The following is a 57,671-nucleotide window of genomic DNA, read 5'->3' as shown; positions in this document are numbered from 1 at the left end:
CGTATTTTCAGTTGGCTGGTTCAATGGTTCGAATGCAAGATTTTCGGGTTTTAGGGATAACTGCTGCTTCTGTACAATAAGAAAGGGCAACGTTGTATAACGATTAAGCTCGGCTTTGGAATAATACTCGTCTGTAAGAAATGGCTTAATTAATTTATTCCGTTCAAGGATCGACTCTTCTGAGAAAATATCCTCTTGATAAGTAACGGTGTACTCCACATTTTTGTAGGTTTCGCCGGCTTGAATTGCTTGGTTCACCTCTTTCGAATTGTCGCATCCTGTGGCGATGGTAAGCAGTACGATGAGCATAGTAAGTAAAGTCCCCTTTAACCGGAGTGTCATTATAATCTCCCCCCTTATATGTATAGTTTAATTTTACCATATTTGATACTTATATTATTGTTATCAATGAATTCACCAAATGAAAACAATAAAAAATCCCCCTTCTTCCGTAAAGGTAGCACAGGGGGATTTTGAGATAAGTTACTTATTGTTCACGCTATTCGCTATTCACTTCAGGATCTGATGCATGTTCTAATGTTTTGGTCGTACTCTTTGGTTAATCTCTGCTCTCTGTTTACTAAATGTCTCTCTGAATGGCGTCTTTCTCTTAGCGATTACGGTTGCCTGTATTCACGTTTCCACTTCCACCCTCAATACTGATAGACTTGCCTGAGGTATCGGTAATATTGTTCTTAATTTCATTTGAGCTAGAGTTGGTAAGACGTATACCGGTTATGGAGAAACCGGAGTGGGTTGTCATCTCATTACCAATCACTTTGTTCTGGTTGGAGCCGTCTAGACGAATAACAGCATCTGGTTTAAGCGAAGTGTTCGTTTGGATAAATTTATTGTCTGTAAAGGTATTACCACTTGCCTGCACTAAGAGACCTTGAAGAGACGCGTTTTTGATTGTATTTCCGTATACGTTATTTCCAGTTGCTCCTGTTAGTACAAAGATACCCCGTGGGTAGTTTTCGATTACATTGTTTGTAATGGTGTTGTTGGCACCGTCATTAGGGATACGAATACCAGCATAGCCGTCTGATTGGTGGGTACGGTTAATGATCTGATTGCCGGACACGGTGGTATTGGTTGCACGAGACAGGTTAATTCCACTACCGCCGCCCGAATTTGTAATTTGATTGTTTATAATTTGCACGTTGCTAAACTCACCAGCTGGGAAGCTTTCGTGCCCTGTTGCAATGGCATGTCCATTGTTGCGGTCAAAGCGACTGTTGGTGATCTCGGAATCTTTCGTTCTACGTAACAAGGCTCCTATAGTTGTATCTCGGATCTCGATCTGGTCAAGTGTGAGGTGAGAGACAGGAATATCAATAATAATTCCACCTACCTGACTAACACCGCGAGCTTCCCGATTTTCACGATCGGCATCAATGGTCAGATTGGAGATTCTCACGTTGATCCGATTGGATTGATTACGGAGAATCGGATTACCAATGACATATTGGCTAGAAGAGCCTGTTTTTTTGAAAATGGTTTGCCCAATTCCATCACCGGTCAGACTAACTCCGGTATATAAACGAATAGACTCATCGACATAGTATGTACCTTTTGGAAAATAAACGGTTCCTTCCATTCCTCGATCATAGAAATACTTCAATGCATTTTGAATTTCCTTCGTTTGGGCGTTTTTTGAATTGGCTTTAACCCCAAAATCGGTTGCTTTAATCACATTGTCTGCTGCTTGAACCACGGTCGTTCCGACTGTAGCCTCTTGAATAACAAAGGCAGTAGCGACAAGAAGCAGTAGGCTAAGACGAACCTTGTTCTTTAAACCTTTAAACATATACCTATTCCCCCTGACCAATAAGTGAGATTTATCACAAAAATCCCCTTTTTTTATTGTCGGTTATTAACCTACATTATTTAAGAGGATGAGCGAATTAAAGTATTGGTACAAAACGAAATGCTATTGTATGATCAAGCCAATGATCTTTTATGTTCGATATCGATCTTCTGTTCATAAAAAAATTGTTATGAAATCAGGTGAATACGTGATCCAAAAGTCCCGAATCCGGGTATCATTAATATAGTTATCTTAAATTAATGGATATACATATTATATGAAGTGTTATTTTAGCCTTTGTCTGTTATTGCAAGAGGTTTCTATCATGGGATTAGAGTGGGGGATATGCGTGTCTATAGTTGATGTGATGAAAAAAGATGTTGTGACGGATGAGTTAGTGATCCAAGCGATGGAGAAGAGTTTGGCGATTATTCGATTCGATATGAAACGCAAGGTTACGTATGTGAATGATGTATTTGCCACAACGATGGGCTATCAAAAAGAAGAGATGTACGGCATGCAACATGAACAACTTTGCTTTGGAAGCTTTGTGAACAGTGTGGAATACGAAGCCTTCTGGGGGAGTATTTTCAGTGGGGTGAGCTTTCAGGATAAGGTAGAACGTAAGGATGCAAATGGCAACTCCGTGTGGCTTGAGGCTACGTATATGCCTGTTTATGATGAGAATAATCAGAAAATACTCGGTGTATCCAAAATAGCGACCGATATCACAAATCGCCAGAACAATATATCGTCAGTCGTTCATGAATTAAAGACGATGTCACATGAGCTGAGCGAGCAGGCAGATGGGGGCATCGGACGTAGTCAGGAACTAATGTCCAGCATTTCTTATATTTCAGAGGTGTCTGCTCATAACCGCACGACGTTGACTCATTTGCAGGAACAGGCGGGATCGATTCAAGGGGTAGTTCAGACGATCCGTGAAATTGCATCACAAACACAGCTACTCGCTCTGAATGCAGCGATCGAGGCTGCACACGCTGGGGAGTATGGCCGAGGGTTCGATATCGTTGCCAAAGAAGTGAAGAAGCTATCCGAGATTGTAGAGAATTCGATTAATGAAATTCGTGATAGCATTACCGGCATTACCAAAGAGATTGGAAATATCGCAGGCGGAACACAAAAAGTTGAGGAATACGTGGAGCAGAGTAAAGAGCGAATTGGGATCGCTTTGAATGACTTTACGTCGATTGCTGCATCTGCTCAGTTACTCGATGCCAAGGCACAGCAAGTAACCAAAATCGTGTGATGCATCGCAAAGAAATGTCCGATTGCAGATTTAATCATGTTATATCTGGCATTTCTGGCATGCCATTGAGCTACATAGGTTAATTTCATAAATATATATGGTTAGAATAATGGATGCGGTTCCTTGAGGGGAGCCGTTTTTTGCTGTGTATTATTAGTCGAGCGAGACGAGACAGTACACTTTTCTTTTTCATCATCCTCATTTTGATCTTGTCGTGATGCTCATCCGTAAGCTTTGAAGTTATACAATATTGCTTCACTATAAGTAGGTTTACAAAAACGGGAATGTTTGTGTGAAAACGTGGACACAATACTTTCGAATACCTGCAGCTTATCATGCAGAGAAATGTTGGGGTGAGAATATGTGGTCTACCATTGTTTCCTATGTGCCCGAATGGTCAGTATGGATTCAGGCCTTCTTGGTCATTATCATTCCCATTGGCATTACCCTGACTACACGTTGGATTAATACTTCGATCAAGCGTGGTAGCTTTACTCGCTCCAATAAACCGTCGGTATCCCCAAAGGATATCTCACCAGCCGCCGCAGGAGTAGGGAGCGGAACGGAGACAGGGCACTATGCCAATATTAAAATAACCGGTAACTACCATACGGATCTAATTAGTATCAAAGAAACCTTTGGTAAAAATGCAGATGTGCATCTTCGGGAGTTCACGATTAGAGGTACCAATACAAGGGCTGCCGTAATGTTTACCGAAGGTCTCACAGATATGAATTTAATGGACGAATACCTTATCAAGTCCTTGATGTTAGAAGGGGTGCCTGAGCAGACTCAGGGGGAATTCGTGCAACAAAATAACGCTGACTTTCTGGCGTCGTATTTGAAGGAGCAACTGCTTCCTGTAAGCCAAGTGCAGGAGACGTCATCACTTCAGGAACTGTCTGTTGGTGTACTGCTAGGCAAAAATGCATTGTTGGTGGATGGACTACCTGGAGCGATGTTAATCGGAACGGCTAAGGGGAAAACGCGTGGTGTAGATGAACCCTTATCCGAAGGTTTACTTCGCGGTCCACGAATCGGCTTTACAGAGGAGTTAAGCGATAATACAGGGATTTTGCGTCGCCATGGCAGTAATCAGAGTTTGTTTATTCAAAAATTTGAAGTAGGCACACGTGTCAAAAAAGATCTGGCGATTGCTTATATTCAGGATATTGCTGATCCTAAGCTTGTAGCTGAAGTACAGAAGCGAATTCAAGAGATGGATATGGATGATATGCTCGAATCGGGTTATGTGGAACAACTTATAGAAGACAGCACCCTTAGTCCTTTTCAACAGATTCTGAATACGGAAAGACCTGACCGGGTAATGGGCGCCTTACTAGAGGGAAGGGTAGCTATCCTGCTGGATGGGACACCCTTTGTACTCGTTGTACCTGTAACCTTTAGCATGCTGCTGCAATCGCCTGAGGATTATTACGAGCGCTGGATTCCGGGCACTTTTCTAAGAATGCTGCGTTTTATGTCCGCTATGCTAGCTTTGCTTGCTCCTGCTCTCTACATTTCTTTTATTTCATTCCATCCCGGGCTTATACCAACCAAGCTGGTATTGACGATAATTGAGACACGAACAGGAGTACCGTTCCCTTCCCTGATTGAAGTATTAATCATGGAACTCTCTATTGAGATTCTAAGGGAAGCTGGAATTCGTCTGCCTAAACCGATTGGGCCTGCGATGGGTATCGTAGGAGGTCTAATCATTGGTCAAGCTGCCGTACAGGCGGGGATTATAAGTCAGTTCCTCGTTATTGTCGTGGCGGTAACGGCGATATCTTCCTTTACGATTCCTGTGTACAGCGCCGGTTTAACATTACGGATTCTAAGGTTTGCGGCCATGTTTAGCGCAGCTGTACTTGGATTATTCGGAGTGGTTATGTTCTTTTTGCTCGTGTGTACACATCTGTCACGGCTTTCAAGCTTCGGCGTACCTTATGTTGCGCCAGCGGTTCCGTATCACCTGGGTGAATGGAAGGATTTCTTCATCCGTGCCCCGCTCAACATGATGCGTAAACGTCCCATCATGAATAATCCAACAGATGAGGATCGTAAAAAATGAGTTATCTTACAAAGGGCTGGAGGTGAAATACATTGAATGAAGATAGCCCTCTAGGCAAAGTCACGACGACGCAGGCCGTTGTAATCATTGTCAATTACATGCTAGGTGCTGGGATCTTGACGTTACCTCGAACGACGAGTAAAGCTGTTGGAACACCAGATGTCTGGATTTCCATTATTTTGGCTGGGTTGATTGTCACGGGCATTGGCATTATCCTGGTCACTTTGTGTCGTCGCTTTCCAGGGAAGACCGTCTTCCAGTTTACTCGTGAGATCACGGGCAGCTGGATTGCTTACATATTGGGATGTGCTATGATTCTGTATTTCACAGTTATTTCTGCTTTTGAAATCAGAGTTATGGCGGATGTAACCGGAATGTACTTGCTTGAACGTACACCTACATGGGCGATCGTGATGGTATTTATGTGGATAGGTATCTATCTGATCACTGGAGGACTTGCTGTAATTATACGTGTGTTTGAGATTATATTGCCCATTACGTTGATTATTTTTGTGATCGAAATTCTGCTTAGTAATCAGTTATTCGAGATTGGCAACCTGCGACCCGTACTTGGAGAGGGGATCATGCCCGTTCTTAAAGGATTGAAACCCTCCTTACTGTCTTATACCGGTTACGAGGTGATGCTGGTCATAACCGCTTATATGCATAATCCCCAAAAAAGTAATAAAGCGATGACCTGGGGATTGATGACTTCTACTATTGTTTATTTGATCACTGTTGTTATGGTTGTGGGTAGTTTGTCGCTGGATGGGATCAAAACAAGAACATGGCCTACGCTAGATTTGGTGAGGAGCTTCGAGATCCAAGGTCTAGTATTTGAGCGTTTCGAATCCTTATTGCTCGCTATCTGGATTATGCAGATCTTCTCAACAACAGTCATTACCCATTACTGTGCTTCGGTGGGGATTCGGGATTTATTTCGTGTGAAGAAAATGCCAGTTATTATGTATGTACTGCTTCCGATTATTTATATTACAGCATTGATGCCCAAAAATGTGGATCAGACCTTTGCACTAGGGGATATGCTGGGCAATGTATCTGTAGTGTTGTTTGCTATCTTACCTCTGGTATTGCTGGTGTTAAGTCTGATTCGCAAAAAAGGAGGCAAACATGCATGAGGCAATTTCGTATGCTTGTACGTACAATCACTAGCTTATGCATTCTGTTAATGATATCCGGTTGCTGGAGCAGTAGAGAGATTGAAGAGCTAAGTCTATATGTAGGGCTAGGTATTGATGTCGCCAAAGAGACAGAGTTTGAGAAGAATGTCGCAGCTCAAGGGGGAGATTATGCGAAGCAGAAAGTGGTGACGGCAACGGTTCAGATTGCTCCAGGATATGCGAGTGGTCAAAAAAGTGGTCAATCGGGCTCTCCTGCTGCGGGTAAAACTTCTTATTCCAATGAACAGCTGACAGGGGACTCGATGCTGCAGATCTTTCGTCAGTTTGCATTACGACGAGATCGTCCACTCATCGGACATCATCTGAAGGTCATTGTGATATCGAAGGATATCGCCAAAACGTATGGTCTGGATCAACTGCTCGATTTTGTACTGCGGGATAATGATATACGTCCAAACTGCCTGGTATTGGTTAGCCATCGACGAGCTATTGATGTGCTCACTTCAGACGATCCTTCCCGTATTCCAGCTTTTTACCTCACGGGGATCAGCAATAACTCGTACTTGTCTAACAAAATTTTAGAGCCTGTTCCGTTAACCAAATTAGATGCACAGATGCAATCTGGTTCCAGCTTTTTGTTACAGAATGTGCTTAGTTTTAAAGGGGAGGATAAGTTCTCAGGAGCTAGCATTTTTAAGGGGGATACCACCAAATTTATTGGTGAGCTTAACCAAACTGATTTAGAAGGGTTAGCTTGGCTAATGGCCAAAGAACGTGGTGGTGTCATTAAGACATATAACAAACAAGGCTTCACTGTGTTATATGAAATCAAGAAGAAAAAAACCAAAATCACACCTAAAGTGGTGGGTAACAATATCTCATTTGATGTGAAGGCCGAATCTGAAGGTTGGCTGATGGAGGATTGGCGTGCGCCTGAAAAAGAAGAGAAGGGAGCCTACCTGAGAGAGCTAGAGAAAAATTTCACGGATATGGCCGAACAACAAATTGATCAGGTGCTCCATAAACTTCAACATACCTACAAAGTAGACGTTGCCGATTTTCGAGATAGCTTACGGATTAAATATCCGAAAGTGTGGAAAAAGGTCAAGGATGACTGGGATGAAGTCTTCAGCACCGTGCCAATTACGTATAAGGTGAAGATTAATATTACAAGTCCAGGTTCTTCCACAGAGTAGTCAAGAAGATGCATTTTCTAACTAAATGTTGACACATTCATGATAGATCGCTATATTAGTAAAAAATCATTTTCTTATCCAGAGAGGTGGAGGGACTGGCCCTGCGAAGCCTCAGCAACAGATCTGAAGGATACTGTGCTAATTCCAGCGGGTGAACAGCCTGATAGATAGGACGCTTGTTTTTATTTGTCAGTAACGACGCACTCTTCACGAAGAGTGCGTTTTTTTGTTTGGCTGTATTCTGGGTGAGAAAGAAAGGGAGCAGCATGAATAACAACAAAGACAAGGGACATTTCCAACGAAAAATGCAGGCACGACACGTGATTATGCTCTCTCTTGGCGGTGTAATTGGGACAGGGTTATTTTTAAGCTCGGGATACACGATTCAACAGGCGGGACCTCTAGGAACGATTCTCTCCTATCTGATCGGAGCGCTTGTTGTATATCTCGTCATGTTATGTTTAGGCGAACTGTCAGTACATATGCCTGAGACAGGAGCCTTTCATAGTTATGCAGCCAAATACATTGGCCCTGCAACTGGATATACGGTTGCCTGGTTATATTGGTTGACCTGGACTGTTGCTCTAGGTTCTGAGTTCACGGCGGCAGGACTATTGATGCAGCGCTGGTTCCCTTCCGTAAATGTATGGATTTGGAGCGCACTTTTCGCACTGATGATTTTTTTGTTTAATGCACTGACCGTGAAATTTTTCGCAGAATCAGAGTTCTGGTTTTCATCCATCAAGGTCATCACGATTGTGATCTTTATTATATTGGGAGGAGCGGCCGTATTTGGTATTATTCCAATGGCAGACGCCCAACCAGCACCATTTTTTACCAATATTACAGGCTCTGGTTGGTTTCCCCATGGAGCTACGGCTATTTTAATGACGATGCTTGCGGTAAACTTTGCCTTTTCAGGCACCGAGTTAATCGGCATTGCTGCTGGTGAGACGGAACAACCCGAGAAGACGATTCCTAAAGCCATCCATACCACATTATGGCGTTTAATTATTTTCTTCATCGGTACGATTATTATTTTGTCAGCGTTATTACCTATGTCCGATGCAGGTGTCTTGGAAAGCCCCTTTGTAGCCGTCATGGAGAGAATAGGCATTCCTTATGCCGCAGATATTATGAATTTTGTGATCTTAACGGCTATTTTGTCTGCTGCGAACTCCGGCTTGTACGCGTCATCACGCATGATCTGGTCGCTCGCAGACAAACAGACAATCTCTCCCTGGTTTGCTAGGTTAACGAACAGAGGTGTGCCGTTGAATGCTATCGCAACTAGTATGGTTGGGGGTGGACTAGCGTTATTATCCAGCATTATTGCGCCGGGCACGGTGTACATTACGTTGGTATCCATCTCGGGACTGGCTGTCGTTGCGGTGTGGATGAGCATCAGTGCATCACAGTATATGTTTCGTAGGCAGTACATTCGTGAAGGAAATTCAGTGGAGAATCTAGTTTACCGTACGCCACTTTATCCAGCCGTTCCTATCATTTCGTTCTTACTGTGTCTAGCTGCATGCATCGGCATTGCCTTTGACCCGACACAACGAATTGCATTATATTGTGGCATACCTTTTATTGCTTTCTGTTATGCAGCTTATTATATTACCGACCGTGTAAAAAAAAGAAATGAGGATAAGTCATGACACAACAGCAAATGGAAATGAATCCTATTCAAAAAATTCTGGCTGAGCATCCTGTAATGATTCTCGATGGCGCACTGGCTACTGAACTTGAAAAACATGGCTGTAATCTGGATGATCCACTCTGGTCTGCTCGGGTGTTACTGGAGAATCCGGACGTAATCGTTCAGGTTCATGCGGATTACTTCCGCGCTGGTGCAGATTGTGCGATTACATCCAGTTATCAGGCAACTGTGGAGGGATTCGGGAAGAAAGGCATTGAAGAACAAGCCGCATTGGAATTGATTCGCAAGACGGTCAAATTGGCTGCACAAGCGCGAAACGAAGTATGGGATGAAGTGAGGAACATAGTTCAGCGAACTAAGCCAATTGTGGCAGCATCGGTAGGCCCTTATGGCGCATATCTTGCAGATGGCTCGGAATATGTAGGTCACTACGGTGTGTCCGATGAGACACTCGCAGCCTTTCACCGTCCTCGATTAGCGGCTCTTGTTGAAGCAGGAGCGGATATGTTGGCATTTGAGACGATTCCTTCGTTGCAAGAGGCACAAGTGTTAGTTACGTTACTGAAGGAATTCCCGGATACTTCTGCATGGCTAACCTTCTCGCTGCAAGATGGCACGACAATCAGTGAAGGAACCCCACTGGCTGAATGTGCACGTCAACTTGGCAATGAGCCACAGATTGCTGCGATTGGATTGAATTGTGCACCGATGGAAGTCGTTACTGAGGCGATTCATATCCTTGCTCAATCTAGTGATAAGCCGATCATCGTCTATCCCAATTCGGGTGAAGTATATGATGCAGAGACCAAGACTTGGAGCGGTCAAGGCACATGTGGTAGCATAAGCGAAGCTTCAGAGCAATGGGTTGCTGCTGGCGCACAAATCATCGGCGGCTGCTGCCGTACAACACCGCATCAGATCAGCGAGCTGGCTAAGAAGTGGCGGAACGAGACATAGGCTAATGTGAGGGCTGGAATTCAGGCCAATCCTGAATGATTTTATAGTTATGGTAATCGAAGACGAAGTCGAACATAAGAAAAAGCCCTTTCGTCTCCTTAAAGGAAACGAGAGGGCTTCTTGATTTTGGTCAGCCGTATTATTCAATAACCAGATTGCGTGGAGAAGAATTACGGATAACTCGTGAAGACACCCATGATCCATATGCTGCGGCAAGTGTGGTTAGGCAGGCGAATAAAAGGATTCCAGCCCAGTTCAAAATAAGGGGAAGCTCTACGATCCCGTATTCAGAAAGGACAAGCTCTAGAAGAACAGGTAGTACATATATGCCTATGACAATGCCCAATAAGGCGCCTATGGAGGACAAGATTACAATGCCCATGGCAATCGACAATCGGATTTGGCTTGACGTTAAACCAATAGATTTATATATGCCATAGGTTCTGCTTTCCTTGCGAATGCTGATCCGGCAGGTGCTAAAGATAATGATAAATGTAACCAGAATAAACAGCAGTCCGATTAGAGTCATCGGATAGACCAGAATGTCTGCCGCTTCAGCATATACGGAATCAAGCAGCATTTTCTGGGTAACAACAGAAGTAGAATCCTTGAATTGCTCATTCAACGCATGGACAACAGGTTCTACTTGAACCGGATCCTTCACATTGATAAAAACAACATCCACATCCTTGTAACTGGAATTCACGCTATGCATCGCATCCATGGTGATTCGTCCGGAGACGGACATGTTGGCAATGGCTTGATAGACACCCGTGATCACGAAAGTACGTTTCTTTCCTTCAATGTAGATATCAATGAGATCACCGAGATCCTTATGATACGTTTTGGCTATATTTACACCGATCGAAATTTCATTCTCCAACCGAGGATTAGATCCTCTTAGATTCTCAAACCCAAGCTGATCATAGCTTCCATCCAGCACAGTTAGAAACAGACTCGTGGATTGACCCTGCGGATTGATCGAAGTATCAGGGCGGATGACCCCGGACGTATTCCCTTGCCAGCCCACATTCTGGATACGGGTATCTTGTTCTAATACGTGCTCTAGCTTATCTAGGGAAAAATGACTCTTATTCACCACTACGGCTGCGATGTTGGCATTATCATACCCCCATTTAGCGGCTGTCTGGTATATTCCACTGACACTCGTCACAACGACATAACCAAGAACGAGTACAGCTGATGCCATCATCGTGAGTAGCAGTATAAGAGCAGAGCTACGGATGTTCTTCATCAGATTACGAAAGCCAATGACGACAGAAACCGGATATCGTGAGAACCCAATCGCACGGAAGAACGGTGTATTCATCCGTTGAGCGATGCGAATATGGTCAGCTTCGGACATCCCATAACGAATGGCCTGCACAGGTTCAATATGTCGTGCTTTGTTGGCATAGAGCATAACGAACAAGATGACCATAGCGAAGAGAAATGCACCGACAAGAAGTGCTGTACCAATTCCCTGCATTGGATTATCGCTACCACCAGCGCTGAGCGAAGATACCGAGATGCTCATTAACGGTTTGGATATCCACACACTTAGCATAAGCCCAGGAAGAATGGCGACTAGAGATAATATGGCGTATTGTATAACATACGTGCCAATCATCTTATGGGAAGTCAAGCCTAGCGATTTGAGGATCCCGATCGTTTTATAGTTAGCCAAGATTGCATCGGAAATGGTGAACCCAATCGTAACGAGAGCGATGACTAGCATAACTACGCCGAGGAAGATCATAATGAACCCGATAATCTGATTAATAATCAGATAGAAGGAGGATATACTCTCAAACTCCATCTTGGTCTCCAGAAAAGGGACATCATGTCCAAGACTATACTTCTCCCAATAACGTGAACTCGTGCTGTAATCGTCAAAATGAATGCCGAACATATAATTGTCGTTTCCTGCGAGTGCCTGAACATCATGTTGATAATCCGTTGGATTCATCCAGACCCGTGCAGTATTGGTGAATGGGGCACCGTAAGGAACATCTATGACTATATCGGAAACCGTCAAATTGAGGTTAGTGGAGCCTGCTCTGAAGCTTATCGTATCGCCAATTGCGATATGGTATGAGTTAGCCATGGAGGTAGGGATCCAGACTGAACCTTGTTCAGGCAAAGCTGGTTGCAATCCGCTGGAAAAAATGAGTTTATCCACATCCCATGGGGGAGCTGGCGTATTGATCATGTATAGATAGAGATTCGGAATATCCAGGCCGTCAAACGTAATTCCTGACAGTGTCCGGTACTGTAGTAACGGAGAGACATCAACATGTTCTTGTTCCTGCCACCAACCATATACAGCCTGAGGATCATTCAGGTCTTTCTCAAAGGAGAGAATCTGATGAGAGCCATGAGCACGTTCATGCATTTCCTTAAATAAATTGCCGGTATTCGCCAGAATAATGACAGCTGTTGCTACAAGTAGTGTGGATAAGAGAATGAGAAGCGTGCTAAATCCATTTTGCGTTTTGTTTTTCCGGAGGTAAGAGAGGCTTAATCGCCACATGATCGCCATAGCCCTATTCCTTCCTCGACACAAAATTGAAGATCATCGATTCACGATCGTGGATCTGCTCTTCGTCATATTTGCTGAACTCAAGAATACCGGCTACCTTACCATCTCGGATGAAAATAAGACGGTCTGCACGACATGCAGCCTTGATATCATGAGTGACCATAACGACCGATTGTCCCTTGCGGTTGATATTGGTCAAGATATCAAGGACAGCTTGGCCGTGCTCATAGTTCAGACTACCCGTAGGTTCATCAGCAAATAACATATCAGGTGAGTTAATTAGTGCACGTGCAATGGCAGCTCGTTGTTGTTGTCCACCCGATGTTTCAGAGGGAAGGCGATGATGCTGTTCATTGATATCCATGGCTGTCATCAATTGACTTGCTCTGGCGGCGGCCTCACTCCTCTTGGAACCGGCGATATAGCCAGGTAATGCGATATTTTGTTGGATCGAGAGGTCTGGGACAAGGTTGATACTTTGATAGATATAACCGATTCGGCGAGTGCGGAATTCAGACATCTCCCGTTCGGTATAAGCGTCAATGCGTTGATCCCGGAAATACACTTCGCCTGCTGTTACCTGATCCAAGCCGCTTAGCAGGTACAACAGGGTAGACTTGCCTGAGCCCGAGTTGCCCATAATTACGGTAAAATCACCTTCGTATATATCCAGATCAACATTACGTATAGCATGATACTGCTCGCTACCCGTATTGTAGGTTTTACATAAGTTTTGAGCGTGTATAATGGCTGTCTTGACCAAGAAGATCACTCCCTCTGATTCATTTTAATGTCAGTTCAAAAAGGTCGGTTTTCAGTACCGAGAAGATGGGATGAAGATAGAAATGGAGTAGCGGAGCGTAGGGAAACTACGTGAGCAACTAAATTGTTTCCAAAGGAAACAAACTTCGTAAGCATCCACTCATTTCGGCTGAATCCCATATTCGACGCTGATGATGCCGCAAGGCATCTTTCGTAATCAAAAGCGTACTTTTTGAACTACCTCTATTATTTATTTTAAGGGAGACACATTGAGGAAGTCTTATCTAATTATGAATAAAGTATTACATGGTCAGAAGATTAACATATGGGCAGATGAATTTGAAAAATCGTACCTTGTCCTTCTTTGCTCGAAAAGGTGATCTGACCTCCATGTGCTTCAACAATACTTTTGCAAATGGATAGACCTAGACCTGTTCCCTCCTGTACATACGAGTTAGAAGGAGAAGCTGCGCCCTTAAAATACCGTTCGAATATAAAAGGCATATCCTGAGCCTGTATACCTTGTCCTGTATCTGCAATAGTCAGTTTAAATTGTCCAGCATCTAGCTCGGTCATGATCTGAATCGTATCTCCGGGAGCGGTATGTTTAAGTGCATTGAATACGATGTTGGATAGCACCTGCTCCATTCTCGTCGAATCAATCTGCATAAGTACATTAGGGATCGATGCCGGTGCTTCGTAATTCAGACCTCTCATCTCCACCATGTGTGCAATAGGCTGTAACATCTGCTGAAAGGTGGCAAGGCTATACACTTCGCGAGGTTCAACAGAGATCTGACCTAGCTCCTGCAAAGCGTGAACGAGCAGATCTTCAACCAATCTAGCTGTTTTATCCGTATGTGTGCGCATGACCTCCATATATTCCATCAACGTTTGTTCATCGGAACATAAACCTTCTAGAATAGCCTCTATGTATGCCTTAACGGTTGTAATGGGTGTTTTGAGATCGTGCGATATATTCGTGATCAGTTCTTTCTGTGCTTGTTCCTGACGTATACGCTCTGCACTCAGATGCATGATCTCCGCGCGCATCAGATCAAGCATAGCGTATAATTCGCCCATTTCATCTACTCGGGAGTATTGAATAGGCTGATCATACTTCCCTTTGAGAATGGACTCAGCGTGCTCTTTCAACTGACTGATCGGAAAGAGTAGCCGCTTATTGACCTTTCGTTTCATAGCGATCAGACAAGTGCCTAACATCAGGGAGACGCCGGCTAACGTGATCATGACCCAGAAGGCGGAGGTGAGCGGCTGCTCAACAACAACCATAGATAGGGGAACTGTAAAAATGGCATTGCCGATTTGGCTACCATTAGTTCCATTGATAACAGGGAAGGCAATGTTGAGCGACTGCTTACCATCCGTAACCTGTGCTGCCTGATTCAGATCATAATGCAGTACAGATGGCAGATTCAGCTGCGTGCCCTCCAAGGAAGGGGTAGAAGATACAACCACGACGCCATCTAATCCAACATAGGTCAGCTCAACCCCGTTCTCTTGTACGATAGATCGCAATTGATCCCGAGTTGCCGGATCCGTTAACTGCTGCTGTTTTTGTTCAAGTGCAAGAAGAAGGGGATTAACTGTAAGCCGCACCTGACTAATGGATAGATTGGAGGTGTTATTTTGTCTGTCCATATGCAGATTCACGAAAAGCAATAGACTGCATGTGATCAATATCATTAGCAGAATAAAGGATATACGCAGCCAACGTTTAGACCACATATGCAGTGACATGTCAGTGCCTCCTTTTTGTCTTACTCATGGTTGAACTTGTAGCCGACACCCCAAACGGTTTTCAGAAGACAAGGCTCGGAAGGGTCTGCTTCAATTTTTTCTCTCAGTCTGCGGATATACACGGTTACGGTATTCTCATCTCCATAAGCAGCGTAACCCCAGATCGCATCTAGAAGCTGTGACTTCGAGAAAACCTGATTTTTATTGCTCGCTAGATAGTAAAGTAACTCAAATTCTTTCGCAGAGAGGGAGACCTCGTGATCATCTAACGTTACTTTGTAACCCTTTTTATCAATGACCAGGTTAGACAGCCGTAGTAGATCGGTAGAGACACGTTCCGTTGTCAGACGATCGTATCTGCGGAAGTGTGCGTTGATCCGAGCCAGCAACTCGCTGAGCGAGAAGGGTTTGGTCATATAATCATCAGCGCCAAAGCCTAACCCCAGCACCTTATCCGTATCGCTGCCCCTCGCACTTAATATCAATATCGGAATATGGTTACGGCGTCGAATCTCACGGCAGACCTCGATGCCGTCCAGATCTGGGAGCATAATGTCTAGAATGATGTAATCTGGCTGCAGCATATCCATGATGTGCAATCCATCTTGACCGTTATTGGCAATCGCGGCTTCGTAGTTGTTCTTGATCAGATAGTCTCGTAGAATGCGCGAAATATCCTGTTCATCTTCAATAATGAGAACTTTGCGTTTAGATTCCATGGCTATCGCTCCAGTTCGTAAAAATAGGATTGGCTGGCTATGCTATGTACAAAAGAATGAATAAGAGGTTGATGTTAGATTACTATGGTTAACTATACAGGTTTGTTGAAGAGGCGTCATGGGGGAGTTCGAAGATTTCAACGTTCGCGCAAATGAAAAACCACCACCTCCTGTCGGAGTGTGTATCGTACATACACTTTCCGAGGAGATGGCGGCTCTTCTAACGATATTGCTAATTCATAACTTGTTAGTAATCTATTCGTGTCAGGTCGTAATTCATGATCGATTTTCCTCTAGGATCCACTACAATAAAATGGGTTCTGTTGTTGAGAATCTCGTAGTTTGTATTTTGATAGAAATCCATTTCCGTTTCAGAGAAGGCTTTAATTACATTCAGATTGGTTGAATCCAATATGTTGATTTCGTAATGCCCTCCTTGTTTAACTGTGAGCATCAGACTCTGCTGATCTCTTGAGACTTCAATCATTCTCAGGATACGGTTATACCCTGTAGCGAGAGGTTTGTATGATTTGCTTGCCAACAGTTTACCATCTGAAGCATACAGCTTTAACGAATTGTTTTTACCATCCATAAAGAGGAGACGGTTCTGGAGTGTGTACGTCTCCGTTCGTTCGCTTACATATGGAAGTTTTTTTGTCCATTTTAACTGCCCTTTAGCATTATAGGCTTTGAGGGTTACCGCGTTTTTGACAACGTTGTGAGTAACGATTGTCCCATCCTCTAGTACGTTAACAGGAATGTATGATATTCCGTTCTTCGCTGTTACGATTTTTTTTCCTGTAGCAAGATTTAAAATGTATGTATTAGGGTCATCACTATAGGTTTTGGCAAATACATAATTACCTTCTATACCCACGATGGAATACGGCAATGTATATTTTTTGGTTCTCCGGCCATTAGAGTCATAGTGGTATAAGGTGGCTTTATAATCTTTTGAATGCGAAGCGACATACAGACTTCCGTTTTTACCCGGATACATGTCACTCTCATAGGAATGATATGCAACATCTTTGTTGAAGGGTAGAGTACCCGTCCATGTTTTCTTACCGGTTGCTAAGTTCATGGCACTGACTTTGTTGTTCTTGTCGAACATGAAAATGTACCCGTCTTCTGAAGGGACAAAATCAAAATTTTCAAGGATAGACCATCGGAGAGTCCCCGATAAGGGATCTATATTTTCTAAATAACGTTTCCCTCCAACCATTTTATAACCAAGTAGGCTCTGATTACCTCGGGAATCCACAACGACCCCGGGGATTATATTCCAAGGGAGACTCCATTCCCCCTTGTCAATGTTGTACACCCATTCAGGCTCTGGAAGATCTTTTGCCTCAGCGGAATTGCCTAGTACCAATAGTGGGCTAATCAAGCTGGCAATAAGCAACGATTTAATAAGCGTCCATTTCAACGTGCAACAACTCCTCTAGTATAGGTATTTTATACTATATCACATAAGGAACATTTTGGAATAATATGTCGAATTATCATTTGCGTTTATTTCTTGGACAATGGTAGAACCGCATCCTTTTGGCGAAAATAAAGATGATATGTTCTATCTCTATAGAAAATATCAATCTAAGAATAGAAACATTTAATGATCACCTGTAAAAGATGCATGCTACAATGACAAAAACATATCATTCTTAGTTCATAACTAGGATTTTTTTATGAATTTTATAAGAGTACTCTTTTTTTATCTGGAACTTAATCACGAATGAACGATGGCGACTTATTGATCCTGTGAAATAATAGAGGGGGATTAACATTGACAACCAACATAACGGTGGAGTTGGCACAAGAGAAGGATTATGCGGAAATCGTAGATGTGCTTGTGACGAGTTATACCGAATATGAAAGTGCGTTTAACGATAAGGAGCGCTGGGATAAGTATATTGGGGAAATTAGAGAATCACTTCATAACCCGTCTATTGCACAATTATGGGTAGCTCGAATAGAAGGAAACATTGTGGGTACAGTCCAGTTGTTTGAGACGGCTCAAAAAGCATATGCCGGCTTCGAGTCGCCGATTGACTATCCGTTTATTCGCTTACTTGCCGTTCACCCAGACTGGCGGGGACATGGTGTTGCGCGGGCATTGCTTGATCGGTGCGTCGAATCCACCAAAGCGTTCAATCGTGATTTTGTATATTTGTATACGAGTCCGAGTATGCTTAATGCCGTAGCGTTGTATCGACGGTTTGGTTTTGAAGAAGATCCGGCCTACCATATCGGGAATGACGAGTTCGGTGCGCTCTGCTTCAGATATCCTACACATGCTCAGCAAGTCGAGAGTGTGTAGCTACTTAGCTCGGAAAAGAACTGAACTGGAAAAATGTCTAATTCTACCGTCAGAGTGAGCACTATAACAGTAGGAGAGGACGACACCTAGCCCTACCCTTCTAAACTTTAGCTTATTTGATTAAGCAGCTTAGAGGAGTAAGGCTCTTTGGTGCGTTCAAGAATGCCCTTAACCTTAATTCAAACGTGCTCTAGATCCATTGGTGGATGGGACTTCGATTCCCGATACTCCGCAGGTGACATTCCGAAGTGTGTGCGGAAAACCCGATGGAAATAGGAATAGCTTGCAAATCCACAGGATTCCGCAATGTGTTCCAATGTCATTTCACTGTATTTCATACGCTCCAGTGCAGCGTTCAGGCGAATTTCGATTGCATATTGGATCATGGTCTGACCATAGTGCTCCTTGAACAACCGTACTGCACGAGATAGGCTTAGTCCCGCGTATCGTGCTGCCTCTTCCAGTTTGAACGTTACGGTGGCATGTTCCTCGATGAAACGTTTCAGCTTGAGGGCCGAGGAGACGGCACGGTCGGTCTGAATGTTTTCTTTGATAGCACGGTCAATGTATAGACATAAGCCACGAAGGAGTGCATCGTTCAGCTCTGCGTTTTCCTCCAGGGGCCCACGACGCTTTTCAAGCAGCATGTTCCGCCATAGACTAACCAATTTATCATCTAAACCGATTCGGCTGAGGGTAGGTCGCGCTGCTTGCCCCCACCAATGATCGATCCAGCTTCCCTCGCAAAATAAATAGTAATCCCCACTCGATAAGCGACCCTCTTTATGTGGCTCTTCTACAACAAGACGATAATCATCCCCAGGCTTAAGCAAGAGAAGATCGCCACTGGTCATCGTAAATTCCTCATCTTGGATATAGATCTTACATGTGCCTTCGGTCTGCAGACGGAACAAAAAACTCTGTAAGTTGCCCCTCATATTATGATTAAATGCTTTGTAATGGTAGGAGTAGTCGCAGATCAGTACTGTAGTTTCCATTGGATGTAGTCCTCCTATATGTAGGTGTAGCATGATGCTCAAGAATATGATTCATTCACGTTCATACCGTAAAATTCACGGTTGGGGTTAACATGGAAATTCATGTTAACACACGTCAGAAAAATTTGATCAAATAGTTCATGGTTTGACGATATTGTATATGTTCATTCTAGCCTGTTTTGAGGTAGGATGAAACCAGATAGAGCAATGAAAGCAAATTCTAGAGCAGAGGTGTAGATATCATGGGAAAACGTAATATTGGATTGCAATTGTTCACACTCCGCGATGAGACTGCAGCAGATTTCCGTGGAACTTTGCGCAAAGTAGCTGAGCTTGGTTATGAAGGCGTGGAGTTTGCTGGATATGGAGATATTCCTGCCGAAGAAATGAAAGCGCTACTAGACGAACTAGGATTGAAAGGATTCAGCAGCCACGTTTCACTGCATGCGATGCGTGAGAACCTGCAACAACAAATCGATTACCTCAAAACGATTGGGGCTCAATATATGATCTGCCCTTACTTGATGCCAGAAGATCGTCCAGAGGACGCAGAAGGCTGGAAGAAGCTGTTTGCTGAACTTCAAGGATATGGGGAAGAGGTTACAAAACAAGGCTTGATCTTTGGTTACCACAACCATGATTTTGAATTCCACGGCCAGGTTGGCGATGAGAATGCCTTTGACGCGATGTTTACACAAACGACACCTGAGTCCGTACAGGTTGAGATGGACGTATGCTGGGTTCAGTTTGCGGGACAAAATCCAATCGAGTATATTAATAAATATGCGGGACGTTTGCCGCTGCTTCACTTGAAGGATTTCAGCAAAGACGAACAGGGTCAGATGAAAACATTGGAACTGGGACAAGGTTCGGTTGATCTGCCAGCCGTGATTGAGGCAGCTACCAATGCAGGCGTAGAGTGGCTAATTGTAGAACAGGATGTATGTCAGAATCCACCTCTTGAAAGCGTAGCCAATAGCTACAACTGGCTGAAACAGAATTACTTGAACCAATTTTAATCAAGACATTTAGGCATTCGTACCAGAAGAAGCAAAGCTAATCTACTTGTCAAAGGAGACATTTGTACATGAGTAAAATTAAAGTTGCTGTATTCGGCTGTGGAGCCATTGCCGAGCGCAGACATATTCCAGAATACGCTGATAATGAACATGTTGAGCTTGTTGCTTTTGCCGATCCGATTGTGGAGCGTGCAGAGAAAATGGCTGAAACTTACGGTGGTAAGGCATACTCCAGCTATGAAGAATTGCTTGCTAACGAAACGGTTGACGCGGTAAGTGTATGTACACCGAACTACCTGCATGCTCCGATGGCAATTGCTGCGGCGAACGCTGGTAAGCATGTATTGGTAGAGAAACCGATGGCTGTATCAACCGAAGAAGGCGAGCAGATGATCGAAGCTGCTAAGAAAAATAACGTATTCCTTATGGTTGGACACAACCAACGTCTGATGCCTCCTCACGTGAAAGCGAAGGAAATTCTGGATTCCGGTAGACTGGGTAAAGTATTGAATTTCCGTACCTCCTTTGGTCACCCTGGACCAGAGGCGTGGAGTGTGGATGGCGCTGAGAGCTGGTTCTTCCGCAAAGAAGAAGCGATCATGGGTGCGATGGGCGACCTGGGCGTACACAAATCCGACTTTATCCGTTACTTGCTGAGTGATGAAGTATCCGAAGTGGCTGGATTCATCAGCACATTGCACAAAGAAGGCACGAAAGTAGACGATAACGCAACATGCCTGCTGCGCATGAAGAGCGGTGCAATTGGTACATTGGTAGCTAGCTGGACGCAATATCGCGCAGGAGACAACAGTACTGTTCTTTGGTGCGAGAATGGTGTGATGAAGATTGGTACAGTCGATGGTGACGAGGTTATCGTTGAATTGACGAATGGTACAGTAGAGACTTACAAAGTAGGCGCTATGGCTACGAATGAGAAGCAAGTACCAAGTGGTGTTATCGATGCATTCGTAGAATCTATTGTTACGAACACACCTCCAAGCATCTCTGGTGAAGAGGGTCTGCGTTCCCTACAAGTCATTCTGGCTGCCTTCGAATCCGAGAAAACAGGTCAGATCGTTAAACTGTAATACTGTAAATACGCTATAATACCTGAAAAAAGAAATAGGCATTCATGATCGTTTATCCCCTATATCATTTATGTCATGAAATATATCGAAAAGGCTCACGTCCCGTGTTTCTGGGAGTGAGCCTTTTTGTTTCAATAAATAATCTTTATAATGACACAACTACAGAGACGAAGGCTTCTCATCACTGCCAAGATCTAACCAATTCACTTCTTGAGTCGATAGGGAGATGCGTGATCCCTCGTCGCAGGACAGCAGTTCTGCCTGGTTTTGAGCGCCAATTAGTGCACACGTTGGGAAGGATTGATTCAATACATACGCAAGCGCAATCTGAATGGGCGTTGTATTTTTGGCTGCAGCCAGCTGTTCAGCTCTGTGCAGTCGTTCCCAGTTGCCATCACTATAGAACACACGAACCAGATCTGCATTGTCCCGTACTTCTGGTGTGAAGCGACCTGTGAAGAAACCACGAGCCTGAGAAGACCAGGACAACAAAGGCAATTGTGTACGTTCATGCCAAGCTAAAGTCTCTGCATCTGCGGATACACAGCCTGCCCAGAAGGGCTCATTTGCTTTGGCAAGACTGAGATTCGGACTGCTGAACGTAAAACCTTTCAGACCATGGGATGCGGCATAGGTATTGGCTTCCTCCAGGCGCTGCCAAGTCCAGTTGGACGCACCAATCGCACCAATTTTCCCAGCTTCAATGTGCTCATTCAGCGCTTCAAGAATCACACCAACAGCAACATTAGGGTCATCGCGGTGCAAGGCATATAACTCGACATGAGGAGTCTGGAGTCGCTCCAGGCTCGTCAGGAGATCGCTGCGAATCGCATCAGGGTTAACGCGTGGGCCGTCTTGGTTGTGGTGGGCACCCTTGGTCAGAATAACAATCTCATCACGGTTGCCGCGTTCCTGCATGTAACGTCCAAGCACTTCTTCACTCTGTCCTCCGCAATAGATATGAGCCGTATCCACGGTGTTCCCACCGATGGACAGAAACGCATCCATATTGGCAGCAACTTTCTCATAAGCGTCATGTACAAAATAGTCCGTGCCTTTAATTAAGCGGGAGATGCGTTTACCCGCACCATCAATCGTAATAAATTCCATATTCACACACCGTCCTTATATATCGTTCGTGTTCTGGCTAAACCCATATTTGCTAATGTGATGCCGTTAAGCATACTTTGTAATCAAAAGCAGACTTTCTGATCAACCCTTAAAGTGTGATTCGTGTACGTTCTTCTGCTGAGCGCAGGCAAGCTTCGAGTACCTTCATGTTGGCTACTGCGTCGGCAGGTGCGAAGCGCAGTGCTTCACCATGAAGTACTGCACGTGCCATGTCATCTCCCTGAAGGGAATAGTGATTCACTTGTGGAACAGCGACTTCTCTACGATCTCCACCAGAAGTGACGTAGAAGTTAGAGCCTGCATCTGGGTTGCTAATATAAGCAGAAGGTACTTCAATTCGTCCATCTGATCCGAGTACTTCCAGCGTATTGCGGAAGGCAGCCCACATGCTGCTGTCAAATGTGACACCAACCTGGCCATCGAACTCTAGCAATCCTGAAGCCATCATATCCACATGATCATGTTCAGGAGAGAACATGCCAATCACCGTTGCTGCAGTGGGCTCTTGCCCAAGGATTAGACGCGCAGCACTGATGGAATAACAGCCAATATCATAGAGGGCTCCGCCGCCCCATTCCCGTTTGAAACGAACGTTACCAGCCGAACCGGAATTGTTGAATGAAAACGTACTATGAATCCCGCGAACTCTACCAATTTCACCGCTAGCGATAATCTCCTTAATCTGATCATAACGTGGATGGTGGCGATACATGAGTGCTTCGGCAAGCTGTACCTTAGCATCCGCACACGCCTGAACCATTTCCTCGGCTTCCTTCGCAGTCAGCGCAAGTGGTTTCTCGCACAGAATGTGCTTACCTGCTTCTGCAGCGCGAATTGTCCATTCCTGGTGCAGATGGTTCGGGAGGGGGATGTATACGGCATCAATGGAGTCATCTGCAAGTAATGCTTCATAACTGCCATAAGCTTGATCTATACCTAGTTGGTCGGCAGTCTGTTTCGCTTTTTCTTCATCCCGACTAGCAATAGCAGTAACCACATTTAGCTCGGATTGTTGCAGACCCGGAATAACGGAGCGTACAGCAATGCTAGCGCTACCAAGAATGCCCCAACGCAATTTACGATCTGAATTCATAGTTGTATTCCTCCTGTGTATAAATGTATATTGTGATTATATGAGATAGATGAATGAATTAAAATGATAATATATTGATTATAGTTAACACAAAATTGTTACTTAAGGAGAAGCGGTTTATGTTAAGACAGACAACGCTACTGACTCTTCAAAATATCCCCTATTTTTGTTATCCCGAGTCGATTGGACACTATACAGAACACCCCCAACATAACGTTTGGCGTGAGACAGGTGCACTCAATAACTTCAACATTCACTACGTTGCCGCAGGCAAAGGATACGTTGAAGCAGACGGTGTCGTGCATGAGCTTCGAGCTGGACAGGCTGTGTTGTATTTTCCGCAACAGCAGCAGCGATATTACAGCAGCGAGGATGATCCATGGGATGTACGTTGGGTTCATTTTTATGGAGATCGGTTGCATGATTATATGATCGAGCGAGGCCTACATCGTAATCTGTTATGGACGCTGCGTCAGCAGACTCCGTGGGAAGAAGCACATCTGGCGCTGCTCACCGAAGCGGAACAGAATCGGATGCTGCGACCAGCCCAGTTGTCCACGCTCACCTATGCTGTATTGGCTGAGTTCGTTCAGCATGCTGTTCCACTGAAAAATACTCGTACAAGCAACGCGGAAAGCCGTGTGCTAGCCTTACTTCCACAGATGCAGCAGGAGGCTTGTCAGCCATTCCTGCTACAAGACTGGGCTGATCTAGCAGGAGTAAGCTCGTATTACTTTTGCAAATTGTTTAAGAGTGCTGTAGAGATGACACCGATGGAGTTCATTACACGTTCTCGGTTACAGATGGCAAAGCAATGGTTATTAGAACGTCCAACCGCCAATATTGGACAGATTGCGGAAGAGGCGGGGTATCCGAATGCCAGTTATTTTAACCGTCAGTTTATGGCAAGAGAAGGCATGACACCTACGGATTACCGAGGCTTATACCATAGTTAGTAATAAGGAGGTTGTTCAAACTGAAAACCGTACTTTTTGAACACGCACTTAAAGTGAATTAACCCTGCGAAGCTGGAGAAAGCGGGAAGTTTGACACTGCGTCTAATCAGGTCTATTATGGATAAATTAAATCCGTATATAATGAGGTGCCCTCATGAAATATTCTAAAGCTACGAATTATGCCTTGCATACCATGCTGCATCTTGTAATTACTGAGCCAGAACAGTTGGTTAGCGTACATCAGCTCGCAGAGTTACAGAAAGTATCACCTACGTATCTGTCTAAAATCTTGACCAAACTGGTCAAAGCAGGGATGATTGAATCGACCTCGGGAGCGAATGGAGGCTACCGTCTGAGTCGTAAAAATCCGGATCCTTCTTTTCTTGAGATTATTCATGCCATTGAAGGAAAGGCTTCGTTGTTTGAATGTACACAGAACCATAACGGCAGTTGTCTGATCCAAAGGGTGATGGTGCATGCGGAAGAGCAGATGGAGGACTACTTGAATAATCGCAAAATGTCGGAGCTAGCTGCTGAGATGAAGGCATGGCATTCTTCCCGACAAGAGTAGTAGAGTTTGCGTCTGGACAAGAGGATCGTTCAATACTCCAGCCTACTCTAGATCGTTAGATCAGAGCATACGATTCACCGGCTGACAGATTGATAACATGGACCACAGGTTTACGGGCATGATGCATGAAGCAGGTATGTAATTCCTCATAGCGGTTGAGCGTTGATTACAAACCAATAGAAGTCCTAACAAAAGGGTCTAAGCGTAAACAGATAAAGTCTGCTGTTACTCTTGGTCTTTTTTTGTAGGGCGAGTCTGAGAACTCCGAAGGACGCAGATTTTGCCGAATTTTCGTTCCAAGCCAGGAAGTTTTCCGCAGGTGTACCGCGGTACGTCAATGGAAAGTGACGCAGCAGGGGGCGAAAAGCGGTAAAAGATCGACTTCAGCGAGTTTTCAGACACGCCCTAGGCAAGGATGTTTCAACATATACCTCAGATGGGTAATATGCAAACGTATAGTCTGTCGTTGTGCCTGGTAGGAACCGAATGGTACAATGAATAAGAGTTTTATTGCATACATAGCAGAATGATACGAACATATCTTACATCTCTGGAGGAACAACACATGAGCCAATCAACGATCACTGGACTGGAACGACTGCTTGCACTGGAGAGCATTAGAAATACCAAAGCACGCTATTGCCGCTTTATTGATACAAAACAGTGGGACGCACTGGGTGGGGTTTTCGCTCCAGATGCGGTAGCCGATTTTAGCACAGAAGGTAACCCTATTCCTGTATTGAATGGTCGCGACACGATCGTACAGGTATTCCGGGATCTTGTCGATGTAGCAGTGACGGTGCATCATGTACATAGCGCCGAAGTAGAATTTGTATCTGAGAACGAAGCAAAAGTGATCTCACCTATGGAAGACTGGGTGACTTTCCCGGAAGGCAATGAGAATACATCATTTCACGGGTTTGGGCATTACCATGAGACATTTGTGAAGATTGACGGAGAATGGTACATTCAGCATACAAGTCTGAAACGCCTTCGTCTGGATATGTTTGAATAAGATCCATATTGGATCTTCATTTGATCTTCAAAGGGACTAGAAATATTAAACGCCATGAGTACATGATATGTACTTATGGCGTTTTGTTATGTATATCTACGAGCGATAACTTGCGTTACATTGTAAAAAGCCAGGTGAATTCCCATGTGGAATTCCCTGGCTTAGAATGTTGTATACTGCATTTGTGTTGTGAGATGATCATGTTATAGAATCAGGCGGTCGTTTTCTTGCGTGATTGCATCCGTAAGTACAACTGAGAGAAGATCACCGCTGCAAGTGCAACAACTGTCATGCCCCAGAAAATACTGCTATATGCGGAGGACAGTGTCCATTGTTGCATAGCCGTCAAGGCAACACCTGTAACAGCTACACTAAAGGCGCCGCTGAAGAACTGGCTTAATTGGAACAGCCCCATGCCTGCACCAACCTGATCCATTGTTAGGTTGCCTGACAGTTCATTGGACACGCTGGTTGTCAGCGCAGAGAAGCCCACACTAAGCAAAATGTATACCGCCATGATGGCGTAAATGCTGTTATGTGCAAATAGGGCGAACAAGCCAGCCGCTGCTAACAACAACCACGGTGCAAATCGTAGCAAGAGCGTATTTCCATGTCGGTCAATCATGCGGCCGATCCGATTGGACAGCAACATCGATACAACTGCACCCGGGAAGATGACTAAGCCAGATTGAGCCGGAGTCAGTGCATATAAATGAGCCAGAATCTGTGGCAGTAGGAACAAGGTAGAGAAATTATTAATGTACGATACAATACCCAACGAGCTGAGAATCATATATTTTTTGTCACGGAACAGTGCAGGCTGCACGAATGGATCCACTGCACGGCGAATGCGTAACCAGAATAGCAATAACGCAGCAACGCCCACGACAATGGTTATCCATTCTCTTGAGGTGAGGAATAACAGAATGCCTGTTGTACCAATGGCGAGCAGAAGCGCACCGAGCAAGTCAAACGAACCTTTTTTCGGCATCTCACTTGGGAGCAGTTTGAAGAATACAGGAATCAGGAATAGGGATAATCCAGTCACGATAAATAGATCATGCCAACCTAGAAATTGCGTGATGCTCCCGCCGATAACCGGTCCAAGTCCAAGGCCAAGAGAACTGGCAGACATAATAACAGCCATTGATTTACCACGGCGGTCACTTGGGATATATCGAGTAATAAGAACGATAGCTAGTCCCGGAATCGATGCCGCACCCATCGCCTGAATCAAACGCGCAACAAGCAGGACAATAAAGTGATTACTGAAGAAACCAAGAACTGACGCAGCGCCGAGCAAGGTAAGCCCGGTTGTAAACAAGGTACGAATCGGCACAAAGTCCGATAGACGTGAGAATGTAATGGAAGAGATGGCGAAGACAATCGAGTAACCTGTAACGATCCATGATGACGCAACGGATGAGAGCGCGAATTCGGCTGCGATTTTGGGCAATGCGAGATTGAACATCATCGTGTTCATCACGACGAGTACAACCGTGAAGCCAAGCAAGCTGACAATTAACCTTTCTTGTAGTCCAGAGGTTTGTTCTCCGGATGATGCAGTGACCGTGCTGTTCATATAAAACCTCCTGTAATTTTGTATTTCGCAACATTTCAGAAACTACATGTAACATTTGCAAAATGTGATATGATGTTAACCCCTGCCTAACCGCATGGGTACATTAACGTAATGAATAGATAAAGTTCGATTGGTATCGAACTTTAGAAATATATCATGAATCTGTGCTAAAATACAATGGATAGTCTGAAAAAAAGGAGACTACAGTATGAAAATATTGCATCATCCTCAAGTGGGGGATATTCAACTTTCTTCCGTGTTGTACGCTTTAAGTGATCCAACACGTCTTGGTATTGTTGCAGAGGCCGCTAGAAGTGGAGAACAGCCTTGCAGTCATTTTCATGCGCCTGTTGTAAAATCGACCATGTCGCACCACATTCGAACATTGCGAGAAGCTGGTGTTATTCGAGTGAGAGTACAGGGAACGCAGCATTTCCTGACCTTAAGATCGGAAGATCTAGAAGAACGTTTCCCAGGGCTGTTACAGCCTTTATTACAGGCAGCATCTCAAACGAATAGCGACCACGCCTAGAATCTGTCCTTTCTTCAAGTTGAAGAGGGGGCATTTTTTATTGCATTCCATTCGGATGTGTCTTCAGTCTCGCTTAAGGGTATCTTGCACCGCGTTTTCGCAAACTGCTGCGACATTCTATGTCGTACCATGACCTCTATAATAACGGTGAACAGAATCAATTTCATAAACCCTTTAGCCACTTCAATCCAGACGACTTTTAGTGAGTTATGCAATTGATTCAACACACCAAAACTTGAAAAGAGGTCTACAAACGTTGGCAAAAACCAAAAGAGGACGCGTGCTGTGGAGTCTTCCATCCAGAGGACGCGGAACATGTCCAGTATGCGGCAGTACACGTATCAAATTGTTGTATTCCCAAACCAAAACAGACGGCACGATGTTGAAAGTATGCAAGAAATGTTCAAAAGCAGTACAGTCCAGAGTGGATCAGGTGACTGTATAACGCAGCGCAGCCTGTTCGATCGAACAGGCTCTGTTGGTGTACCAGACAGGATTGGAATTCAGCAGAATGCTCTTATAATAGAAGAAGTGAGCTTAAGTGAAAGGGGGGGGGGAAGATGAGCAATATGCATCGTATTCACTGGTTTGACGAGCAGATTCGGAGTGGGCGTTTTCCTAATAGTGGCTGGCTCGCACGAGAATTCGAAATCTCGCGTCGACAAGCGCAGCGGGATATTGAGTATATGGCAATCTCCCTACGTGCTCCTTTATTATACATGGCGAAGTACCGTGGATATTGTTATGAGGATCAGACTTATCGTCTGCCCCATTTATATATGACAGAGGAAGAGCAGCAGGTGTTGAAATATCTGGCACATCGCTATCGGTATTACGATTATGAGCAGGCAGAGTCGGTGAAACGTGTCGCGCATCTACTTGAGCGTTTTACGTTGGAGGAACATCCTACAGGGCAAAGTAAACTTCCCGTATTTACAGCACAACCGAAACAACTACAATGGGTTGAATTGTTGACCCATGCCATTGCTGATTCGTTCCGAGTGCACATTCATTATAGGGATCATAGCGGAGAAAGGCAGCTCTCCCTGTGCCCTCTCAAGTTGATCTCACAGTTTAACGCCGATTATGTTATTGGTTATGAAACCGATGCTGTACAGCAAATGACCATTCGGTTGGAAGGCATCATTCATATGTCAGTCTCGGAGGAGAGTTTTGAATACAAAGCTGATGCTTTGCTGAGTGGGTGGGAAGAGCCATTGCCCGTTCGCAAACCGTTCGTAGCGAAGATTCGCTTGAAGGAAGGACAGCACCTTGAACTGTGGCATGGATATCCGATTCGGGATCGACAGGGCCAGATTTATTTTATTGAATTTCATGATACGGATGCGTTCCTCCAGCATTTGTTTCGTAGCGAGTGGGAGGAACTATTATCGCCAGGTTGGCTGAGGAGAAAACTTCAGCAACGTGCAGAGCAATTGTTGAATAGATTAACGGTTCAGCGGGAAGGAAATGTGGAATAGATCGTAGAAAGGAGGTCTTGTCTTGGCTGAAGTCATGTTAGATCACTTCATGATGAAACGGGAATCCAAATCGTATGTGGATGGCCTGCATGCCATATTGACCCATACGGGTCAGTTTCATGGCTCCAAATATATGCTCGCTGGATACACAGGTATGGCTTTTAAACTTGCAGTGCATCGGCAGTTACTTCCCATGTCAGTTACAGCCTACGGACAGTGGGGAGAAGCGCATCGGCCCGGCATTGATAACTTGGGTATCTTCACTATCTGGGATGGTGGACGTACACGACACTCTACATTCAATTATTACCAACAGGATGCTGTGAAGTGGGTGAAACGTAGTCTGGATGAGGGTAGAGGCGTCATTTACTGGATTCCTGAATTCGGTGTCATTCACGGTTATGATGACGATGACCGAATCTTCTATGTGCAGGATGGGTGGAGTGAGGAATCCCAGATCCTGCTGTATGACAATTTTGGGCTGAACTTCACTGGCTTCTGGTATTGTCAGATATTCGGAGACCAAGTCCACATGGCAGAACAGGATATGGTGTTGGAGTCTTTACGACTGGCGATAGAGGATTGGGATACTCCTTATCGTCTGTTGCCTGATCGTAATATTGCATCTGGCAAGCTGGCTTATGAAGTGTGGGTGCAGGCGCTGCAACGTACAGATTATGATGCATCAGGAGCAGCTTATATTTTGGACGCCTATTGTCAGTCCCGAACTGAGATTCAGAAGTATTTGCACGATGTACGAGGGTTATGGGACGAACTGAACCAGGCGCACACATGTTATGAACAGATTGGAGTATTGATCCACGAGATGCAAACATGTATCGTTCAGCACGAGGGCAGAAGGATTCTGCGTCAAGACACGACCAAGAAGCTGGCACAGGTATTGTTGAAGGCGAAGGTGCTGGAGGCGCAAGCCATGGATTATTTTCGAATGATCTCCTTCCGATACCCTGACCGTAAACGCTCTACAGTACCGAGATGGGGAGCACATTCAGCCAGATAGGAGGGAAGTGGGAGTGATGGAATCCAAAGTCATATTGAACGAATTGATAGCGCCAGTACCGAATCAGCATATATCCGATGATCAGAGACGAGGGCGGGTCAATAGCTCATATTCGGATGTATTGTATCGTATTCTGAATCATCAACGATGGGGTGGTTTCACTCATGACATGATTGCGGGAATGACAGTCAGTGGTTTTCGACTGGTGGTTGATCGGCGTCTAACCGCAGAGTCGATCTCGGCATACAATTGGATGGCAGAGAATTTTGTAGCGGCTGACTTCATTGGTGTAACGGCGAGCCAGGCGGCAGGGTTTTCATTTGAACCCACCTTTCCACTGTATCAGAAGCAGGCGTTGCATGATATCAAGGCAAGTATTAACCGCGGCGTGGGAGCGATTCTGTGGCATAATCAATTTGTCATTGCTGCTGGGTATGATGATACCGAGCAACTGATCTATATCTGTGATTGTGAGGGACAGGAGCTGCAGCCCCTACCATATCATTCTTTTGGACAAAATGAATCGCCCTACTGGTATTATCAAGTACTGGAGTCTCATCAATCGGTGGATGTATGGGAAGTCTGCAAGGAATCGTTAATCCAGGCTGTCTACAAATGGGAAACTCATGATTACATGTTGCCTCCCCAAGATTATGCCTGTGGAGCAGAAGCCTATACGACCATTGCTGCAGCGTTACAGTCAGGAACGTATGACACAGTTGAGGCAGCAATTGTCCTTCGCTATTATGCAAAATCTAGACAGGATATCGCCTCGTATGTGGCAGCACTGGAGCATCTGTCCCTACATATGGATCGGGTTATAAGCGAATACGCCTTACTCGCAGAGCATTATTCCAACATCGTAGAGGTGATCAATGACTACTCCGCGTGGGATGCAAGAGAATCGCAAAGTGTACAAAAGGTGATTGAGCAGATTCAAAGGGCAGGGGATAGAGAGCAACAGGCTATAGACGCTATTAAAAATGCCTTTCCCGAAACGATTGGTAATCGTTTTGCGGATATTGGGTTGAGATAAGCAGAGCATGCATATGCAAAAACGGATAGGCATAAGAGCCTATCTTTTTTTAGTTTATACTCCATACACACGTGTACACCTATCATACGTATTTCACCCTTAATCAGAAAAATAATACAAAAATTTGATTTTGGGGTAATCCAAAACGATCCGTATTCCGAATATTATAATAGATGGTCTTTTTTGGATGAACAATACTGAAGGACAACAGGGGGCGGGAGTATGGTGCAGAATCCGGAAGCCATTCAGGAATGTATTGAAAAGGCGAGACAGCGACTCTACCAGATTGCGAATCAGTACCCGGATCTATGGCATCCCGAAGTCATTCGCCAATCCATGGTCTTGGATGAACTGATTAACGAATATAACCAGGCAATACGCTTGAAAAAAACGATAAAAATATAAACTAGAGATATCTTTTTCATGAATCTGCAACATGCCTTGGTCTGTCAATTGCATCCCAGATCCTCCTCATCTATGTTGATTATTTTCCAGTATAAGGGGAGATGATGCGAGTGGAAAGAGAAAGCATACCTATTCATGAAAATAAATGTAAGCGATATCATTATTGTCTTTATATGAGAAGAACTATATCAACACCAGACGGAGAGGACAGAAATAACCAGAACAAGCAAAGCGTTCGCCTGAACAACCGTACGTAAGCCTCATTGTTTCGGTCAGTCTTATGAGAGTAAAATAATAGGTGATAAACGTATGTTAACACGCAGATACCAAGGATGGTTTGAAGCCAATCTGATTGTATAAGAGGAAGTAGATGCTGTAAGAGAAGAGTACATAATAGATAGCAAAAGGCAGGAGAACAAGTGACTATAACAATTAGTGAAGCCATTGAAGAGATGGTGGCAGAGATTCATATATGGTTTGATGAACAGGCGAGCCGCACAGATCTGAACGGTATTGTGCAACGAACCACGTTGCAGATGGGAATTTTCAATGATATTTTGCTAGATTACAGACCTGGACGAACAACGCTAGATAGTGCTGATCTGGATTTGGATGATAGTTTTACATCGAAGAATGCAGGTTTTTTCACCTCGGAAGAGGTACGTTCGGTGATTCAACCGCAACTTGTGGAGGTGGTTAAAGGCAAGTTGGAGCAATGGGCACATACTCCGATGATTGATTACCATTTTACCTTTCGCGGGAAGTTCCCAACCACCGAAGGTAAGCTGCATCTAACATTGCTGGATTATGTCCATGAAGAGAAGAGACAGCAGTTACTTGAACGTGTTCATTCCTATGTAGACGAGAAGGTGGAGAATGGTACTTATCCGACGAAGCCCCTAGAATCGTTTTTCTTGACACGTCATCTTCTTGACGTGAACCTGTTTCCTACATTGGATGTAGCGCGAACGATAGCAATCTTTAATCGGATTCAGGAGTTGAATAAGAGCCGTCCGGAGGCACTCGCGGAGCATCGTAGGAATATGATCCATGCTCTAACCGAATGGGCTGAGAATCAATTTTTGCCTCAGTATTATGATATTCAGACTTCTACCTACCGTGCGAATGAGTATACGCTCAAGCCAGGTGCAGTATTAGAGCAGCAGGAGACCCAGCATCTGGATGAAAATGAGAACCAAGAACAGCTCTCGCAACCGATTGATCTGTTATTGTATGGAGCGGTCATGATTCTTCGCTATGAACCGAGCTACAGTAAACCTAGAGGTCTTACCTTCATGGAGCTTGCCGTGCAATTGGGTAGTAGTCGAGCAGTACGTATGATGGATGAGGGTAGTGGAACCTTTGCCAAGGAAGAAATCGTTATGAAAAATAAACAGGTTGAGTGCAAGGCAAACGATGTATACTCGCTCATCACCATCCACATACGCCAGGAAGAAGCTTCTGCCTATGAACAAGCTCTCACCTTTATTACTCACTTACTGGAACGGGGATTCCCGAAACATTATAAAATCAAATTGAAATCTAGTGATAAGCAATATTTACCGATCAAAGGGCTGGCCAAGTCCGATACGCATCGCTTCTTCGCTAATGCACTGCAATACGCAGGGCTGCGTCCGCTGCTTGAGCAATATGCTCGTGTAGCCATTGAACAATTCGAATTTTATGCAGATACAGAAGGGGAGAAGAACTGTATGACGGGCAGCTACGCAACTTTTGGACTGGGACTCACAGATGAGCAGTATTTTCCATTAGTCGCGCACTACATGAATCATGTGGATGATGAGCATCAGCTGGTGCAGGATAAATTCATCACTGTGTTTGCCGAGAAATATGGTGTAACTACCCAATCTGCACCTATATTAGTTGATTGTCTGCGCCGTACTACGGATAGTTTAAAGCTGAAAATTCTGCCTGAGCTGGAAAGTGAGGACAAGCTTGCTCTGCTTACACAGCAGATGAACGGTCTAAAGCCTTACGAGGTTGAGCATGTACTGTATCCAATCTGGGGCAAGGTCGAGAAATTAGCGACGCTAGCTCGTAAAGCGGATGGAAGACGCAAAGAGTTACTGCTTGAACTGTTGCAGGCTGCGGGGAAATAAACGGGCTGTATAGAAGAAGAGGAAGCCTACCAACCAAGGAGGATGAGGAATGGAACCGTTGCAGCGAAGAGTTTGGGTTGGTCTATCTGCTCCAGAGAAAGACGAGTGGATGCATACGATTGCTCGTAAGTTACCAGAACAGATGCGATATGATGGGCTACAGACATTCGAACGGTATGGTCAGCGAACAGAGACCGGTGTATTCGTCTGTGGTAGGCAACAGTTTGTATTTGTGCCAGGGGATCGTGTAACGCTGGGTTGGGATAGCTGGCAGGAAGGGATGAACGAAGCAACGTCTTCCGATCTGCTTGAGGCGGTGAGTGAGTATGGCGTGGAGGATGTGGAATCGTTTCTGAGCGATCAGATGTCGCCTGTAAGGGAAGTAGAGATTGCCCCAATGTTGGTAGAGTGCCGCACTCGTTCCCTTGGCTGGATCGAAGTGACAGAAGAAGAGGCAATGCAGCAGGACGATGCTGATTTTGCAGCAGAGCTGGAGAAATTCAGGCAGAGTAAGCTGAATGAATATGAGCAATATCAACAGTTCCGCTTAGTTCGCCACGGTGAAGATATTCAGGTCTTATGGTTCAATGAGGATTTAACTCTGGAAGTTCTTTTGGAGGAAACAGTGGAAGCGGGATTTGGTTTGCTTACCGAGGACGAGTGGGAGTATCTGTATGGAGGTGGATGCCGTACGTTATTTCCTTGGGGGGATAGCTTTGATTACACTTTAAAATTAAAGCACTTTGGTGAGTTACAAGAAGCGGACAAGCTCATGGACGGTTCTATTGAAGGAGTTAAACGTATCTTGCAAGATCAGGCTGATCGCCCTTATGACCTGGCGCTTCCCAACTTCTTTGGGGTGCAATTTGTGGGTGATCCATACATTTATGAACTTACACTGGATGCCACAGGAGAGACGCAACCCAAAGGTGGAGACGGTGGTTCCATGATCTGTGGTGGTATGGGACCATTAGTCGGCTTTCTCCCTGCCACTGCTGTATTTTATCGTGATCCCAATGCGAGTGACCTGGACTTGGAAGATGTGATGGATTGTATGCACTATAGGAGAGTAATCCGATTAACAGGGGTTGCCCATTCCTAGACTGGCTTAGGATCGTGTACCAGGACGGAATATGCGTGGTTCCAAAAGGACCTAAAACAAAAGCCATACCTGTTAAGGACATCATACATTCCTAGGGGTATGGCTTTCTATAATCTATTTTTCGAAAAAGACTGACTTGTTATCGAATATCAACTCAAACTTTATTTCAACTTCTGCACAGAGACTGCCATTTGCTCCAGTTGGGCGTGAGTCAATTGATTATTTGGCGAGCTTATCGTTACATAGCGATCATCCAGTTGGAAGGTCAGCAGATCGGTCTGGTCGGGAGTATACCATTTGGCAGATACGCCGTTTGGTAATTTTACCGTTTTGCCATCATAGCTGAATGAATAGTCTTTGGGTGATACCGTTACATTCATGCGATTGAATACAAAGTTTACACCATCACCGCCAGCGCCTACACTCTTGAATGTATCTCCGGCAACCATATGCTGCGGCGCATACGCGGTTTTGAATCCGTCGAACTTCGCAAATGCCTTGCGGATATTATCCAGTTGTTGCTTGGTGTAGTTCACATCTGCAAAGGCCGTGATGCCTTGATCATTGTTGCTGTTGGTTTTCTGAACTGAGACCGCAACTTGTTGCAACTGAGCTTGCGTTAACTTGTGGTCTGGTGAGCTAATGGTAACGTAACGATCATCCAGTTGGAAGGTCAGCATACCTGTTTTGTCTGGCGTGTACCATTTGGCAGTAACTCCGTTGGACAGTTTTACATTTTTGCTTGAATAGCCGTCTGAATAATCTCTTGGTGTGACATCAACTTTCATATGATTGAATATAAAGCTGACACCATCGCCACCTGCACCTACACTTTTGAACGTGTCGCCTGTAGTCATTTGTTGTGGTGCATAAGCCGTCTCGAAACCATCAAATTGGGCAAAAGCTTTCTGAATTGCTTCTTTTTGTGCTGAAGTATACGTTACATTGGTCAGAGCTGTTGAATTGTTAGTCGCTTGACCGATAATCACTTGTCCTTTTTGGCTGTCATAGGATACGGGTACATGCAGTGCATCAGCCAGTGCGCGTACAGGCAGATACGTGGAATTGTTATATGTGATTGGAGCCAGTTTGTTGCCATTGCCATCTGTAGGTGAGTAAGCCGCACCATCGACGTTGAAGCTGATTCCGTGGTTAAGATAGGCGGAGATTTTCTCCAGTTGTGTACCTGCAAATACTCCTGTTGCACCAGTTAACGTCATTCCCAGTACCATCATCGTTGCTACGGATTTCTTCATGTTCTTTTTCATCATCTATCTCTCCTTCAAGTTCGAATTAGTTAGTATCTTGTGGGCTCGCTGTCCCTTATGGCTTTATATTAAACCTCGAACATATCCAGAATAATTCTGAATTATCTCCAACTTGTAAACATATGCGTCATGGTTAACGATGAGGAAAAGGTTATGATGATCTTAAAGAGAGGGCAAACGAAACGATAAACGAAAGTAAGAGGGGAATATGATCAACATGGATCTGAGGTATATAGCGTCACAGTATGTGATGGGGGAGATTATGAATTGCACAACGATGCAGCAAGGGACAAGTTCGACGGCCATGTTGCTGCAGACCACGTCAGGTAGCTATGTGTTGCGCCAGCTTAGGGATGAACGACAGGCTTTGGCTGAATATGAAGTGTACCAGGCACTGGCACCTGCAAAACTATCACCAAGCATCCAGTGTACAAAGGAAGGTCTACCCTATATTACCCTTGGGCATATGATTTATAATGTTCAGACTTATATCGAAAAAGTAGTGCCGCAGCACTCGCTAAGCCTAAATTATGTTGAGTTAGGTGAAGTAACTGCACGTTTCCATCAACGCATTATGCATCTGGATATGACGAGACTTGGTCAGGAGGATCGGTTTGCTCTACCTCCATTATGGGAAGCAGTAAGTGGGGATATTCTGGATTCATCATCAGAGATAATACGGCGATTGGCAGATCATGTGGAGGAGTGCAGCATGTATCAATCGAAACATACGGCTGTAATACACGGGGACCTAGGGCTGTGGAATGTGCTATTCACGGAGAGTGATATGTATATCATAGATGTCGGAGAAGTACGGCGTGGGAACCATCATTTTGACTTAGCAGCTATATTGTCTTCGACTTGTTCATCCTCAATCACAGTGTGTGAGCTGGAGGAGCGAATAGTTCAATTGGAACGTGGATATCGCTCTGAAGGAGGCGACGTTAATCGGGACATTCTATATGAACAGATCCATCTATGGGTCATTCGTGGATTGTTAGCCATCATAAGAGAGAAGGGAATCATTGCTCCAACAATTCCCTATGTCGAGCGAAATCTAGCGTTTCTCGGTAAATGTCAGACGGTAATGAGTTGAATTCAGAGTGATGGAGAGAATCAATTAATACCTGAGAAAGATTTAGTTCACTAAATAAAGGATTAATCCACCTACGCCAAACACGATTGCAAAAACATATACATACGAAAGCCGGCTCAGATTTTGCTTGGTTTTGCGGTCATAATCAGGATTGCTGGTTTGATTCGCCTTCGAATTACCGATGACCAGCGTAGCAATTCCACCAAATAAAGCGATCGCAATAACTAAGATATAAGGCAACAACGTATGCTCGACCTCCCTTTCAAAATAATAGATATGAATCGATACATATGTCGTTATACAAAAAATACATATGTTGCATAAGCGGCAATAACTAAACAGGCAGCCCCACCGATTCGAACGGAAAATGTATAAAGAGCAGAAGGTTCCGTAGCGTCAGAAGATTTCCACTTTTCCGTGATAACCCACAGAAAAGATGGAGCAATTAACATAAGTAATCCAATGAGACTGAAGATAATGGCAATAGTCAAAATCATTTGAAGGCGCCTTTCTATTAATGAATTACAATAATTAGAGATTTACCACATGACATCATTGTATCATACAAAAAAAGGAAGGGGGAGTGCCCTCATCCTGGATTAATCATTGATTTTAAGATTGAAAATTTTAAATTTAAAAAGGTGAATAATCCTTGTCCTGACGGGCTTTCGCGACTCTCTTACATGGGGGTTGCGATTTTTTTTTGAATTTGGAGTGATCCGAATCTGCAATGCCTACGTTACACCCTATGAAGATGACGACAAGGAAAGAAATGATACCCAAAACGACACTAGGAGTGAACACATGATGAAGATGAAAATGAAGAAGTTTATCGCACCTGTACTTAGTTTGACACTGTTGATGCCAGGGATCGCAGGAGCTGCTTCTGCACCACAGACACCAATGACAATGATGAAAGCATCGGTGAACACACCGGCTGCAGACCTTAGAGCGAACCTGGATCACCTATTGTCTGAACACTTTGCACTCGCCGTAACCGCGATGGCAAAAGCTTATGATGGGGCAAAGGATGCCGATGCAGCATACAAAGCACTGGATCAAAATGCACTGGATATGCAGCCAGCAATCGCTTCCCTGTACGGTGAAGCTGGTGCGAAGGAATTCGAGCGTATCTTCCGTGCACATAACAAATACACCGATGATCTAGTGAAGGCAACCAAAATGGGTAACCAAGCTGGTATTAAGCAAGCTCAAGCGAACATCAACGGTTTTGTGGATGAATTCTCAACATTCCTCAGTACAGCAACCGAAGGCAAATTGCCAAAAGCAGCAGCCAAACAGGCTTTGCAAGTCCATGAAGATCTCGTGCAAAAAGTATTCGATGAATACGTCGCTGGAGATTATGCGGATGCATACAAGGCTTACCGTGAAGGCTTCAAAGAAATGTTTGACGTAAGTAAAGCACTTTCTACAGCGATTACTACACAAATGCCTGAGAAATTTGATCACACCAAAGCGGACACGAAAGCAGCTGATTTGAGATCTACGCTCAACCACTTGGCATCCGAACACTTTGCGCTCTCTGCTCTGCAAATGCAGGAAGAATACGATGGACGCACAGCAGCCTCCAACGCACTGATTACAGCTGAAGCTGGAAACACCGCTGATTTCAAAGCAGCCATTGCTTCCGTTTACGGTAACGATGGCGCCAATGCGTTCGAGAAAATTTGGGTAACCAACCACGTTAATGCACAAAGTGATTATGTAAAAGCTGTTAAAAACAACGATGCGGCAGCTCGTACAGCCGTAGAGAAACGTATTGATGGATTCACAACCGAGTTCGCAACATTCCTGGATGCTGCAACAGCAGGCAACCTGCCAAAAGCAGCAGGGCAACAAGCGCTGACAACACATGAGAACCAAGTACAAAAAGTCCTCGACCAATATGCAGCAGGGAATTATGATGCTTCTTACACGACGAATCGTGAAGGCTTCAAAGTGATGTTCGGTGTAGGTCAGGCATTGGGTAACGCGATTGTGACTCAATTCAACGATAAGTTTCGAGAGCCAGCAGCCCCAACAACGCCTGCACCAGCTCCAGAAATGACAACCGTATGGATGCAAGTGAACAGCAAAATGTTGAAAATTAACGACAAAACAACCAATATGGATACAACGCCAGTACTCTGGAAAAACACAACCTATATTCCACTGCGTTTCCTGAGTGAAGGTATCGGTGCAACCGTGAAATGGGACAAAAAGGCACAGCAAGTCACGGTCATGGCTGGCAACGATACGCTCGAATTCTGGGTGAACAACAATGTAATGGAAGTTAATGGGGTGAAGAAAAACGTAGGATCTACCGTATTTGTCAACAAAGATGGTCGTACGCAAGTACCACTGCGCTTTATTGCTGAGTTGCTGAACTGGGACGTGAAATGGGCACAAAAAGACGGTTCCATTACACTAACCAAATCGATGTAACTCGAAAATGGAATAAAGTAACGTTGTCGATCACCAAACTATTTCAAGAAACCATGACCATATTCTCTGGGGAGCGTAGCTCTTCTTACCCAGGATTGTAATCATCATCTAACATATTGTGCTGCCCACTACATGCTGCTCTAGGATGTAGTGGGCAGTTTTGTTATATACCGATTTCGTTTCGGTAGATCATATATTGAAAAGGATAAGCATATCCGATGTGATCACGAATAAATCCAAATAAATTCAAATATTTGGTATAATCATCAAGTAATGACTTACATAACAGCTTGGATAGCCGATGTAGCCTAGAATGATGTATGATCTATTTAGTATGAGCAAAATAAAAGGGGGACAGTGGAATGAGTACATCATCCAAACCGGAGCGTCCAGCGAAAAATGTGGACACGCGATTATTCATTGCTTGGGCCGTTTCTGTCATTGCGACAGGCGGCAGTTTATATTTTAGTGAAATTAAAGGATACATTCCTTGTGATCTGTGTTGGTTCCAGCGGATTTTCATGTACCCGTTAACGATTGTGCTCGGGATTGCTTATTTCAAGGATGATGTGGGCATTGCCAAATATGTACTGCCGCTCAGCTTTGTTGGTGGCGGAATATCACTATATCATGTTACGATCCAGCGTATCTTCTCAGCTACAGGTAATGCTGTGGCTTGCGGCAAAGTTCCTTGTTACACCGATTATCTGAATTGGTTCGGCTTCATTACGATTCCTCTGCTCGCTCTAATCGCTTTTATTATCATCATTGTAGCGCTGTGGGGCATTGGCAAAGCATCCAAATCTTCTTTGTAAGAAAGGATAGATGGTTGATGAGCGGACATATCCGTAGGTGCATGTCTTTTATTATGTTGATTATACTGACCGCGGCTTGCTCTTATCAGGAGCAGAATGCACCGGGCGAGATGCCGGTCATGATCAAAGTACAGCTTATGGTTCCTGAACAGGCTTCACCTGGTGAGGCTGTGTCCTTACAGTTGAAGTTGACACAGGGGGACGCGCCAGTTAGCGATGCGGATCAAGTGCAGTTTCAGATTTGGAACAAGCTTAATGAGCCCCCTCCGGTGTCACCCGAAGAAGGTTACATGACCGTAGAAAAACTGGAGGAGCAAGGGGCTTTGACGGCCAGAGAAGTGGAAGATGGGATCTACGAGGTAGAGTATACCTTTGATGAGCCAGGCTCCTATGTTGTTCAAGCTCACGTAACACAGGGATCCATGCACAGTATGCCGAGAAAGAATGTTGAAGTGAAATAAGCCTCATAAATGGGATTTGCGAGTTTAAATATCGAATACAAATTAAATAATAACCTTGACCTTGAAGTATACTTCAAGGTTTATTTTATAGGTATGCCCAGCGATGATGAGGACGGAGGAAGAGATATGAGCACGATGACGAGAGGAGAACTAGCCAAGCGTACCGGACTAAGTATGGCGACTCTCCGATATTATGAAGATAGCGGGGTGCTACCTGCACCGATCCGTGCATCGAATGGATACCGCAGATATTCTGAGGATTACGTGGTCAAAATTAAATTTATTAAGGATGCTCAAGCGCTAGGTTACTCCTTGAAAGATATAAAAGAAACGTTACACTTACTCAGCCAAGAGGATATGGACAGTGAGACACTGAGAGTGTTGGTTCGCAATCGAATTGCGGATATTCAACAGCATATCAATAACCTAAAGGACATGCAGACACTTCTAGCTTCATTGCTCTTAACGCCAGAATCCGAAATCCATACTTATATAGGATCTTTCCGCAATCTTTCAGAGGAAGCAGAAGATTCTCCCAGGCCACAAGAATGATAAGGATACACCACATATATATCGAAAAGAACCCCTTTCCCAACCTTTCGGAGAAGAGGTTCTATTTGTTTTGATTACAGTATGATGCATTATTCATTTACATAAAACCCGCTTCCCGTAAAAAATGATGCACAATCTGGCGCTGATACCTGATCCGCACGGAACGCTTCAAGCTCCAACACGTCTCCACAGTGACGGTGCGAGCCTGTAGAAGTCTTGCACCCGCTGTGCGTGCTGACCCAGGCAGTTCATGCTGCTTCAGATTGAAATGTCTGTCCTGGTTCGCGATGGAACGATTCATTTGTTTAATGATGCGTCTACATGCTGGAACCGCACGACTGCCGGGATTCGTAATCAGCGTTTGTCCAAGAACACGGGAACTGAGCTGGGATAAGCCATTGGCTTCATGCAGATCTAACCACCAATCTGGTTGATATTGACGGGCGAGATGAAAGACTGCTGAGGTCAGAGGATGCCTAGCTCTGCCTGAAATTCGGCGTGGGAAGGTGCGATTCAGATCTGGCTTGCCTCTAATTTTCTTCCGATATGCCTGCTGGTGCACCCGTGGAATGATGACGAGAAGCCCGCGCTGAATGATGTGCCGTCCTGCGATACAATCATCGACGAGCTGCTGCGCTGCAGCCATACTGGCTGTTTCATTACCGTGTACTCCCGAGGTAATCAGCATGACCGGACCAGGGTTCACTCCGCGCACAACATAATAGGGGGTAGCATGTACGCTCGATGAAGCAAGAATATGTTTGTTGACAAGCATGAGGCTCACCTCCGTTACTACAATACGTCATGTCCTTCTTGTCTGTAACGGCATTTGAACAGCCTCCTTTGTTATCTTTTGCAAAAAGGGTAGTACACCAAATACTTCATCTGGTTAAATACCAATTAATCCCTTCACAGGGAAGACATTTTTTTGCCACAATTCGGCATTTATGCTCCTGTTCAAGAGTGCGTCACAAGACAACAGGCTGTCTGTTCCTTTATACTTAAGAAAGTAATGTCGTAAACGTTTACAACTTAAACTATTTAAACTTAAAATATTAAGCCGGGCATGTGCCTGACCAATGGAGATACAGAACAACCAATCCGGCAAGAGAGAAGGATGTCATGAAGAAAATTGCATGGGTCACCGATAGTACGAGTACACTGGATCCTGTTTTCGCTGAGCAAAATCATGTTTATATTGTACCGCTGCGTGTTGTATTTGGAGAGGAATGTTACCGGGAATCAGAGGATATATCACCGGAACTATTCTATGAAAAGCTGGAGACAGCATCCAAAGCCAGCAGCTCACAGCCGCCAATCGGCGAGTTCATTGAATTGTATGAGTCATTGAAGGATCAATACGATGAGATCATAACCATTCATTGTTCCACTGCGCTTAGTGGTACATTACACACATCGATGCAGGCCGCGGAAATAGCAGGTGTGAAGGTGACTGCAATTGATTCGAGGGCAGGTGCATACCCTCACCGGGAGATGATCCTGCAAGGTCTGGAGTGGCAGAAACAAGGTGCTAGTGCAGCCGAGATCAAAGCTAACATTGAACAGATGATTGAGAATATGTCCTTTTACCTCATTCCGGCCAGCCTTCAGAATCTTCATCGTAGTGGGCGAGTATCCGGAACACAGCTTGTCTTGAGTCAACTGTTGAAGATTCATCTGCTGCTGCGATTTGAGGAAGGCAAGGTTGTTGTGAATGAGAAAATTCGTACTTTCAAACGTGCGAAGCAACGTATGCTGGATGTGCTGAAAGTGGATATGGAGAAAGTGAAGCATGTATGCATCATGCATGCCAACAATCCAGATGAAGCGGTGACCATCAAACAGCAGATATCCGAATTGTTACCACGGCTCAAGACCGAGATTATGCCTTTTATCCCTGTGGTTGGTATTCATGCAGGCGCAGGCACGATTGGTCTATGCTGGTTCAGAAATGAGCACGTATAGATAACATTCTAGATTACATTTTAGATAACATCAGTTCCTAGTCTAGATCTTGATATCTATTATAAATTAATCTCATATACCGGTAGATGCCCTTGAGGTACAGCAGTTGTAATGTATGCTGAATTCAAGTGGTATTCTGCCGGTTTTTTCTATGTTAATTCAGTGATAAGAAGAGTATGAATGCCAGACATCCTCTCATTGCCAATTGAAACAAAATGTGAGGTAATAAAGACAAATGAACATGTTGGAGGGGAATGTTGTGTCAAGTCACCGATTGTTGCTTGTTGAAGATGATCGTTCGATTAGTGAAATGGTAGGTCCTTATTTGGAAAAAGAGGGCTATGACGTTTCATATGCCTATGATGGTTATGAAGCGGAGGAACAGTTCAAACAGGCGAAGCAAGCATACGATCTGGTTATTCTAGACCTGATGCTACCTCGCAAAAATGGAATGGAAGTGTTGCAGACGATCCGTTCGGTCAGCTTAGTGCCAGTACTCATTCTATCAGCCAAGGATGGAGAGGTAGACAAGGCGCTAGGGCTTGGATTCGGTGCAGACGATTATCTAAGTAAACCCTTCTCGCTAATTGAACTGACTGCCCGTATTAAAGCAGCCATCAGGCGTGCCAACTATACGGCACAGCCTATAGAAACTCCCAACGCACCTGTGCAGCATGAACGTCTGGAGTTCGGTGGGTTGGTAATGAACATGGACACCTATGAAGTGGAGCGAGAAGGCGTCGCTATTCGATTAACCTCTAAAGAATTTGGTATTTTGAAATTGTTAGTTACCCACCCGGGCAAAGTGTTTACGAAGGCTCAGATTTATGCTGCGGTTTGGAACGACCAATATTATGGGGACGAGAACATTATTAACGTACATATGCGTCGTCTGCGCGAGAAGATTGAACGGGATCCTTCAGCACCTCAATATATTAAGACGTTGTGGGGAATCGGGTATAAGCTGGAGGTGGAACAGACATGATGCTCGTCCTTTTGGGCATTTCTACGGGAGGGTTGGCACTCGTTGTCGTAATCTTAGCCATCAAACTGGCTCAGCGTAGCCAGCAGATGAACTATATTCACCTTAAACTGGAACATCTATTGGATCAGGGGACATATGAGAGATTGTTAGTGTTCAGCAACGATGCTCCCATCCAGCAGCTTCTTCGTGATATTAATCAAGTTCTGGATTACGCCCACCGCACTGGAGCTCGTTATGCTAATCAGGAGAAAGAGATGCGTAATATGCTGTCCAACATCTCCCATGATCTGAAAACACCGTTAACGGTTGTACTTGGATATAGTGAGACACTACTGCATAGCCCAACATTGACGGAGCAAGAACGAGAGGTCATGATCGGCAAAATCCATGATAAAGCCCAGGAGGTGCTGCGTTTGATCCATTCCTTCTTTGATCTGGCGAAGCTGGAGTCTGGTGATATGGAGCTGTCCATGACTCGGGTTAATCTAAGTGAGCTATGCCGACTGAAGATGATTTCCTTTTACGAGATGTTAACAGGACTTGGCTTGGAAGTGAAACTGGATATCCCCGAAGGGGATATTTTCGTGCAAGCGAATGAGGAAGCGCTTGACCGTGTACTGAATAATCTTATAACCAATGCGATGAAATACGGCTCTGACGGCAAAATGTTAGGACTCTCCCTTCATCATACGAAAAGTAACGGCGTGTTGCTGGAAATATGGGATCAGGGAAAAGGTATTCCGGAAAGTGAGCATAGCCGTGTATTTGAGCGAATGTATACGCTGGAGGACTCCCGTAATCGACAGTACCAGGGAAGCGGTCTAGGTCTCACCATCACCAAAAGGCTGGTTGAGCGCATGGGAGGCAGCATTGAATTACGGAGTGTTCCGCACCACAGAACGGTATTTTCGATCTCTTTAAAACCTTGTTAGAAGAATAATTTCTGAAATGAAGTAAAATTAAGGTTTTTGTAAGAAATGATTAATAGAAAAGAAGACATTTCTCTTTACAATACAGATATCAGAACCCGGTAGTGCGTGTTCATTTAGAGCAGTTTCATCAATAAGGCTGAATGAAGCTGCGTATGTTCAACTAAACTTTTTTACACGAGAACGGAGAGGACAGAAATAACGTGAAGAAGCGAAGCGTTCGCCTTTATCCCCGGATTTTCCCTTTGCAGAAGGGATTCAAAAAAATCTGGGGATAACAGCGATCGGAACGTTATTCTGTCATCGCAGTGGTAAGTGTAACACTCTTTAGTTGATTCTATATAGATTCTTGAGCACCACAAAAGGTATCGTAAAGGAGAACAAGAGATATGACTTATATTGCACGTACGATAGGTGTGTCCAAGACATATGAGGGTATAGAAGTGGTGTCCGACGTTAATATGAATATTAAACAAGGGGAAATTTACGGTTTCTTAGGGCCGAATGGTGCAGGCAAAACCACGATCATGAAAATGCTGACGAACCTAGTGAAGCCAACCTTCGGCGAGATTGAATTGTTCGGAGAAAAGTTAACACCCACCTCCTACGAAGTGTTGAAGCGGATGGGAAGTATTATCGAATACCCCTTTTTCTACGATAGATTATCGGCTAGAGATAACTTGGAGCTTCATTGTGAATATATGGGCTTCCACAACAAGAAAGTAATCAACGACATGATAGAAAAAGTGGGCCTGAAGGATACCGGGAAGAAAGCCGTTCGTGATTTCTCCCTTGGGATGAAGCAAAGACTCGGTATTGCCCGAGCACTCATCACAACCCCTGAATTGCTCATTCTGGATGAACCAATCAATGGGCTTGATCCTGTGGGGATTAAGGAAATGCGGGATTTATTCAAACGTCTCAGCACGGAATACCGGATCACTTTATTAATCTCAAGCCATATTCTCGGAGAGATTGAGCAGATTGCTGATACAGTAGGCGTCATTCGCGGCGGGAGATTAGTAGAGGAAGTGTCGATGGAGAGTATCCGTGGTCTTCACAGCGAGTATGTCGAGTTACAGGCTGTGGATATCCGCAAAGCAACTTATGTTATTGAACATCAGCTTGGACTCCAAAACTTCAAGTTAATGGATGAGCAGACGTTACGCATCTATGATACGGGTCTTGTTCCGTCGCAGTTAACCAGCCAGCTAATCGAGCATGGTGTACAGATTGAGTCCATCTTCAAACGATCACATTCATTAGAAGAACACTTCCTTAATCTCGTGAAGGGAGATGGAGACGTTGCTTAAGCTCATTGAACTAGAGATGCGGAAACACCACTTTTCTAAAAATCTGATTGCAGCGGGCATTGCTAACATCGTTATTTTGGGATTCCTGACCATGATTGCTGCGCTCGACCGAGGGGCGGAGGATTATGCTTATTCGAACTATGCGGTATCCTTTATGCTCATTGATGTATGTGCGAGAGCGACCTTTATCGTATTTGCCGGAGCGCTGTTATCCAAGTTCATTATCCAAGAGTACCGAAATAAAACGATGAACGTCATGTTCACCTATCCGATCAAACGCCATAAAATTATCGCTGCCAAATTGATTATCATATTTGGGTTTACCTTCTTTATGATCATGTTCACCGATTTATTGATGGGGGCAATCCTATTGACCGTGAATCATTACTATCCTTTTGTTACAGACGCATTAACGGCCAATGAAGCATGGAGGTTGTTATTGAAGTATAGTATTAGCTCCCTGTCTGCTGCGGCTATGGCGCTAATTCCATTGTATTTCGGTATGCGTAAAAAGTCGGTTACAGCCACGTTGGTCTCTTCGATCATTTTAGTGTTTATTATCTGTTCAGGTGGTAGCGGATCCTCGCTTTCACTGAATTCCATTATTATTATCCCTATTACCTTAGGGGCGATTGGTTTATGGATTGCATCCATGTCGATGCATCGTCTAGAGACAAAAGACGTGAACTAAAATCCTGCTCAAAAGCATACCCGGTATGGCTTCAGATGCCATTGACATCCGCTCGTACAAGGGATAGGATAATGTCAACTGAAACATGAAGGAGAATGCAACTACCATGACGATTCCAAAAACTTTGACAATAGCTGGTTCAGACACAAGCGGCGGTGCAGGAATTCAAGCCGATTTGAAAACTTTTCAGGAGCTAGGTGTGTACGGTATGACCGTATTGACTACCGTTGTGGCAATGAAGCCTGAAACATGGGATCACCAGGTCTTTCCTGTTGAATTAAATGTAGTGGAAGCACAGCTTCGTACGGTTCTAGACGGTATCGGATTTGATGCAATGAAGACGGGCATGCTGGGTTCTGTAGACATTATTGAGCTTGTGGCTAAACATATTCGTCGCAGCGGACTACCACAGATTGTTATCGATCCGGTAATGGTCTGCAAAGGTACAGATGAAGTGTTGCAGCCTGAAAATACAGAAGCGATGATTGAGTTCTTGTTGCCAGGCGCAGATCTGGTTACTCCGAATTTGTTTGAAGCTTCACAACTCGCGAAAAGTGGCCCAATTCGCTCGAAGGAACAGATGGAAGCTGCTGCATCCATCATCCATGACCAAGGGGCGAAGCATGTCCTAATTAAAGATCGTGGTGTAATTAATCCAGGTAAAGCGATGGATCTTCTCTATGACGGTAAAAACTATGAATGGTATGAAGCTGATGTTGTTGGCTCTGGTTACACGCACGGAGCAGGATGCACAACCTCTGCAGCGATTACCGCAGGTTTGGCACGCGGTCTGACCGTGAAAGAGGCTGTCTGTGAAGGGAAAGCCTTTATTACTAAAGCGATTGCGGGTGGATTCCCACTGAATCGTTTTGTTGGCCCGACACTGCATGCGGCACACCGCCTGGAGCATCAACGTTAATTCGCGACAGGTGCGATTCATGCCAGAGACGATAGGTCTTTAATTTCATGGTGGTTGTCAATGAGCGGTGAAAGGCTCGTTGATGGCCACCTTTTTGTGTTATTTTTAAAAATAGTAACATTTGGTATGTATTAGGCGTTCATTTCTTAGTGCACATATAAAACTGTAAGAAGGTGCTATCACCGAAATTAATCATCTAGATGCTTTGTTGGACACATGAACGACACACCGAATCGTTATGTTAATATCAGAAATTAAAAAGGAGAGTCGGCCATGGTCAGAACAGTGCTTCTGGTGGAAGACGAAAGCCGCATTCGTGAGATTGTGGCCGATTATTTTATAAAAGAACAGTGGAATGTCCTAGAAGCCGAGCACGGATTCGAGGCACTTGAACAGTTAGAACAGCATGAAGTGGATTTGGTTATTCTGGATGTGTTGATGCCGGAGATGGATGGATGGACACTTTGTGGTCATATTCGATCTCAATCGACCGTACCTATTATCATGCTGACTGCGCGATCGGAGGATGATGATAAGATTCACGGTTTCCAGCTTGGCGTGGATGATTATGTAACCAAACCGTTTAGTCCTCGTGTACTTGTGGCTCGTGCAGAGACATTAATGAAAAGGGTCGAAGGTGCCGTTAGTAAAGATCAGAGTGTCATTCGATTTGGACACGTAACGTTGGATCCTTGGGCGAGAAGGCTTGAGCGAAACGGCGTCGAGATTGAATTGGCACCTAAAGAATATGAACTGTTGCTCTATCTAACACGAAATCAGGGACTGGTGTTATCCCGTGATGCGATATTGAACCGCGTATGGGGCTATGATTTTGATGGGGACTCTCGGGTGGTCGATACACACATCAAGAAACTTCGCAGCAAGCTTGGCGAAGAGGCCAAATGTATTCGTACGGTGATTGGTACCGGCTATCGATTTGAGGCTGAGGCATGAGACGTACGGGTGTAACGATGAAGCTGTTTCTGGTGATGGCGGGGTTCTTGCTCCTACTGTACGGAACCACTGTGATTGCTCAGCTGGTATGGTTCCCGGACTTCTACCAACACCAGAAGATTACCAGCATTAAGAAAAAATTGTCGAGATTTGAACAACAGTATTCCACAGGACATTGGAATGATATACAACTGGCGAAGGAAACCGGCAAATTCATGCGTCAGAATCAGTCTCATCTGGTCATCCTGACCAACACTGGCAAGCTCGTGAATGATCCATTTCACATTACGTTGCTGCAAGAGGATGGTTCGGAAGTAGAAGTGTCGCTGTCCCTTTTTATCAACAGTGAAAATGCGGGCTGGATCGCTTCCCACCTGAAATATGGACAGCAATTGACCATAACGGGATCAGCCAATGGATTGCATGAACCGATGATCTATCCCTTCAAGATCAAAGACAACAACACTTCGGTATGGGGGACAGGGAGCTTCGAAGAATTGAATGAACCTGTGCAGGAGTGGTCTGGCATATTGACCAAAGTCGTTCTTCCCAACCTGGGGACATGGAGTCAGCGGCAAGGTTTACTCGTGCAAGCATTGGATAGTTTCTTCCCTCTTTCATCAGAGAATCAACTTAGTCTGAAGAATGGGAAGATGTTAAATCAGGAATGGACGGATAGTTGGAGTGGAGTACGTAATGTAATCGCCATAGCCCCAGTTCGCAATGCTGAATCAGGGGAACAACAGCTTATCTTCTCGTTGACATCTCTGCAGGAGATGCGTGAAGCCAATGAAGCGACAAGGTTATTCTATGGGTATTTCGGAATTGCTGCATTTGTACTCATATTGTTCCTGGCTCTGTTACTATCGCGTATCGTTACGAAGCCACTACTGGCACTGAATCATGTGGCCAAGAAGATGTCAACGTTAGACTTCACTGTAAAATCACCTATTCGGCGTAATGATGAGATCGGTAGTTTGTCTGAAAGTCTGAATGCTCTGTCGACGACACTTGGGCAGACGCTGGAGGAGCTCCGACAGGCGAATAGTCAGATGCGCACAGATATGGAGATGAAGCAGCGGATCGAGAAGCGACAGCGTGAATTTTTTGCAGATGCCTCGCATGAACTCAAAACGCCAATCAGTATCATCAAAGGATATTCTGAAGGGCTAAGAGATGGTGTAAGTGAGAACAAACGTGAACGCTACATTGAGATTATTGCAGATGAAGCTGTAAAAATGGAAACGATGGTCGAAGAGATGCTGGATCTTGTTCGGCTAGAATCGCAAGCCATTAAGCTGAACACCGATGCAGTAGCTCTCGGAGATATGATAGAAGATATTGCTGGACGTCTGAGTCCACAATTGAAGGGAAAAGAACTTCATGTCGTGTTGGTCTCCACAACAGAGCAGACTGTTGAGGGAGATCGCAGTAAGCTGGAGCAAGTAATTTACAATATGCTGATGAACGCGATCCGCCATGCTGTGCCGCAATCAGACATCTTGATTGAGATTAGCCGTCTGGAAGGTCAGGTTCGTATCTCTATCGAGAACAAAGGTGAAGGTATATCGGAACCTGAACGTCAGAATATATGGGAACGATTTTACCGGGTAGAGCGTTCACGTAATCGCAAAATGGGGGGAACCGGGCTTGGCCTGGCCATTGCGAAGCAGATTCTGGATCTACATGGATGTCGTTACGGAGTTGAGAATACACCAGACGGAGTCCGCTTCTACATTATTTTTCCTAATGCTTAGTTAGAAAGGGAGTTAAGTCTTATGAAATCTTTGCCATCAATTTTAACCTTGGGTAATTTAACTTCGGGTATGCTGGCGGTCATTATGGCCATACATGGGGAATTTGCACTTGCTGTAACGTTAATCTGGGTCGCAATGTTCTTTGATTTGTTTGACGGTTTTGCTGCTCGTAAATTGCACTGTGAAGGGGAATTTGGCAAAGCACTAGACTCCCTTGCTGATGTGATTTCATTCGGTACAGCTCCAATACTGATTCTGTATCTGAACGTTATGAACGGAGGAAGTATTTTGGGAATGGCACTTACAGCTCTGTTTCCGATCTGTGGTGCTCTCCGACTGGCACGCTACAATTGCCAGAAGACAGCGAGTCAAGGTTTTGTCGGCATGCCGATTACATTTGCAGGTGGCCTAATGTCCTTTTTCGCTCTATGGAGCCCTTATTTTACTCTTGGTGTAGCCTATCTCGTCATCGTTGTGTTATCTGGTCTAATGGTTAGCCAAATTCGATTCCCCTCTCTAAAACAGGTGTTGACGCCTCAAGAGAAGGATATCGTGGAACCGAAATAAGGAGCGAGTCAGTGATGGAATTTGCAAAAGAATTTATTGGTCAGTACGGCTATTTCGCAATCTATGGACTACTGGCGCTGGGTGTAATCGGTATGCCTATACCGGACGAGGTGATGATGACATTTGTCGGTTATCTTGCCTCGATCTCGGTTTTGAATTATTCGGTAAGTATTGCTGTTAGTTTTGGTGGTGCGTTCACCGGTGGACTCCTCAGCTATATGATTGGCAAGAAGGCCGGCAGGCCGCTAGTCGTGAAATACGGTAAATGGGTGGGGGTAAACGCCAAACGGCTGGTCAGGGTAGAGTCCTGGTTTATGAAGTATGGGTACTGGTCCATCATTCTAGGCTACTTCATTCCCGGGATTCGTCACCTGATGTGCTGCTTCTCTGGGATCAGTCGTATGGCTATGGGAAGATATATCCTCTTCTCCGGCATCGGTGCATTTCTGTGGTGCGTTGTGTTCATATCGATTGGATTCTATGTTGGTGTGTTGACTTAAAATCGGACAGCCTATCAGCGTGATGGGCAAACTAAGCTAAAGACCTTTTGTGTGCAAAGGGGTCTTTTTTGTTTTTTCTAACATACGGTCGCCGTGGATTTACTGATGTGTGCCTATGATAGACTAGTGGCGAGTACTTACTGTTATATGGGTTGGATACCTTTGGAAATGTATGAGAATGGTAGTTAGCTGGAAGGAGGACTCAGAGATTCTACTAAGAAAAAAATGGACTCATGCTCAGTCGCTCAGAGGAATAAAGAACCTTACCCTTGCGAATAAGCTACGCCATGAGTTATTCGGAAAAAATTTTTCCCTCAGACTAGAGCCCCTAAGTAACTCTCCATGTAACTCCCTGCGCACCTCCCTATGTAGCTCCTCATGGTGCTAATTAGTGCTGTATGGTAATTGCAATCCGGAACCTCCGGTAAGTATAATACTTCAGCATCTCAGCATCTCAGCATTCCGGGTACTACCAGAATCCCCAGAACCCCAGAACCTCTAGAACCTCAGTACGTCCAGAACCTCCAGAACCTCCAGAACCTCCAGAACCTCCAGAACCTCCAGAACCTCCAGAACTTCCAGTACCTCCAGTACCTCCAGTACGTCGGATGACTTCCAGCACTCAGTGCCAAAAGTATCATCCTCCAGTACCTACCAAAACTAAAGTGGCTAAAGTGGTTCTTGACTGGAGTTAAAAGTAGTCACTTCAAGCATCCTCAATGCCATCTCCAAAATTCTAACGAACTCAGGGGAGCTTAATTCCTGTATATGAGCTGTGTTGAACTTGTAACGAATCTCAGCGACCTTATTTCATGAAAAAGCGTGATAAAGTATACTGATTGACTCCATACGAGCTCAATAAGGTGTCCTGAGTTCGTTAACTATTGGATAGGTAGCTATATCGCCTAAATAGAGTGTCTCATGTTCGTAAGATATAAGTTCGATATCGTTTAGTTCCACTAGCGACATGCAATATTTGCTGATCAATCAGGCTATGAAGAACTCTTCGAGCATGCTGATCTGTGATTCGCAGGTGGGTTGCGAGTTCTAAGGGAGCAAATGGACGAATGATACGTCTAGCATAACGAACAGTTTCGGCTTCAAGCCAAGTTAAGGACGGTGGAATGTCCGTGGCCATGAATTTCCCCATGAACGATAGCACAAGCTGTTGGCACCGCTTCGGTTCATCCTTAATAGAGAGATAAGCAATCGGCAGAACAATCCAATCATCGAGGGTTAGCAGACAATGCCGCCAGCATAAATCTTTGAAACGTCGTACATCAAGATCACGGGCATGTGGCCCGTATCCTTGAATTTCAATACTCCCCTTAATGCCGTTACCAGGCAGATAAGCTAAATCCAGATACCGAAAGCCGTTATGAAAGTCACGAACCTCCCATTCGGGTTGCAAATGGTTAAAGTTTTTCATTACTGGAAACCAAACGGAACGCAAAAACTCTAATGTGCCATGTTCAAGTCCATTCTCTATTCTAGATAACACCCTGGGGTTCATTTCATTCTCCAAAAGGGAGGTCATCCACTCTTCATAAGCCTTATCAAATTCAATGCTCATCATATCCATCTCCTCTATAAATAGTAAGACTTCAGGTCGATATATAAAAAAATACAAAAAGCCGCTTTGCCCATTTCTACCACCTTCGTGTTGAAGGGGAGGAATGGGTCAAAGCGGCGTGTGCTTCACGACCGTTATATTGCATTTTATTAAGCAAGTATAGCTTTAACTAAGGAATGTTTTCAACACTTCACCTGTTTGAACTTATGCAACCTTGTAACTCCCAGTGCAAGCGGTGCCCCGCTCCAAGACTCGATCACTTACCCAGAAATATTCGATTCTTGTTGAATTTCCTGTTCAATCTGGCGTTCGCCCTTTTTGCGACTAAACGTGATTTTGAGGAGTGGTGGTGTTACCAGAGTCGTAATAATAACCATAATCACAACACTTGTGAAATACTCAGAGTCCAGAAGACCAGAAGCAAGCCCTGTTGACGCAATAATAAGTGCGACCTCTCCTCGGGATATCATACCTGAGCCTATAGCTAGGGAAGACTTTCGATCAAAACCAGTGAGCAGAGCACCAGCTCCACCGCCGAGCAGCTTCGTTACAATGGCGATCAAACTGATTACGACAATAAACCAGATTTGAGAACCAACTCCATCAAACTGCACATTCAATCCAATACTCACGAAGAATACAGGAACAAAAATACCGTAAGCAATCGGTTCTAGCTTGGTCTCCACTTCATGCTTGAAGCTTGTCTGGGAAATAGCGATTCCTGCAGCGAACGCACCGATAATGCCTGCAACGCCCATCCACTCTGCAAAATAGGAGAATCCGAAGCAGATGATTAGTCCTGCTGTAATAACGGTTTCAGTTACCTTAAGCGGCTCCATCCATTTCATAATTCGTGGAACCAAGAACCATCCAGCAGCGATGATAATTACGAAGAACAATAACTTCTTACCAATAAGCAGGCTAATTGAAATATCTCCCGCACCTGTTCCAAGCAAGCTCATCATGACAGCCAGTAACACAACAACCAGCACATCATCTACGACAGCGGCTCCCAGAATCGTCGTTCCTTCCCGTGAACTGAGCTGATTCATATCCTTCAACGTTTGCACCGAAATGCTCACCGAGGTAGCGCAGAACAGAAGTCCGAAGAACAGAGCATGGGTCTGGGACATGCCGAAACCAATAGCCGCTCCATAACCACCGATAAAAGGAAGAATTACTCCACCGACAGCAACTGCAAAAGCAGCCTTCCAATTTTTCTTCAATTGCTCTAGATCCGTCTCAAGACCCGCAATAAACATCAATAATAGTACTCCGATCTCGGCCATATAGTGAACGAAATCGGACTTGGGTACCCAGTTCAGTAGAGCGGGACCAAGGATAACACCGACGATTAATTTCCCCAGCACAGATGGTTGACCAAGTCTTACCGATAAGTCACCCGCGAGTTTGGTGAAAATTAGAATCAAAGCAAGAGATAAAATAAATTCCATACATGTACTCCTCTCCGACAGTAGCGTTTATAGGTTGCCTCACCAAGGCGGCTTCATACCAGCGAATAAACAAAAAAAAATGACATGTTAGGGCAGTAATAACCGCACCCTGACATGCCAATAGAAGACAAGGAGGGGCCTTGGTGACAGGCTCCTCCTTGTTAAACGCGTATGTGATTAATGACATTAATTATAACATATTTGCGGCGATGGGTAAATACATTGCACAACCGATTCATCAAAAACGGGGCGTTGGGCAGTATAAATGGGTACTGGCGTCCATTTTTGTTCAGAGTGTTGTCACTTAACAGCCGACAAATGCCGAGATATAATGACATAGAACATAGAAGTTAGGATATGAGGAGGATTTTACATTGGGCAAACAGGCCAAAGGGGACCCGAACAATCAATCGAACCAAATTACCCCGACCAGTAATAAAAATTTTGCAGGTATTATCATCACCATTTCCATTCTCGCCAATGTCATTATTTTATTGTTGTTCTTCGCGCCATCGATCGGCTATAAGGGAAGTGTAGACTTTGATATTACCATATTGCCGCGTTTTAATGCTGTATTCAACAGCTTCACCTTCATCTTCTTGCTAGCGGCACTGATTGCCATTATCAAGCGAAACGTGAAATTACACAAACGATTTATTATTGCTGCATTTTCGACGACAATGTTATTCCTTGTGACATATTTGTCATTCCACTACCTCTCCCCGGAAACTTCAAAATATGGCGGAGAAGGCATCATTCGTTCCATTTATTTCTTCATTCTGATTACGCACAGTATTCTGGCAGCGTTGATTGTGCCATTGGCTCTATTCACCCTGGTATGGGGCTGGACGAATCAATTGAAGAAACACCGTAAAATCGCTCGTTGGACGATGCCGATCTGGCTGTATGTCAGCTCTACAGGTGTGGTAGTCTACCTGATGATGGCACCATATTATTAATGTCATAAATAAAGTTTTACGAAGTATATCCTGTAGCACTTGCGGGTAATGTTTCCATGGAAGGAGGTTCACGGTCGTGTACAGAGTTGTATTAATTCGCCATGGACAGAGTATGTGGAATGTAGAAAATCGTTTTACGGGCTGGACGGATGTGGATCTGACCACAGATGGGTACGGAGAAGCCCGTAAAGCCGGTAAGATTTTGAAGGAGCAGGGGTTTGATTTTGACTATGCTTATGCTTCTGTACTGAAACGTTCCATACGAACATTGGATATCGCATTAGATGAGATGGATCGCATGTGGATTCCTATTACGAAGACATGGAAGCTGAACGAACGCCACTATGGTGCTCTGCAAGGCTTGAACAAACAACAGACCGCAGTTAAGTATGGGGAAGATCAAGTGATGGAGTGGAGACGCTCCATTAGCGTGTCGCCCCCAGCTCTAGACGAGACGGATGAACGTTACGTTCAAGATCAGGACAAGTATGCCCGATTGGGTTGTACCATTCCTCGCACGGAGAACTTACTGGATACATCGAAGCGGGTACTGGAGTATTGGGACAACGAGATCAAACCGGTTGTATCGGCTGGTAAACGGGTGCTTATCTCTGCTCATGGCAATACGCTCCGTTCATTGGTCATGCACTTAGATCAGATGTCTGAAGCCGATGTGATGGCGCTTAATATTCCAACGGGCATTCCGCTTGTCTACGAATTGGATGAGGATCTTCATCCGATCGGACACTTTTATCTGACAGCTGATGGTTCAACGTATAAGCATGAAGAAATGACGCATGTGGCAACACCATCAGATTAATATTAAAGACGAGATAACCCCTGCATTCACATGTGGGGGTCATTTTTTGTGCGTTTAGCGAATCAACGTAATTTCGTAACATAACACTTCAGCTGGGTTTAGATCAGAAAAGCTATGGATCATACCCGTTCAATTAGCCTATATAATTACATGCATAATTTATGTCTTAAGTGAGATATGGGATGAATGGAACTAGAATAAAAAGTGGACACCCGTTAACGGACAGAAGGATAATAAGGCTAACGGAGGTGTGTCCACATGGGAGAACAGCGGCAACGATAC

56 protein-coding genes and 1 riboswitch (1 of these 57 running past the window's edge) are annotated in these 57,671 nt (G+C 44.6%); of the genes, 38 read left to right on the top strand and 18 right to left on the bottom strand.

The genetic code is table 11. The features are described from left to right. Both J2T19_RS25340 and J2T19_RS25335 read right to left on the bottom strand, forming a co-directional pair. Positions 1–342: the 5' portion of a hypothetical protein gene (locus tag J2T19_RS25340; RefSeq protein ID WP_307220889.1), read on the bottom strand. The gene continues 165 nt to the left of window position 1, outside the view; 342 of the gene's 507 nt are visible here — the first part of the coding sequence; its start codon is at positions 340–342; its stop codon lies off the left edge, out of view. Between the two features lie 268 nt (positions 343–610). After that, the gene (locus J2T19_RS25335) at positions 611–1,810 is read right to left on the bottom strand and encodes a glycosyl hydrolase family 28-related protein (RefSeq protein ID WP_307220886.1); all 1,200 of its coding nucleotides are present in this window, start codon (positions 1,808–1,810) and stop codon (positions 611–613) included. A gap of 367 nt (positions 1,811–2,177) precedes the next feature. On the opposite strand from J2T19_RS25335, the gene J2T19_RS25330 reads away from it, so the two are divergent. The 6 genes from J2T19_RS25330 (at position 2,178) to mmuM (ending at position 10,112) form a co-directional block, all read left to right on the top strand. Beyond that, positions 2,178–3,080: a methyl-accepting chemotaxis protein gene (locus J2T19_RS25330; protein ID WP_307220884.1), complete on the top strand. Its 903-nt coding sequence runs from the start codon at positions 2,178–2,180 to the stop codon at positions 3,078–3,080. A gap of 361 nt (positions 3,081–3,441) precedes the next feature. Next, positions 3,442–5,154 (top strand): spore germination protein, encoded by a 1,713-nt coding sequence (locus J2T19_RS25325; RefSeq protein ID WP_307220914.1) that lies wholly within the window; start codon positions 3,442–3,444, stop codon positions 5,152–5,154. 32 nt (positions 5,155–5,186) lie between these two features. Next, positions 5,187–6,293 carry a GerAB/ArcD/ProY family transporter gene (locus J2T19_RS25320; protein WP_307220882.1) on the top strand — a complete coding sequence of 369 codons (1,107 nt, stop codon included), beginning with the start codon at positions 5,187–5,189 and terminating at the stop codon, positions 6,291–6,293. Further along, positions 6,290–7,492: a Ger(x)C family spore germination protein gene (locus J2T19_RS25315; protein WP_307220880.1), complete on the top strand. Its 1,203-nt coding sequence runs from the start codon at positions 6,290–6,292 to the stop codon at positions 7,490–7,492. The genes J2T19_RS25320 and J2T19_RS25315 overlap by 4 nt, the downstream gene beginning before the upstream one ends. A gap of 71 nt (positions 7,493–7,563) precedes the next feature. Further along, a riboswitch (SAM riboswitch) is annotated at positions 7,564–7,666 on the top strand. A 92-nt stretch (positions 7,667–7,758) separates the two neighbouring features. After that, positions 7,759–9,153: an S-methylmethionine permease gene (gene mmuP, locus J2T19_RS25310; RefSeq protein ID WP_307220877.1), complete on the top strand. Its 1,395-nt coding sequence runs from the start codon at positions 7,759–7,761 to the stop codon at positions 9,151–9,153. After that, positions 9,150–10,112 carry a homocysteine S-methyltransferase gene (mmuM, locus tag J2T19_RS25305; RefSeq protein WP_307220875.1) on the top strand — a complete coding sequence of 321 codons (963 nt, stop codon included), beginning with the start codon at positions 9,150–9,152 and terminating at the stop codon, positions 10,110–10,112. The genes mmuP and mmuM overlap by 4 nt, the downstream gene beginning before the upstream one ends. A gap of 139 nt (positions 10,113–10,251) precedes the next feature. On the opposite strand, the gene J2T19_RS25300 is transcribed toward mmuM, so the two are convergent. The 5 genes from J2T19_RS25300 to J2T19_RS25280 all read right to left on the bottom strand — a co-directional run bounded on the left by J2T19_RS25300 (position 10,252) and on the right by J2T19_RS25280 (position 17,325). Next, positions 10,252–12,654, bottom strand: a complete 2,403-nt coding sequence (locus J2T19_RS25300) for an ABC transporter permease (RefSeq protein WP_307220873.1) — start codon at positions 12,652–12,654, stop codon at positions 10,252–10,254. Positions 12,655–12,658: 4 nt separating this feature from the next. Beyond that, on the bottom strand, positions 12,659–13,417 hold the full coding sequence (locus J2T19_RS25295) for an ABC transporter ATP-binding protein (protein WP_307220871.1): 759 nt from the start codon (positions 13,415–13,417) through the stop codon (positions 12,659–12,661). A 317-nt stretch (positions 13,418–13,734) separates the two neighbouring features. Beyond that, the gene (locus J2T19_RS25290) at positions 13,735–15,177 is read right to left on the bottom strand and encodes a sensor histidine kinase (protein ID WP_307220869.1); all 1,443 of its coding nucleotides are present in this window, start codon (positions 15,175–15,177) and stop codon (positions 13,735–13,737) included. A gap of 20 nt (positions 15,178–15,197) precedes the next feature. After that, on the bottom strand, positions 15,198–15,896 hold the full coding sequence (locus J2T19_RS25285; protein ID WP_307220867.1) for a response regulator transcription factor: 699 nt from the start codon (positions 15,894–15,896) through the stop codon (positions 15,198–15,200). A 247-nt stretch (positions 15,897–16,143) separates the two neighbouring features. After that, positions 16,144–17,325, bottom strand: a complete 1,182-nt coding sequence (locus J2T19_RS25280; RefSeq protein ID WP_307220865.1) for a hypothetical protein — start codon at positions 17,323–17,325, stop codon at positions 16,144–16,146. A 357-nt stretch (positions 17,326–17,682) separates the two neighbouring features. Between J2T19_RS25280 and J2T19_RS25275 the strand changes: the two genes are divergently transcribed. Then, complete coding sequence (locus J2T19_RS25275; RefSeq protein WP_307220863.1) at positions 17,683–18,216, top strand: GNAT family N-acetyltransferase; 534 nt, start codon at positions 17,683–17,685, stop codon at positions 18,214–18,216. A 179-nt stretch (positions 18,217–18,395) separates the two neighbouring features. On the opposite strand, the gene J2T19_RS25270 is transcribed toward J2T19_RS25275, so the two are convergent. Next, complete coding sequence (locus J2T19_RS25270; RefSeq protein WP_307220861.1) at positions 18,396–19,214, bottom strand: helix-turn-helix transcriptional regulator; 819 nt, start codon at positions 19,212–19,214, stop codon at positions 18,396–18,398. A 242-nt stretch (positions 19,215–19,456) separates the two neighbouring features. On the opposite strand from J2T19_RS25270, the gene J2T19_RS25265 reads away from it, so the two are divergent. Both J2T19_RS25265 and J2T19_RS25260 read left to right on the top strand, forming a co-directional pair. Next, positions 19,457–20,233, top strand: a complete 777-nt coding sequence (locus J2T19_RS25265; RefSeq protein WP_128103640.1) for a sugar phosphate isomerase/epimerase family protein — start codon at positions 19,457–19,459, stop codon at positions 20,231–20,233. A gap of 68 nt (positions 20,234–20,301) precedes the next feature. Beyond that, a complete protein-coding gene (locus J2T19_RS25260; RefSeq protein ID WP_128103639.1) occupies positions 20,302–21,321 on the top strand; it encodes a Gfo/Idh/MocA family protein in 1,020 nt (339 codons plus the stop codon). A gap of 159 nt (positions 21,322–21,480) precedes the next feature. Here J2T19_RS25260 and J2T19_RS25255 read toward each other — a convergent pair whose 3' ends face one another. Next, a complete protein-coding gene (locus tag J2T19_RS25255) occupies positions 21,481–22,431 on the bottom strand; it encodes an aldo/keto reductase (protein ID WP_307220857.1) in 951 nt (316 codons plus the stop codon). Positions 22,432–22,540: 109 nt separating this feature from the next. After that, positions 22,541–23,545, bottom strand: coding sequence for a Gfo/Idh/MocA family protein (locus tag J2T19_RS25250; protein WP_307220856.1), 1,005 nt, complete (start codon positions 23,543–23,545; stop codon positions 22,541–22,543). 119 nt (positions 23,546–23,664) lie between these two features. On the opposite strand from J2T19_RS25250, the gene J2T19_RS25245 reads away from it, so the two are divergent. The 3 genes from J2T19_RS25245 to J2T19_RS25235 all read left to right on the top strand — a co-directional run bounded on the left by J2T19_RS25245 (position 23,665) and on the right by J2T19_RS25235 (position 26,087). Then, positions 23,665–24,501: an AraC family transcriptional regulator gene (locus J2T19_RS25245; RefSeq protein ID WP_307220854.1), complete on the top strand. Its 837-nt coding sequence runs from the start codon at positions 23,665–23,667 to the stop codon at positions 24,499–24,501. A gap of 154 nt (positions 24,502–24,655) precedes the next feature. Next, the gene (locus tag J2T19_RS25240; RefSeq protein WP_307220852.1) at positions 24,656–25,072 is read left to right on the top strand and encodes an Rrf2 family transcriptional regulator; all 417 of its coding nucleotides are present in this window, start codon (positions 24,656–24,658) and stop codon (positions 25,070–25,072) included. Positions 25,073–25,637: 565 nt separating this feature from the next. Continuing rightward, positions 25,638–26,087, top strand: a complete 450-nt coding sequence (locus tag J2T19_RS25235) for a nuclear transport factor 2 family protein (protein ID WP_128103634.1) — start codon at positions 25,638–25,640, stop codon at positions 26,085–26,087. A gap of 211 nt (positions 26,088–26,298) precedes the next feature. Here J2T19_RS25235 and J2T19_RS25230 read toward each other — a convergent pair whose 3' ends face one another. Further along, complete coding sequence (locus J2T19_RS25230; protein WP_307220849.1) at positions 26,299–27,669, bottom strand: MFS transporter; 1,371 nt, start codon at positions 27,667–27,669, stop codon at positions 26,299–26,301. A gap of 208 nt (positions 27,670–27,877) precedes the next feature. On the opposite strand from J2T19_RS25230, the gene J2T19_RS25225 reads away from it, so the two are divergent. The 8 genes from J2T19_RS25225 (at position 27,878) to J2T19_RS25190 (ending at position 35,366) form a co-directional block, all read left to right on the top strand. After that, on the top strand, positions 27,878–28,201 hold the full coding sequence (locus tag J2T19_RS25225) for an ArsR/SmtB family transcription factor (protein WP_307220847.1): 324 nt from the start codon (positions 27,878–27,880) through the stop codon (positions 28,199–28,201). Positions 28,202–28,457: 256 nt separating this feature from the next. Then, positions 28,458–28,646, top strand: coding sequence for a hypothetical protein (locus J2T19_RS25220; protein ID WP_082560303.1), 189 nt, complete (start codon positions 28,458–28,460; stop codon positions 28,644–28,646). A 115-nt stretch (positions 28,647–28,761) separates the two neighbouring features. Further along, positions 28,762–29,682 (top strand): helix-turn-helix transcriptional regulator, encoded by a 921-nt coding sequence (locus J2T19_RS25215; RefSeq protein ID WP_307220845.1) that lies wholly within the window; start codon positions 28,762–28,764, stop codon positions 29,680–29,682. Positions 29,683–29,704: 22 nt separating this feature from the next. Beyond that, positions 29,705–30,703, top strand: coding sequence for a cysteine peptidase family C39 domain-containing protein (locus tag J2T19_RS25210; RefSeq protein WP_307220843.1), 999 nt, complete (start codon positions 29,705–29,707; stop codon positions 30,701–30,703). 13 nt (positions 30,704–30,716) lie between these two features. After that, positions 30,717–31,739: a hypothetical protein gene (locus J2T19_RS25205; RefSeq protein WP_307220841.1), complete on the top strand. Its 1,023-nt coding sequence runs from the start codon at positions 30,717–30,719 to the stop codon at positions 31,737–31,739. 222 nt (positions 31,740–31,961) lie between these two features. After that, entirely contained in the window at positions 31,962–32,144 is a 183-nt protein-coding gene (locus J2T19_RS25200) for an aspartyl-phosphate phosphatase Spo0E family protein (RefSeq protein ID WP_307220839.1), read from the top strand. Between the two features lie 452 nt (positions 32,145–32,596). Beyond that, positions 32,597–34,264: a DUF6138 family protein gene (locus J2T19_RS25195; RefSeq protein ID WP_370874958.1), complete on the top strand. Its 1,668-nt coding sequence runs from the start codon at positions 32,597–32,599 to the stop codon at positions 34,262–34,264. Between the two features lie 49 nt (positions 34,265–34,313). Next, a complete protein-coding gene (locus J2T19_RS25190) occupies positions 34,314–35,366 on the top strand; it encodes a hypothetical protein (RefSeq protein ID WP_307220835.1) in 1,053 nt (350 codons plus the stop codon). Positions 35,367–35,527: 161 nt separating this feature from the next. On the opposite strand, the gene J2T19_RS25185 is transcribed toward J2T19_RS25190, so the two are convergent. After that, on the bottom strand, positions 35,528–36,634 hold the full coding sequence (locus J2T19_RS25185; protein ID WP_307220833.1) for a stalk domain-containing protein: 1,107 nt from the start codon (positions 36,632–36,634) through the stop codon (positions 35,528–35,530). Positions 36,635–36,884: 250 nt separating this feature from the next. Here J2T19_RS25185 and J2T19_RS25180 point away from each other — a divergent pair, with 250 nt between their 5' ends. Then, positions 36,885–37,730 (top strand): aminoglycoside phosphotransferase family protein, encoded by an 846-nt coding sequence (locus J2T19_RS25180; protein ID WP_307220831.1) that lies wholly within the window; start codon positions 36,885–36,887, stop codon positions 37,728–37,730. 42 nt (positions 37,731–37,772) lie between these two features. Here J2T19_RS25180 and J2T19_RS25175 read toward each other — a convergent pair whose 3' ends face one another. Further along, the gene (locus J2T19_RS25175; protein ID WP_128103625.1) at positions 37,773–37,973 is read right to left on the bottom strand and encodes a hypothetical protein; all 201 of its coding nucleotides are present in this window, start codon (positions 37,971–37,973) and stop codon (positions 37,773–37,775) included. A gap of 53 nt (positions 37,974–38,026) precedes the next feature. Next, complete coding sequence (locus J2T19_RS25170; RefSeq protein WP_307220829.1) at positions 38,027–38,227, bottom strand: DUF6199 family natural product biosynthesis protein; 201 nt, start codon at positions 38,225–38,227, stop codon at positions 38,027–38,029. Positions 38,228–38,543: 316 nt separating this feature from the next. Here J2T19_RS25170 and J2T19_RS25165 point away from each other — a divergent pair, with 316 nt between their 5' ends. The 4 genes from J2T19_RS25165 (at position 38,544) to J2T19_RS25150 (ending at position 42,003) form a co-directional block, all read left to right on the top strand. Continuing rightward, positions 38,544–40,175: a copper amine oxidase N-terminal domain-containing protein gene (locus tag J2T19_RS25165; RefSeq protein WP_442418859.1), complete on the top strand. Its 1,632-nt coding sequence runs from the start codon at positions 38,544–38,546 to the stop codon at positions 40,173–40,175. 362 nt (positions 40,176–40,537) lie between these two features. Then, positions 40,538–40,990, top strand: coding sequence for a disulfide oxidoreductase (locus J2T19_RS25160; protein WP_307220825.1), 453 nt, complete (start codon positions 40,538–40,540; stop codon positions 40,988–40,990). 41 nt (positions 40,991–41,031) lie between these two features. Continuing rightward, positions 41,032–41,451: a FixH family protein gene (locus J2T19_RS25155; protein WP_307220822.1), complete on the top strand. Its 420-nt coding sequence runs from the start codon at positions 41,032–41,034 to the stop codon at positions 41,449–41,451. A 126-nt stretch (positions 41,452–41,577) separates the two neighbouring features. After that, complete coding sequence (locus J2T19_RS25150) at positions 41,578–42,003, top strand: MerR family transcriptional regulator (protein WP_307220820.1); 426 nt, start codon at positions 41,578–41,580, stop codon at positions 42,001–42,003. Between the two features lie 97 nt (positions 42,004–42,100). Here J2T19_RS25150 and J2T19_RS25145 read toward each other — a convergent pair whose 3' ends face one another. Further along, the gene (locus J2T19_RS25145; protein ID WP_307220818.1) at positions 42,101–42,778 is read right to left on the bottom strand and encodes a succinylglutamate desuccinylase/aspartoacylase family protein; all 678 of its coding nucleotides are present in this window, start codon (positions 42,776–42,778) and stop codon (positions 42,101–42,103) included. Between the two features lie 347 nt (positions 42,779–43,125). Between J2T19_RS25145 and J2T19_RS25140 the strand changes: the two genes are divergently transcribed. The 10 genes from J2T19_RS25140 (at position 43,126) to J2T19_RS25095 (ending at position 52,583) form a co-directional block, all read left to right on the top strand. Continuing rightward, positions 43,126–43,968: a DegV family protein gene (locus J2T19_RS25140; RefSeq protein ID WP_307220816.1), complete on the top strand. Its 843-nt coding sequence runs from the start codon at positions 43,126–43,128 to the stop codon at positions 43,966–43,968. Positions 43,969–44,209: 241 nt separating this feature from the next. After that, positions 44,210–44,953, top strand: a complete 744-nt coding sequence (locus tag J2T19_RS25135) for a response regulator transcription factor (protein WP_370874957.1) — start codon at positions 44,210–44,212, stop codon at positions 44,951–44,953. After that, the gene (locus J2T19_RS25130) at positions 44,950–45,885 is read left to right on the top strand and encodes a sensor histidine kinase (protein WP_307220812.1); all 936 of its coding nucleotides are present in this window, start codon (positions 44,950–44,952) and stop codon (positions 45,883–45,885) included. Before J2T19_RS25135 ends, J2T19_RS25130 begins: the two co-directional genes overlap by 4 nt. Before the next feature lie 386 nt (positions 45,886–46,271). Beyond that, positions 46,272–47,195, top strand: coding sequence for an ABC transporter ATP-binding protein (locus J2T19_RS25125; RefSeq protein WP_307220809.1), 924 nt, complete (start codon positions 46,272–46,274; stop codon positions 47,193–47,195). Beyond that, the gene (locus tag J2T19_RS25120) at positions 47,179–47,886 is read left to right on the top strand and encodes an ABC transporter permease (RefSeq protein WP_307220806.1); all 708 of its coding nucleotides are present in this window, start codon (positions 47,179–47,181) and stop codon (positions 47,884–47,886) included. The genes J2T19_RS25125 and J2T19_RS25120 overlap by 17 nt, the downstream gene beginning before the upstream one ends. Before the next feature lie 106 nt (positions 47,887–47,992). Further along, complete coding sequence (gene thiD, locus J2T19_RS25115) at positions 47,993–48,805, top strand: bifunctional hydroxymethylpyrimidine kinase/phosphomethylpyrimidine kinase (RefSeq protein WP_307220804.1); 813 nt, start codon at positions 47,993–47,995, stop codon at positions 48,803–48,805. A 273-nt stretch (positions 48,806–49,078) separates the two neighbouring features. Further along, complete coding sequence (locus tag J2T19_RS25110; RefSeq protein ID WP_145051798.1) at positions 49,079–49,759, top strand: response regulator transcription factor; 681 nt, start codon at positions 49,079–49,081, stop codon at positions 49,757–49,759. Continuing rightward, positions 49,756–51,516: a sensor histidine kinase gene (locus J2T19_RS25105; RefSeq protein ID WP_307220801.1), complete on the top strand. Its 1,761-nt coding sequence runs from the start codon at positions 49,756–49,758 to the stop codon at positions 51,514–51,516. Before J2T19_RS25110 ends, J2T19_RS25105 begins: the two co-directional genes overlap by 4 nt. 21 nt (positions 51,517–51,537) lie before the next feature. Beyond that, positions 51,538–52,083 carry a CDP-diacylglycerol--serine O-phosphatidyltransferase gene (gene pssA / locus J2T19_RS25100; RefSeq protein WP_145051795.1) on the top strand — a complete coding sequence of 182 codons (546 nt, stop codon included), beginning with the start codon at positions 51,538–51,540 and terminating at the stop codon, positions 52,081–52,083. Between the two features lie 14 nt (positions 52,084–52,097). Beyond that, positions 52,098–52,583, top strand: coding sequence for a DedA family protein (locus tag J2T19_RS25095; protein WP_307220799.1), 486 nt, complete (start codon positions 52,098–52,100; stop codon positions 52,581–52,583). Between the two features lie 469 nt (positions 52,584–53,052). Here J2T19_RS25095 and J2T19_RS25090 read toward each other — a convergent pair whose 3' ends face one another. The 3 genes from J2T19_RS25090 to J2T19_RS25080 all read right to left on the bottom strand — a co-directional run bounded on the left by J2T19_RS25090 (position 53,053) and on the right by J2T19_RS25080 (position 55,610). Next, positions 53,053–53,205, bottom strand: a complete 153-nt coding sequence (locus tag J2T19_RS25090; RefSeq protein WP_307220797.1) for a hypothetical protein — start codon at positions 53,203–53,205, stop codon at positions 53,053–53,055. Between the two features lie 297 nt (positions 53,206–53,502). After that, on the bottom strand, positions 53,503–54,156 hold the full coding sequence (locus J2T19_RS25085; protein ID WP_307220794.1) for a transcriptional regulator: 654 nt from the start codon (positions 54,154–54,156) through the stop codon (positions 53,503–53,505). A 260-nt stretch (positions 54,157–54,416) separates the two neighbouring features. After that, positions 54,417–55,610, bottom strand: coding sequence for a cation:proton antiporter (locus tag J2T19_RS25080; protein WP_307220792.1), 1,194 nt, complete (start codon positions 55,608–55,610; stop codon positions 54,417–54,419). A 143-nt stretch (positions 55,611–55,753) separates the two neighbouring features. Between J2T19_RS25080 and J2T19_RS25075 the strand changes: the two genes are divergently transcribed. From J2T19_RS25075 to gpmA, 3 genes are all read left to right on the top strand, one after another. Beyond that, positions 55,754–55,918: a hypothetical protein gene (locus tag J2T19_RS25075; protein WP_307220790.1), complete on the top strand. Its 165-nt coding sequence runs from the start codon at positions 55,754–55,756 to the stop codon at positions 55,916–55,918. A 66-nt stretch (positions 55,919–55,984) separates the two neighbouring features. Further along, on the top strand, positions 55,985–56,569 hold the full coding sequence (locus J2T19_RS25070) for a DUF420 domain-containing protein (RefSeq protein ID WP_307220788.1): 585 nt from the start codon (positions 55,985–55,987) through the stop codon (positions 56,567–56,569). Positions 56,570–56,645: 76 nt separating this feature from the next. Further along, positions 56,646–57,389 (top strand): 2,3-diphosphoglycerate-dependent phosphoglycerate mutase, encoded by a 744-nt coding sequence (gene gpmA / locus J2T19_RS25065; RefSeq protein ID WP_145051782.1) that lies wholly within the window; start codon positions 56,646–56,648, stop codon positions 57,387–57,389. Positions 57,390–57,671 lie beyond the last annotated feature (282 nt).

The sequence above is a fragment of the Paenibacillus tundrae genome, from assembly GCF_030812775.1.
In the GTDB taxonomy this organism is placed as follows: Bacteria; Bacillota; Bacilli; order Paenibacillales; family Paenibacillaceae; genus Paenibacillus; species Paenibacillus tundrae_A.
This window is presented reverse-complemented; position numbering and strand designations above follow the sequence as displayed.

Bases quoted from the DNA above. Each gene is read 5' to 3' on its own strand.
- J2T19_RS25335 (WP_307220886.1), bottom strand. From the start codon at position 1,810: ATGTTTAAAGGTTTAAAGAACAAGGTTCGTCTTAGCCTACTGCTTCTT.
- J2T19_RS25330 (WP_307220884.1), top strand. From the start codon at position 2,178: ATGAAAAAAGATGTTGTGACGGATGAGTTAGTGATCCAAGCGATGGAG.
- J2T19_RS25325 (WP_307220914.1), top strand. From the start codon at position 3,442: ATGTGGTCTACCATTGTTTCCTATGTGCCCGAATGGTCAGTATGGATT.
- J2T19_RS25315 (WP_307220880.1), top strand. From the start codon at position 6,290: ATGAGGCAATTTCGTATGCTTGTACGTACAATCACTAGCTTATGCATT.
- mmuP (WP_307220877.1), top strand. From the start codon at position 7,759: ATGAATAACAACAAAGACAAGGGACATTTCCAACGAAAAATGCAGGCA.
- mmuM (WP_307220875.1), top strand. From the start codon at position 9,150: ATGACACAACAGCAAATGGAAATGAATCCTATTCAAAAAATTCTGGCT.
- J2T19_RS25300 (WP_307220873.1), bottom strand. From the start codon at position 12,654: ATGGCGATCATGTGGCGATTAAGCCTCTCTTACCTCCGGAAAAACAAA.
- J2T19_RS25290 (WP_307220869.1), bottom strand. From the start codon at position 15,177: ATGTCACTGCATATGTGGTCTAAACGTTGGCTGCGTATATCCTTTATT.
- J2T19_RS25285 (WP_307220867.1), bottom strand. From the start codon at position 15,896: ATGGAATCTAAACGCAAAGTTCTCATTATTGAAGATGAACAGGATATT.
- J2T19_RS25270 (WP_307220861.1), bottom strand. From the start codon at position 19,214: ATGGAAACTACAGTACTGATCTGCGACTACTCCTACCATTACAAAGCA.
- J2T19_RS25265 (WP_128103640.1), top strand. From the start codon at position 19,457: ATGGGAAAACGTAATATTGGATTGCAATTGTTCACACTCCGCGATGAG.
- J2T19_RS25260 (WP_128103639.1), top strand. From the start codon at position 20,302: ATGAGTAAAATTAAAGTTGCTGTATTCGGCTGTGGAGCCATTGCCGAG.
- J2T19_RS25255 (WP_307220857.1), bottom strand. From the start codon at position 22,431: ATGGAATTTATTACGATTGATGGTGCGGGTAAACGCATCTCCCGCTTA.
- J2T19_RS25250 (WP_307220856.1), bottom strand. From the start codon at position 23,545: ATGAATTCAGATCGTAAATTGCGTTGGGGCATTCTTGGTAGCGCTAGC.
- J2T19_RS25245 (WP_307220854.1), top strand. From the start codon at position 23,665: ATGTTAAGACAGACAACGCTACTGACTCTTCAAAATATCCCCTATTTT.
- J2T19_RS25240 (WP_307220852.1), top strand. From the start codon at position 24,656: ATGAAATATTCTAAAGCTACGAATTATGCCTTGCATACCATGCTGCAT.
- J2T19_RS25235 (WP_128103634.1), top strand. From the start codon at position 25,638: ATGAGCCAATCAACGATCACTGGACTGGAACGACTGCTTGCACTGGAG.
- J2T19_RS25230 (WP_307220849.1), bottom strand. From the start codon at position 27,669: ATGAACAGCACGGTCACTGCATCATCCGGAGAACAAACCTCTGGACTA.
- J2T19_RS25225 (WP_307220847.1), top strand. From the start codon at position 27,878: ATGAAAATATTGCATCATCCTCAAGTGGGGGATATTCAACTTTCTTCC.
- J2T19_RS25215 (WP_307220845.1), top strand. From the start codon at position 28,762: ATGAGCAATATGCATCGTATTCACTGGTTTGACGAGCAGATTCGGAGT.
- J2T19_RS25200 (WP_307220839.1), top strand. From the start codon at position 31,962: ATGGTGCAGAATCCGGAAGCCATTCAGGAATGTATTGAAAAGGCGAGA.
- J2T19_RS25195 (WP_370874958.1), top strand. From the start codon at position 32,597: ATGGTGGCAGAGATTCATATATGGTTTGATGAACAGGCGAGCCGCACA.
- J2T19_RS25190 (WP_307220835.1), top strand. From the start codon at position 34,314: ATGGAACCGTTGCAGCGAAGAGTTTGGGTTGGTCTATCTGCTCCAGAG.
- J2T19_RS25185 (WP_307220833.1), bottom strand. From the start codon at position 36,634: ATGAAAAAGAACATGAAGAAATCCGTAGCAACGATGATGGTACTGGGA.
- J2T19_RS25180 (WP_307220831.1), top strand. From the start codon at position 36,885: ATGGGGGAGATTATGAATTGCACAACGATGCAGCAAGGGACAAGTTCG.
- J2T19_RS25170 (WP_307220829.1), bottom strand. From the start codon at position 38,227: ATGATTTTGACTATTGCCATTATCTTCAGTCTCATTGGATTACTTATG.
- J2T19_RS25165 (WP_442418859.1), top strand. From the start codon at position 38,544: ATGAAAATGAAGAAGTTTATCGCACCTGTACTTAGTTTGACACTGTTG.
- J2T19_RS25160 (WP_307220825.1), top strand. From the start codon at position 40,538: ATGAGTACATCATCCAAACCGGAGCGTCCAGCGAAAAATGTGGACACG.
- J2T19_RS25155 (WP_307220822.1), top strand. From the start codon at position 41,032: ATGTCTTTTATTATGTTGATTATACTGACCGCGGCTTGCTCTTATCAG.
- J2T19_RS25150 (WP_307220820.1), top strand. From the start codon at position 41,578: ATGAGCACGATGACGAGAGGAGAACTAGCCAAGCGTACCGGACTAAGT.
- J2T19_RS25145 (WP_307220818.1), bottom strand. From the start codon at position 42,778: ATGCTTGTCAACAAACATATTCTTGCTTCATCGAGCGTACATGCTACC.
- J2T19_RS25140 (WP_307220816.1), top strand. From the start codon at position 43,126: ATGAAGAAAATTGCATGGGTCACCGATAGTACGAGTACACTGGATCCT.
- J2T19_RS25135 (WP_370874957.1), top strand. From the start codon at position 44,210: ATGTTGGAGGGGAATGTTGTGTCAAGTCACCGATTGTTGCTTGTTGAA.
- J2T19_RS25130 (WP_307220812.1), top strand. From the start codon at position 44,950: ATGATGCTCGTCCTTTTGGGCATTTCTACGGGAGGGTTGGCACTCGTT.
- J2T19_RS25125 (WP_307220809.1), top strand. From the start codon at position 46,272: ATGACTTATATTGCACGTACGATAGGTGTGTCCAAGACATATGAGGGT.
- J2T19_RS25120 (WP_307220806.1), top strand. From the start codon at position 47,179: ATGGAGACGTTGCTTAAGCTCATTGAACTAGAGATGCGGAAACACCAC.
- thiD (WP_307220804.1), top strand. From the start codon at position 47,993: ATGACGATTCCAAAAACTTTGACAATAGCTGGTTCAGACACAAGCGGC.
- J2T19_RS25110 (WP_145051798.1), top strand. From the start codon at position 49,079: ATGGTCAGAACAGTGCTTCTGGTGGAAGACGAAAGCCGCATTCGTGAG.
- J2T19_RS25105 (WP_307220801.1), top strand. From the start codon at position 49,756: ATGAGACGTACGGGTGTAACGATGAAGCTGTTTCTGGTGATGGCGGGG.
- pssA (WP_145051795.1), top strand. From the start codon at position 51,538: ATGAAATCTTTGCCATCAATTTTAACCTTGGGTAATTTAACTTCGGGT.
- J2T19_RS25095 (WP_307220799.1), top strand. From the start codon at position 52,098: ATGGAATTTGCAAAAGAATTTATTGGTCAGTACGGCTATTTCGCAATC.
- J2T19_RS25085 (WP_307220794.1), bottom strand. From the start codon at position 54,156: ATGAGCATTGAATTTGATAAGGCTTATGAAGAGTGGATGACCTCCCTT.
- J2T19_RS25080 (WP_307220792.1), bottom strand. From the start codon at position 55,610: ATGGAATTTATTTTATCTCTTGCTTTGATTCTAATTTTCACCAAACTC.